This window comes from Vibrio sp. 10N.247.311.14 (assembly GCF_041467715.1).
Taxonomy (GTDB): domain Bacteria; phylum Pseudomonadota; class Gammaproteobacteria; order Enterobacterales; family Vibrionaceae; genus Vibrio; species Vibrio crassostreae_C.
Window position 1 is genome coordinate 1 of sequence record NZ_JBFSVE010000041.1, and the last position, 49,363, is coordinate 49,363.

Below are 49,363 nucleotides of genomic sequence, written 5' to 3' on the forward strand. Positions count from 1 at the left end.
CTGAGCCCGTAGAGGACTTTCACCTCCTAGATCAACGCCATGCTCGGCGCACAATACGGAAAAGCCCAAAGTTATTAGCTTTGGGCTTTTCTTCTATAGCGAAATCTTACATATTCCAAATAGCCTGCCGTTGGAAATTACAGCTATCAATCGGGCATGACCACAATACCCATGGTTTCAAGCAGTTGCTCTTGCTGCCAAGCAACGATTTTAATTCCCGATGTGTCTACCTTGCGAGGATCTAACCCTTCTAATTCAGCATGGCATAAATTAGCACCTTGCATACTGAATTGCCCCCATACATCTTCCGAGAACACACCTCGGCTGAGATCAGACTCTTTCAGTGACGCACCGCCAAGGTAAGTGCCTATCCAACGGTTCTCAAACAGCTCACACTTCTCTAAACAAGCTTGTTCAAAATTGGCGTATGACAGATTACAGCCCGTAATATATGCAGAGCAAAAATACATTCTATTGCTTACCTGATTGGCAAAATTCGCACGAGTAAAGTTCGCCCCTTTCAGGTCACAATCACGTAACTCAATACCATAGCAATTCGTATTACTAAAATTCGCCATCGCCAACTGACAGTTCTGAAAACTTGCATCACGCAAATCTGCAACATCGAAGTGACATCCCTCAATATCGCCTTGTTCGATAAACTTACAGTTAATAAACGTTGCATCACGTAAGTTCGAACGTCTGAAATCACAACGGATAAACGTACAGGCTGTAAATGTAAGCTCTGATAAGTCTTGCTGAGCAAAATTGTGGTGATGATAAGTGCTGTTATTGGTGTCCATTTAGCCCCCTAAAGAAATTAAGCTAAGACTACCATTGCGATCTCAAGAAAACACCAAATTAAAAACCAACAAAAACAGTAACTTAAAACCCCCTGATTTAGCCATTTTAAGGCACCAAACAAGCCCTTTAAGGTTGTTATTTTCGATTTATAGGATGTGCTTATCTTGAAAAAAGTTTTGTCGCTTAGAAGTGCCAATAAGAGAAAATGTTACTTTGACGGAACGAATCAATTATTGACCGCGTCCTAACGCGCTAGACTGGACGGTTGGTATGTTGCTCGTTACACTATTCCTCATTCTCAGCATAAAGAGTAAGAACAATGAAAGACATGCGACAAGCTATGCTCGATGCAGGGTTTAGCCTTATTAATGAACACGGGTTTGCTGGTGTTGGCCTGATGAAAATCATCAACCAAGCGGAAGGCACGAAGGGTTCTTTTTACCATTACTTCAAATCCAAAGAACACTTTGGTGAGATCCTTCTTACCAACTACTTTGATGATCACCTCGCTAAGCTGGACGACTTTTTAAGTGATGAGTCGCTTTCTCGTCGTGACCGCGTAAAAGCCTATTTTGAGTTTTGGTGTGCATCGAAACTGACTGAAGACTTCAATATCCAATGTCTTGTCGTAAAACTGGCGGGAGAAGTATCTGGGTCGGCTAACCCGTTACAGTCCACAATGGCAATAGGCGCAGAAAAGATCATCCTGCGTATGGCGAAGCTGTTTGAAGAAGGCAATGAGGCCGGTGATTTCACGATCGCAGAGCCAGAATCGCTGTCTCGAATGCTTTATGGTCTATGGCTAGGCTCAACGCTCATGGCCGCCATGCAGCGTAACCGTTCGATTCTAAACAATGCCATGGAAGAGACTCTTCTCGCCATGAACCCAGCCCAAGAATCGGCTGACTAGATACCCGTTACCAAATACCAAATACCAAATACCAAATACCAAAAGGCTCGCATAATTTATGCGAGCCTTCTACCTTACTGTAAACATTGATTAAATCGATTCACGCTTACTCCGTTACCCCAGACGAGACGGGATATTATTGGCTTTGAATAAGTCCTTAATAACAGGGTCGATATGCTTGAAGAAGCTCAGCCATCCTTCACAGAGATAATTTAACCCAGCCTCACCATCTCGACTTTTGATGATGCGGTTTTTAGGGCACTCGCCATGGCATGCAAATTTAAACTCACAGGCTTGGCATTGTTTCGGCAGAGACTTCTGTTTGGCGAACCCAAAACGCTGCTGCTTTAGCGAGAAGGCTAAAGTTGAAAGTGCTTGTTCCTGAATATTACCCAGCTGAAATTCAGGAAAGACATAATGGTCACATGAATACACATCGCCATTGGGCTCAACCGCTAACCCTTTTCCGCAAATCTCACTCAATGTACACATAGTGCTTTCTTTCCCCATCCACACACCAAAGAAGTTTTCAAAATAAGGCACGAGCACCTGACCAAAATCATGTTGGTACCATTCATCAAAAATCGTAGAGAGAAACTCTCCCCATTGTGCTGATTCAACACTCCACGGCTCTAGATCGCCTGAAACAGGAATGATCGCCTTCTGGTTGGTGAGCCATTTGTTGTTAGTATGAGCAGCACGCTTATCGACCACAGGAATAAACTGCAATTGCTTCGAACCCACTTCATCACGCAGAAAGCGATAGACCTCTAATGGATATTTTCCTGTCACATCATTCACGCAGCTTAGGGTCGCGAACTCGACGTTATGTTGCTTCAAGTAGCGAATGCCACGCATTGTTTGAGAAAAAGTGCCTTTGCCTGCACGGTTAGTTCGGTAGTGATTATGTAAGTGCTCTGGGCCATCAATGCTCACACCAATGATAAAGTCATTCTTTTTGAAGAAATCACACCACGCATCATTCAGTAACGTGCCGTTGGTTTGAAGGTCATTGCTGATCTTACTGTAGCTAGGACAATATTTTTTCTGCAGCTCGACGACCTTTTGAAAGTACTCAATCCCCAACAAGGTAGGCTCTCCACCATGCCAAGAAAAGATGATTTCAGGCGTATTCTGCCCTTCTATATATTGCTTGATATAACGCTCTAACAGAACTTCATCCATCGTATATTGAGAGCCTTTTGGGTATTCAAGCAGCTGTTGTTTTTCTAAATAATAACAGTAGGTGCAACTGATATTACACACCGCCCCAATCGGTTTTGCTAACGCCTGAAGTTTGCTGTGTGCTTTGCCATTGAACTGCGGAACTGAACTCAAATTTGATAGCGATAATGTCGTCATGAAGAGTGCCTCGATGTAAAAGTTATTGTATTAGCCAAAACAATTCGTAATTCCTTTACACGGTGTTCATCGACCAACCAAGCTTAATGGCATTAGGTTGGCCGAGTGGTTCATTTCCTCTATTTCACGTTTTCAAACGGATTCCACGCTTCGTCAACCGGGACGATGTTTTGCGCTTTTTCGTACTCTTGATATTCAGCGACCATTTCAAGGAACAGATCTGGCATTTGATTTCTCAAGTCATGTTGCTCGGCTGGGTCTTTCTTGGTGTTGTATAAGTGCCACTCACTGTCGCCACCCATTCCCGTAGAGATTCGAATGATCTTATGATCACCTTTTAGCAAAATCCCGCTACCAAACAATTCAAATGGAATCGCATTATCGGCACTGTGCACCTCTGCCGTTTCCCCTTTGAAGTAAGGCAACAAGCTCACACCACTCATCGGCGCGACTTCTCGACCTTGATATTCCGTTCCTGGATGCTCTACCTCTGCAATTTCAAGAATCGTGGCTGCAATGTCTTTCACTTGGGATAAGTCATCTGTCTGAGTTCCCGGTTGCAACGCATCTTCACCGGCTAAAAGCGCTTTGGCTGGCTTAACGATAAATGGCACACGGAGACCGCCCTCTGCTGTGTAAGCTTTGTACCAAGATAGGCCACCGGTTGAAGCGCTTGCCCACTCAGGGCCAAGTGACACACTGGAGTTCGCCTTACCCAAATTTTCAGTCGAATTATCGAAATGATGAGCAGTCCACGTTCGGATCAAATCACTGATATTTTCACCGGTAATATCCGCCGCTTCTGGACCGTTATCAGCTAGATACATAATGTAGGTATTGTCGTATTCGCCGATTTCTTTCAGGTAATCGACTATCTGGCCGACTTGTTGGTCCTGCATTTCCATCATGCCCATCGCGACAGCCATTTTCTTGCCGTACCACTTTTGTTCTTTTTCAGAGAGCGAGTCCCAAGGTCGGCTTAATGAATTACGTCCTGAGATATCAGCCTCTTTAGGAATCACGCCCATCTCTTTCATACGTTCGAAACGGTCTTCTCGAACCGAGTCCCAACCATGTTCAACGTAATAATCGACTTTATCTTGATAGGCCGACTCAGGCGCTTGCAGTGGCAGGTGAATACCGGTGAATGGGACGTAAGCGAAGAAAGGCTTGCCGTCGTCTTTTTTGCTGTCGATCATCTTGATGATCTCGTTGGTGTACACTTGGTCTGAGTATTCGCCTTTGTATTTATCCTCAACCACTTCACCGTTGCGGTAAGTTGGCTCAACTTCAACGCCGGGGATATCGCCTTTTTGCAACGCATCCGCTGTTGCTGCGTTTTTGGCTGGGAACATCATATCTCGGTTAAAGTGATTCGAACCGCCCGCTAAAATACCGTAACTCTCCCCAAAACCTCGATCATCCGGTAGGAAGCCATCCTCGTGTCCCAAATGCCATTTACCAGAGAGGTAAGTGTTATAGCCGCTCTCTTCAAGCAGCGTGGCGACCGTGACACCTTTCTTGGTGAGGTAGCCTTCATAACCCGGCTTACCAATCGCGCCCGGATAGACGGCATAGTCAAAGGTGCCTAGCCCAACCTCGTGGCTGTTTGCTCCGGTTAGCATCATAGAGCGCGTTACCGATGAGGTTGGGGACGCGTGAAAGTTAGTAAACTTAACCCCCTCTTCAGCCAGCGCCATTAGGTTTGGGGTATCCGCTTCTGAACCATAAGGCTGTGTATCGGCAAAGCCCACATCATCGCCAACAATAACAACAATATTCGGCTTTTCTGATTCAGCCGCAAGAGCAGCACTGCTTGCCGCCGCCATTGCCGTGAACACTAAAGATTTCTTGAATGTCTGCATAAGACGTTCTCCAATTTCTGTGATTAACTTGTTTCAGTAATTAACTTTTCTGCGAGTAACTTTTTCTGTGATTAACTTTTTCTGTGGTTAACCGTTCTGTGATTAACCTGAGTTAGGATTTGAATTAATGCGCGGCTTGCGACATCCAATGTAATAAGTCGAGCGCAGGGTCATACTCTTGAGCTGCTGCCATGCCTATCCAGGTGACAGCTTCCGCTTGGCTGGCTTGAACGCCACTTCCAGAGATATACATCAACCCAAGCTGTGTTTGAGCTTCAGGGCTACCGTTATTGGCTGCGGTGACGAACCACTCCGCGGCTTTTTCATCATTCTGTTCTACGCCCTCTCCGCTCAGATATAAGTAAGCGACAGAGAGCTGGGCATCCAATTGCCCTTGGTAAGCCTCATCCAACAATTGCACGACATCTTGATGCTGCTGCGATTGATCCATGGTGGCTGCGTTCTTAGAGCTTTCGCTTCCAACGCTTGCTTTGGCAAAAAACAGAGCAGCCAAAACACCAGTCAGAATCACGGTAGTTAAACGTTTATTGATCATTTATTTCCTCCTCGGGAATAAAGGTCACAACGTCCCTGTTGAATGAGTTAGGTGAAAAGTAGGAATGGCGCGATGATGCACAAGCTTGATAGCAATACGTTTTCAATTTTCATAATTGGCTCTCGAGTAATAGTTGTGAGTGAATCAGGGACTGAACTAAATGGTCATAAAATTCAGCCGATTAAGACAAAGACTTAAATCGCTTTCTCAATGATGGTTTCAATCGTCTGTTTCGAGATTGGGTAGAACTGAAAGCAGATGTCTTTTTCAATCGCTTCCGCAATGTTGCTCTTCTCTTGCTCATCAAAGTCCCAGCTGCTGAAACGCTTCATCGCACCGACACTGGTTTGGAAGTTGTTTAAAAAATCCAACACTCTCTGGTAAACCATCTCATCGGTTCCGGTAGTATCGACCGAGAAAGCTTGAGCTAACTTCGCCGCATTCGGCATATAGAATTCCGGCAGCGCTTCAATCACAACCGGCATCAGTACTGTGTTGGCATCACCATGTGGAATGTGGCTAATCGCACCAAAGGCGTGAGCACAGTTGTGAATCGGAATGCCGCCCAAAGACGAATAGAAAGCAGAGATCGCCATGGTACTTGCTTGAAGAAGATTGCCGCGCGCGGTTAGGTTTTCTGGCTCTTTAAGTGCCAAGGGTAAGTTTTCAACAATCAGTTTTGCAGCCTGAATGCCGTAAGCGTCGGTGAATGCATTACTCATTGGCGAGACAATCGCTTCAACAGCGTGTGTTAGTGCATCCATGGCGGTAGAACGAGTAAGGTGAGCAGGCAGCTTAGTGGTAACGGTTGGATCAAGAATCGCGATATCAGCTTCCAATCCCGATGCGACTAGGCTTGCCTTAATGTTTTCATGTTCGTTGTAAAAAACAGCAATCGGAGAGGCTTCTGCGCCCGTGCCAGCCGTTGTCGGAACCGCAATGTGTGGCACTCGAATGTCTTCATTGTTTGGCCACACATCCATATGACCGCCGCCCGCAATCACCGTACGGATATCATCTATCTGCTTATGGAATGCGTATTTCACACCTTTAGAAGCATCAATCACGCTGCCGCCGCCAACAGACAAGATCGCATCAGCATTGACGCTGTTTGCAAACTCAATGGCAGCGTTGATGTTGTCGCAAGTCGCGTCTGGCGCGATATCGGTGTACACACCAACAAGCTGAACCGCTTGTTCATTGCCTGGCTGGTTCACCTTTTCGTTTACAAACAACGCCGAGAACTGCTCAACAAAGCCAAGAGACTCCAAGCCTTTATCAGAAAAGAGCACGACTCTTTGCGCACCTAAGCGACCAAAAAGAGAAGGGATATTTTCAATGCCATTCTCTTGAGCATGAACAATGGTTTTAAGTTGAAAGTTAAAATTATTGGTTGTCATGATATTTACCTCATTTCTAGTTGATGACTAAACAATAACCAATACAAACCGGTCGGTCTAGGGTGTTAATGTCAAAGATATGTCAATTAAGATCTTTATGGATCATTGCCCCAAAACGAAAAAAGCCCGCAAATGCGGGCTGTAGTAATAAGTAAGCTAGTGAGTGATCATTAAATAAGTGTCATTGACTCACCATCAGCAACTTATTAACTATTAACTATTAACTATTAACTATTAACTATTAACGAAGATGAGCTGGCACCTTGCTTTTGTCTCTAGTGAGGTAGTAATACAGGTAAACTAAAGAGTAGACAGTCACAAATCCATCGAGCGCAAATACACCGCTCCAACCATAAAACCACTCATAATCGTTGATACACACGTTGTATAAGAATATGCCCACAAACATCGACTTCTCAAATGCACTGTAAATCATGGTCGAAGTACGCAGCGATTTGTACTTCGCCGAGAACATCAACAACACACCAATACAGCCAACCATGACTCCCCAGTGTTGATAGGTACCCATAAGATACTCTTTGTTCACCATCATCGTATCGTTGTACGAGAACAGCGTTTGCATACTCCAATCAGGCGCAAGGAAAGTAGAGAAAGCGGTTGCGGTTAAGAATCCTGTAACCATCAAATACGCTTTCATCGTTCGTTCAAAAAATCGTTCCAACATAAAAATAACCTCTTAAAATAACGTCGTAAAAATAATTTCTTATAAATAACTTCTTGTAGATAAATTGGGTAATGACAGAAATGATTTACTTGCCAAGCATGCTCATCACTGCGGTCTTTAATTCGTTGTCTTCTTTTGAAAACAGATGCTTAACTCGATGATCTAAGCCTGTTTCCAAGACGGTTTTGGCATGGGAGAAAGTAAGGAAACCTTCTTTGCCGTGATAATTTCCCTGCCCTGATTCACCAATGCCACCAAACGGCGCGTCATCAACCGCTAAATGGAAAACACAGTCATTGATACACATTCCTCCGGAATGAACTTGATGTTTAACCTGAGCTTGTAAGCTCAAATCAAAGCTCATTAGATAAAGCGCTAACGGCCTTGGTTTGCTATTGATGACTTGGAACGCCTCTTCGATATTGCGATACGTAATCAAGGGTAATAGTGGGCCGAAAATCTCTTCGTTCATCACCTTGGATGACAGGCTTGGTTCAACAATCAGATGTGTCACCAGTCGTTGGCAATCTAAGTCCATCGCTTCGTCATGGCAGGCCACTGTTCGCGTTCCAGCTTGTCGTTCTTCATTCAACAGACCAGCAATACGATCACATTGGCGAGGGTTAATGATCGAAGTTAAACTCTCAGAGTAGATCCCTTCATCAAACAGCTGTTGGTATTGTTTTTTGTACTCCAGAATGAAGGTTTCGAGCTTATCTTCAGGGAGTAGCACGTAATCTGGAGCGACACACACTTGGCCGTTGTTTAGGCTTTTACCATAAATGATTCGCTCTACCGCAATATCGATCGGCATGTCTTCTGCCACGATAACCGGCGACTTTCCACCCAGCTCTAACGTGACTGGGGTTAGCGTGTCAGCCGCTGACTTCATCACTTGGCGGCCCACTTGGGTTGACCCTGTAAACAGAAGATGATCAAACGGCAATGCCGAAAATGCGGCTGCGATTTCTACCTCACCTTCAACCAAACACACCTCATCGGCATGGAATACTTCCGCCAATAGCGCTGTTAATACTTGGTTCGTCGCTGGGGTAAATTCACTCATCTTGATCATGGCGCGATTGCCAGCAGCCAGAGCAGAAATAAGCGGGCCGACGGATAACATGATCGGGAAATTCCACGGAGCAATAATCCCGACAACGCCTTTGGGTTGATAAACCACCTCCACACGAGAGGTTGAAAGTAATGGACCGGAATGACGAATTGAAGATGTCGACCAATGAGGCAAACATTCAATGCTGTGATCAATATTTCCGATACAAGGCAATATGTCAGCCATCAAAGTGTCTTGTCGACTGCGGTGACCATAGTCCTCACTCACGGCTGCACACAAACGATCTGTGTAATCGATTAGCGCAGATTTAAGTGCAAGCAACTGCTCAATTCTCACCGATACCGCTGGCATCGGGTTCTGTGCAAAAGCTCCCTGCATGTTGTTCAACGTCATGGTCATTTGTGTTGGCGTCAATTCGTATTTCATACATCACCTCGTGGTTAAGATGAGCACACAATAATACAAAACAGACCGGTCGGTCTATACTTTTATTGTCAGAGAATCGTCAATGCATTTTTGAATACAAATAAATAGGGTGATTACAACGTAGGGTTAAAACCCAGGGAGATTTAAAATAGAAGGACGTAGCGAATAGGCGGTATAACGAGAAATTTCACATAGTGAGATCAAAAATGGCCGCTTAATGCGACCATTTAATAATTATTTAAATTTTTGTTTTAAATAGATAATTTAAAAATAACGTTAGCTTTTGGCTACGTTTGCAATGCCTTCAAGCTGAAGCACTGGAGCAGCGTCGATGTCTTCTGCGTTCATCATTGCTGATACACGCTGCATCGAAGAAAGCAGTAAGCTTTGCTCCCACGTCTCTAGGTTTTGGAATTTTTTAACGAAGTTATCTTGCAGCGGCGGTGGCGCATTGTTTAGCAACTCTTGACCTTTTTCAGTCAGGTTCGCGTGTACTTTACGGCGGTCCGATGAACTGCGTACTCGTTGTACATAGCCATTTAACTCAAGACGGTCGATGATCGTCGTCGTCGTTGCTTGGCTTACATTGGTCTGATTAGACAATTCTTTGATCGTCACATTACCCATTTCTTGGATTGCTCTCATTAAGATTAATTGAGGGCCAGTCAAACCATACTCTTTACTCAGCTTCTTCGAGTGTAAATCGATAGCGCGAATAATTTGGCGAATAGCGACCAGGATTTCGTCATGTTTGTCCAAGATGCAGACCTTTGTACTAATATACTGTGAATGGTTTTACAGCGTCGAAGCGATGAAATGCCTCGAGTGATTACGTCACGCGCGCTCGAATTACACTGTAAATTGATAAATTACTTCATTGATTTTTCCGCATTGTACTGATGTTCATACTATTCTCAATCTTTTCTATACCACTAAACTTGCGTGGTACGGCACTTTTGCTTAATGAAGGGGGAATGAAAGCTTCAATGAAGACAAAAATAATGAACCAGAGAATACAAACTCAAAGAATAATATATTTTAATAATCATAGAGGTAGAGAGACTTAACCCTCTCCACCCAATAAAAAACCAGCCTCAATAGCTAAGCTGAAAAACGAAATTTTACGCAGCGGTATTCATCTGAAAGTTACCCGTTAGTGCGTTGTAAAACTCGCTGTTATCCAAAATCCCAACCAATTGATCGTTTTCAACCAACAGAATTGGGTGGTTACTGATCTGTTTAAGCTTAATCGCATCACGCATACCAATCTCCGGGCTTGTCACTACCACACTCGACGCGTTGATCGCAGTTAGATCGTCAGACTCGCTCCACTCAACAAGCGCCAAAGCAGATTCACCTTTTACTGATAAAGCACCTTCATTCTGTTCAATCCAGAGATCTTTAGAATCGCAGATCTTCCAGCTTTCATTCTCTTGCGTCAGTGAATCAAGAGGCTGCATTAAAGAACGACCTTTAAGCACATTCAATGGATTGGTGTGAGCAACGAAGTCTTTTACGTATTCGGTTTTTGGCGTCAGTACGATCTCTTCAGGCTTACCGTGTTGAATCAGTTTGCCTGACTCCATGATCGCAATGTTATTACCAATCTTCAGCGCTTCGTCTAAATCATGACTCACGAACAAAATCGTTTTGTTAAGCTTGTTTTGCAATAAAATTAGCTCATCTTGCAACTGTGCACGAATGAGCGGATCAAGCGCTGAAAACGGTTCATCCATAAGAAGAATGTCGGTATCCATCGCAAAGGCACGCGCTAGACCAACACGTTGCTGCATACCGCCAGAAAGCTCATGCGGATACTTGGTTTCCCACTCTGCCAAACCCACCATTTCAAGTTGTTCACGCGCTTTAGCACGACGAACATCTTTGGCTACGCCTTGCATTTCTAGACCAAACGCCACGTTATCTAACACGTTTAACCAAGGCATTAGGGCAAATTTTTGGAACACCATAGAAACGCGGTGAGTACGAAGATGACGCAAGGTCGCTTCGTCGCACTGTTCACCTAAATCAACCTGCTTGTCTCCATCTTTGATCGCCAATGAGCCACGGCTGATCTCATTCAGGCCGTTAACTGCGCGAAGCAAAGATGATTTACCAGAACCAGACAACCCCATCAGCACACAAATCTCGCCTTCTTCAACGGTCAGCGACACATTGTCTACGCCGACAACTTGACCAGTTTCATCAATGATCTCTTGGCGAGTTTTACCTTGGTCGAGTAGCTCAAGCGCTTGTTTCGATTTATTACCAAACACAACATCGAGATTCTTAATGGTAATCGCGTCCATTGTCTTTTTTTCCTGAGAGTTAGACATGATTAAGCTTCCTTCTGGTTTGGTGTTTTGCACAAGCGGTCAAGGATGATTGCGACTAATACAATCGCTAATCCAGCTTCAAAACCTTGTGAGATGTTCACTGTGTTCAATGCACGAACAACAGGTTTACCAAGTCCGTCAGCACCGACAAGAGCGGCGATAACCACCATCGAAAGCGACAACATAATACATTGGGTTACACCCGCCATGATGCTTGGTAGAGCCGCCGGTAATTCGACCTTCATCAGCAATTTCATGCGGCTGGCACCAAACGCTTTACCCGCTTCAATCAACTCTTCCGGCACTTTAGTGACGCCTAAGTAGGTTAAACGAATCGGTGCAGCTATCGCGAAAATAATGGTCGAGATTAAGCCAGGAACAATACCCAAGCCGAATAGAACCAGAGTTGGAATCAGATAAACGAAAGTTGGGACTGTCTGCATCAAATCAAGGATTGGACGCAAAACTGTATAGAGCCAAGGACGGTGAGCAGCCATGATGCCAACCGGTACGCCAATTAATACGGAAATCGTTGTCGCCGCAAAGACGAGAACAAAGGTTTCCAGCATTTCTTGCCAGTATCCGAGGTTAAGAATAGTCAGCAGTGCCGCGACCACAAAGATCACCAGCGAAGGTTTACGGTGTAAATACCATGCAATCGCCGCGGTCATCACGATTGGTAAAGCCGGTGGCATCCACTTAAATACATCGACTAAAAACATAATGACGGTTTCTAGAAAAATCGAAATAGCGTCAAAGAATCCTGCTGCATTGATTGTTAGCCAATCAACACCCGCTTCCATCCATTGACCAACAGGGATTTTGTTTTCCGTAATAAAATTCACAATATTGCCTTTTATTATGGGTGGGCTACTTCAAACCAATCGATAAATTGGCAAGCCCACCTTTATTATTTATGTAGCTGGTGAGATAGGTAGAACTAAGCTTTAACTTGCTTTAGGTATTCAGTAACGGCTTGAGTCGCTGATTCACCTTTATGCGTTTTTACATTGTCTAACCAAGCTTCCACTTGTTGAGGGTTCTTGTTCAACCATTGTTGAGCCGCTTTTTCTGGCTTCACTTTTTGGTTAAGAATCTCTTCCATCAACTGGTTTTCCATCTCTAGAGTGAATTCTAGGTTTTGTAGAAGTTGACCGACATTTGCACACTCAGACACGTAGTTTGAACGAACGTTAGTGTAAACATTCGCGCCACCGTAGTTAGGGCCAAAGAAGTCGTCACCACCTGATAGGTATTCCATTTCAACATTGCTGTTCATTGGGTGCGGAGCCCAACCAAGGTAAACGATCCACTGGCTACGACGAGCAGCGCGAGATACTTGCGATACCATGCCCGCTTCACTTGATTCCACTAGGCTGAAATCTTTCAAGCCAAACGCGTCAGAATCAATCATTGATTGGATTAAGCGGTTACCGTCGTTACCCGGCTCTATGCCGTAGATGCGGTCTTTAAATTTGTCGGCATGTTTTGCTAGGTCTGCGAAGCTTTTTACGCCAGAGTCGTACACGTATTTTGGTACGGCTAGCGTGTATTTTGCGCCTTCAAGGTTGGCACGAACGGTTTCAACCGTGCCCGCTTCACGGTACTTAGCAATATCGCCTTCCATGGTTGGCATCCAGTTACCTAGGAATACATCAATATCGCCGTTCGCCATTGAAGAGTAAGTCACCGGTACTGAAAGTAGGTCGGTTTTGGTTTTGTAACCAAGGCCTTTTAATAGTTCAGAAGTAACGGCGGTTGTTGCGGTAATGTCAGTCCAGCCTACATCAGCGAAGCGAACGTTTTCACATTGCTGTGGTTCAATAGAAGCGTTAGCACCAAATGCAAATGAACTAATGGCTAGTGCTGTTAACGTTTTCGTGGTCATGTTCTGAATATTTAGAGTCGTCATAATGGTTCCTTTTTATCTTTCCTTTTTCTGCTCGATATCAACACCGATAGAGAGCAGTTCTTCTGACTTTTGACTAATTTTTGTTGTTACTTTTTGCTTTTTCTATTTTTGAACTAATAACAGAGGCTTACGCTTCTCTTACTGGTTTATTTATTCTTTGCTTCTCTTGCCACTCAGGTGCAATCCACACTGGAACGTCCTGCGCTTTGAGCATCGGCTTACCTAAAATCAAATCGGAAGCACGCTCAGCAACCATAATGGTCGGGGCGTTCAAATTGCCGTTTGGAATGGTTGGGAAAACCGATGAGTCGACAACACGTAAATTATCGACACCGCGAACGCGACACTCTTCATCAAGCACTGCCATTGGATCATCATCTGAACCCATTTTGCAGCCACATGAAGGGTGATAAGCACTTTCAACGTTCTGCTTAACCCATTCATCAATTGCTTCATCGGAAGTAATATTTAGACCCGGCTGAATCTCTTTTCCTCGATACACATCCATCGCAGGTTGAGACAAAATCTCACGCGTCAGACGAATACAATCGCGCCAATCTTGGCGATCTTGTTCAGTCGAGATGTAGTTGAAAATGATCTCTGGCTTGGCATGCGGATCAGCAGAAGTGATCGCAACCGTACCGCGACTCTCTGGCTTGTTAGGCCCAACGTGTACTTGGAAACCGTGACCATCAAAGGCCGCTTGTCCGTCGTAACGCATCGCTGCTGGTAGGAAGTGATATTGAATGTTTGGCCACTTCAATCCTTTGCGAGAACGAATAAACGCGCACGATTCAAAGTGGTTAGTGGCACCAAGGCCTTTACGAGTCAAAATCCATTCTGCACCAATCATGCCTTTGCTGACTAAACCAAGCTTGCTGTTGAGCGTGATGGGTTCGTTGCAGTGATATTGGAAGTACACTTCTAGGTGATCTTGAAGGTTTTCACCTACGCCATTCAGCTCGTGTTTAAGCTCAACGCCTGCCTTTTCAAGCACGGCTTTCGGGCCGATACCAGAAAGCTGAAGCAGTTGAACAGAACCGATAGAACCCGCAGAAGAGATCACTTCTTTGTTCGCCACAGCCACTTGAGTATTGCCTGACTTTTCAAACTCGACACCGACGGCTTTCAAGCCTGATTGACCTTTTGATGACTGGTCTTTTACGTCGAGTGCTTCAAGTAAGAAACGACGCGCCACGATACCTTTCTTCAAGGTTAGGTTTGAACGCTTCAATGCTCGACGTAGATAAGCGTTAGAGGTTGAGGCTCTAACACCCTTGTCTACCGTCATATGCATAGTGCCGAAGCCTTCTTGCTGGTAGCCGTTGTAGTCTTGTGTTTCTGGGTAACCGGCGTCTTTACCTGCATCGATAAACGCTTGGTAAAGTGGATTAAGCTCCATATCGTTACCATTACAAGTGCCGACAGGGCCATTGTCACCACGGTATTCATCACCGCCTTTGTTCCATGATTCAGCACGGCGGAAGTAAGGCAGACATGCTTGGTAGTTCCAACCTGCCGCACCCTCTTCTTCCCATTGGTCAAAATCACACGCGTGGCCACGAACATAAACCATGCCGTTAATTGATGAGCTGCCGCCTAACACTTTGCCACGTGGGCAGTGCAGTTCACGTCCATCAAGGCCCGGTTCTTTCTCTGTTTCAAATTGCCAAGCGTACTTTTCAGTATTCATTGGGTAAGAAAGCGCGGTTGGCATTTGGATAAAAATACTCTTGTCCGTACCACCAGCTTCCAGTAATAAAACGCTATGTTCACCGCTTTCCGTTAGCCTATCCGCTAACACACAGCCGGCCGAACCCGCGCCGACGATAATATAATCGTAGCGTTGTTCCATGTTTTGATTTCCCTGAGATGAGTCAGTAGGGCTAGCTCTGTTAAGCTAACCCATAAAATTGAGTGTTACGCGTTAGGCATAAGGGCTGGCGTAGTCGCCAAGTTCAATAAGAATGCTCTTAGTCTGCGTATAATGAAGTAGGGTTTCTGGTCCATTTTCACGGCCAATACCCGAAAGCTTGTAACCGCCAACCGGCATTTCTGCTGGTGAGTCGCCCCACGTGTTCACCCAACAAATACCTGCCTGCATTTGGTGAATAACACGGTGCGCACGAGAAAGGTTTTGCGTGAACACACCAGCCGCTAGGCCATATTTGGTGTCGTTAGCGCGGCGAATCACGTCGTCTTCGTCCGTAAACTTCAACACTGACATTACAGGGCCGAAGATCTCTTGTTGAACGTGAGGCATGTTGTCTTCGCAATCCACAAACACGGTAGGGATAACAAAGTTGCCGTTTTCGAGGCCGTTGTCTGTCACTTGATAGCCGCCCGTCAGCAGAGTTGCGCCCGACTGCTTAGCTAGCTCAATGGCTTCAAGGACTTTTGAAAGGTGTTCTTTAGAAATCAACGCGCCGATCTGAGTCTCCATGTCCATTGGATCACCAATGATCAGCTTCTCAGTGCGTGTTTTAAGTTGGTCGATGAATGCGTTGTAGATGTTTTCGTGTACATAAACACGGGTACCGTTAGTACACACTTCGCCTTGGGTGTAGAAGTTAGCAACCATCGAAGCGGAAACTGCATCATCCAATTTCGCATCATCAAACACGATCATCGGTGACTTGCCGCCAAGTTCCATGGTGACTGATTTCAGCGTCTTAGCGCTGTCTGCCATTACCGCTTTACCGGTACCGGTTTCGCCCGTGAACGACACTTTTGCGATATCTGGGTGCGCCGTTAGCATCTGACCAACACGGTAATCGCCCTGAACCACATTAAACACGCCATCGGGAAGACCAGCTTCAGTAAAGATCTCTGCAAGCTTCAGTGCTGTGAGCGGCGTTTCTTCTGAAGGTTTGAAAATCATCGCGTTACCCGCGGCCAATGCCGGAGCCGATTTCCACATCGCGATTTGAATTGGGTAGTTCCACGCGCCAATGCCCGCACAAATGCCTAGCGGCTCGCGGCGAGTGTAGAAAAATTGAGATTCGCTCAGCGGCTGTTGGTCGCCTTGTAGCGTTGGAGCCAAGCCAGCAAAGTATTCAATAACATCAGCGCCAGACGCCACATCCACTTCAATTGCTTCTTGCAGAGGCTTGCCCGTATCAACAACCTCAAGATTTGCAAGGTCATTATTTCGAGCTCTAAGTATTTCCACTGCCTTCAAAAGAATGCGGCTGCGTTCCACAGCGGTCATTGCTGACCATACCGCAAATCCGCGTTTCGCAGATTCAATAGCACTGTCGACATCCGCAGAAGATGCTTGGCCTAACGTCGCGATAGGTTCACCGTTTGCAGGGTTAATGCTATCAAAGGTTTCACCAGAGGTTGCTTTAACCGCTGCGCCATCGATGTATAACGAGTTCATTTCCATTTGAGATTCTGACTTAATTATTGTTATTAGACTCTACTGGTCTATATGTGAGTATTGGGTGGTCGTTCTAGGTCTAGCGCTACCACTGCGATCTATTTGCTGTAACACGAGTAGAACGTAAGTTGTTTATCTAGATAATCATTGATGATGGCACGCGCCTTTTGAGCATCGATACCATCTGGGTTTAATGTGCCTCTCAGCCACAAACCATCAATCAGAGACGCAATCCCGTGAGCAACGAGATCCGCTTGTTCATGATTCAAAATACCTTTCAACTCAAGACGTAAGTGTGAAATCAAACGTTTTTCATTCACACGCTGCAGTCTTTTCAGCTGTTCGTCATGCATTGAATATGACCAAAATGCCAACCACGCCTTCGCGACCTTATTTTCTGCTTGGTAACCTTCGAAGTTACCATCGATGATCGCGTTGATTCTCTGTTGGTGAGCATCAACAGGAAGCGCTTTTAGTGAAGTCGTGATGGTATTAGAAAGTTGGCGAAGGATTTCACGCATGGTCTCTTCGAGCAGCCCATGCTTTCCACCAAAATAGTGATTAATAATGCCAGTGGAGACTCCCGCTTCTTTGCTGATCAACGCAATACTCGCGGCATGCAAACCCACTCGATCAATCACCGTCATGGTGGCTTGAACAAGCTGTGGTTTACGTATATCAGGCATCCCGACCTTCGGCATTTCTCAGTCCTTTTATTTTATATTGAACGTTCAGTTAAATATAAAATGACAGAAATTTAGTTAGGGTTCAAATGATTATTTAAAACAAACTCATAACAATACAGCATTCAAAACAACAAAAATCATTATGGAACAACAGCTTAAATATCATTTAGAGCACTAACGAAAACAATTGAAGATTTGAGGTGTGATAGTTATTGGTCAAATGTTTTTGCTTAGAAAGTTCAAGAATCAATCAGTGAGAGTCCTTGTAGAAACTTTTTGGGGAGGGAGTGGAAAGGAAGTATCAAGGAATTTTCATACTGAAATTTAAGACAAGGAAATCCACAATCAACACAGGTAACGAATCAAAAAATGAACAAAAAAGGTTGGCGACAACAGCGTCATCACCAACCTTCTCAGTCGTTTCTAATGTTATTGCAAGCCTAAGCTACTCAATGCGTGTGATGAAACCGTATTTATCTGACTCAGCCTTAGTCACCCAGTGTTCGCCAGAAGCCGGAGCAGAATCCAACGTGAAGATATAGAAGTCGATTCCTTTGTCTCCCATTACCTTTTTAAAGTAGGTCGCTTGCTTGCGATGGCTTTCGTTCGTGTATGGGAAGTCTTTGGCTGTTTTATCATCCTCAGCCCAACTGTGCACACCAACCTGCTTATTAAGCTCAATGGCTTTAGTGGTATCTGCTCGTTGCAAAACTCGTGGGTTACCCCCAGCGAAAAGATCCGTGCCGCCAGAGAACACCGACCCCGTAGGCGTTACGATCGTCGTCATGTTGTTACTGTGGATCATGCGACCGGTGTACATATTGATATCATCGTCGGCACTTCCACCAATATGGTTGGTAAACTTCAACGTCATCTCACTGCCTTGATACAATTTCACGATATCAAAAAGCTGAGAATAGGTTGATGCGCCTAGAGTGGAAGTAATGCGATCAACAGCGCCAGTCTCGTTGAGCACATCACGGTAAAAAGCGTTGAAAGCAAACGAGGTGGTTATCGTTACCTTGTTCCCACTTTTAGTGTTACTCAGAATGGTAGACCCAAGGCTAGTCACGTATTGAACCAGTTCATTGTGATACTCAAGCTCGACGGGCTTATGAGTATTCGTCGTCGTGTTAATTAACGTGGTGTCATTGCCGATTGAGCGTTGAGCCGCACCACAATCAAACACGTCCAAACCCTTGCTCTCTGTGTAGATACCGCAGCTATCAAATCCTGCATCAGGGAGGTACAGATCCACACTTTGACCTAAACTATCCGCAAGCCTAACCACTTTTTGCTTATCACTAATATCTTCCGCAAACAGAACGATTTCATACTGCACACCGTTGTAATCAAGTTTTATGGATTCTTGGACCTCTTGTCGCTCTTTATACAACTCACCCAGTTTCGCTGATGAAAATACGTAATCCGCTTGAGGTTTTGCTTGCACTTTGGTGGCAGCTTTACCTGAGTTAGAGCTTGAATTACAGCCCGCTAACAGAATCAAAGGTAACGCCAGTAATGCATTTCTATAGTCGTTCATACCGTTATTCCCAAAATGTTTGATGAGAAAATTCTATTGTTTAGCGCTGAATTTATCTGTCGTGGAAATGTATGAGAATGTCGAGCCTATTTGAACGATGTTTTTTATTTTCCTATAAATGCCAATTCATCATTGAACTAACTTATAAAGTGTTTAATCATTCGCTTTAGGTATTTGGCGAAGCATCTGAACTTATATGCAATAGCGTATAATCGTAATGGTTCATCACGACGAAGACTCGCTCACCTAATCTCAATAAGTGAAACGCACGACAAGGCTGATAATGGAATGACAAAACCTAAAATGATCATCGTGGAAGACGATTTGAAACTTCAGAAAATGTTGCAGGACTACTTCGTCGCGCAAGATTTTGATGTCACGGTGTTGGACGATGGCAGTGATGCCGCACACACCATCCTCACGGAGCAACCTGACATCGTACTGCTGGATTTGATGCTTCCTGTAACTGATGGACTTACAATCTGCCGACAGACGCGTACGCACTATAAAGGTAAAATCTTGATGCTCACTGCTAGCGATGACGACTTTGACCACGTCGCTGGTTTAGAGACAGGGGCTGATGACTATGTCACCAAGCCAATCAAACCAAGAGTTCTGCTGGCCAGAGTTCGTTCGCTATTACGCCGCCAAGACACCAATACCGCTTCAGTCGATGACTCAGACACCCTTCAGTTCGATCAACTCGTTCTGAAAAACACTTATAAGAAGTGTGAACTTTCAGGTGCGGTTTTATCACTCACTGACAGCGAGTTTGACCTACTTTGGTTATTGGCAAGCAACCCAGACACGCCGTTATCTCGTGACTACTTGACGCAAACATTGCGCGGGATTGAGTACGACGGAATAGACCGGACGATTGACAACAAGGTTGTACGTCTAAGAAAGATTTTGGGCGACGACCACACACCAGCAGAGAAAATTCAGACCATTCGCGGGAAGGGTTACTTATTTGTTTCGACCGCCTGGCGTTAACCTCGCTCAATACGAGCGTAATAAAAGAGGGCGATTATGCGACGTATCTTTTTGGAGTCCTTAATAGGGCTGTTAGTTTGCTTTATGGCCGGCCTTGTCGCCTACGAGATTAGCGTCTATCAGCTCAATACCGACTACGAATACGTACTGGAAGATTACGAAGCGGCTGCCCACCAGCAATTGATCGAGAACATCGCTAAAAATCAAGGCCTTGAAGCGGCTCATCAAGCGATAAACCAGTTTGTAGAAACCACACGAAATAAATTGGTTACATTCAGCCCAGACGATGAAATACCTAGCCCCGTTTCAGAGTTCTTCAGCACGAATCCAAATACCTTTGTTTTTCACGATGATGAACGGGACCTATGGTTTCGCTTAGCAAGCAGTGACAATACCTATCACTACCTCCCCAACAGTGAAGCGTTCGTTAGGCAAAAAATAGAGTTGGAGGATGACCTCATTTGGTTGTTCTTTTTAGCGAGCTTTATCTTATATGGGTTATGTCATCTATTTATTATCTTCCGCCGAGTTAAAAAGCTTGAGGCTGCCACTCTGCGTTTTGCGGAAGGCGATCTCTCGGCACGAGCCGAAACTTCAAGTGGCATTGCGATTGGTTCACTGAACAAATCCTTCAACCTAATGGCCGACCGAATTCATCGCTTAGTAGAAAGTAATCGCTCACTCACTAATGCTGTCGCTCATGAACTGCGCACGCCAATATTCCGTATTCAATGGCAAGCTGAAATGTTGAAAGACACCCAGCTAAGCGCAGAGCAAGAGAGCACGATTGAGAGTATTGTCGAAGACACGGAAGAGATGGAAAAGATGGTCGATGAACTATTGTATTACGCCAAACTCGATAGCACTGACCTAGAAAACCTACAACAACCATTAGAGATACGAGACTTTCTCGACCACGCCATGACGCGTTGGAGTAAAGACACTCAACTCAACATCGACCTTTCATTACCTGAGCAATCTAGCTCGATAATGGCAGACGAAACGCTACTCAACCGAGCACTAGATAACCTAGTGCGTAACGCAATGAAATTCGCACGTTCGCAAGTGTCGATTGAAGCAAGCGTGCATCAAGATAAGCTACAGATCGCGGTACATGATGATGGTGATGGCGTGGCACAAGAACATCAAGCTCGCCTGTTCGAACCCTTTTACGTTGGCGACAAAGCGCGTAACAAGGCCAAGAGCGGCCATGGGTTAGGGTTATCTATCGTCGAGAAGATCTGTGCTCAACATAACGCAACTGTGGAAGTGGGTCAGAGCCAAGCCTTAAAGGGTGCAGTATTCACCATAACCATTCAGCTATGTAATGATTCAGCTGACAAACCCATACAGTAACGACAAAACACCTCTGGAATAATGTTCAACATCGGTCGGGAGATGCTGTCTCCCATGAACTTATTGAATCTTGATAATCACGACACTGCTTTTGTGGCTTGCCATCTCGGTTCCAATCATTCTTAAGGTATTTTTATGAAAAAGTTATTAGTTGTTTTAGGCATTGTTTCTCTAGCAGGTTGTTCAGGTATTAACCACAATGAAGAAGTTTACACAGCGCACGCAGAGAGCTTCAACATTGTAGGCTTCCAAGTTCCGGGCAACACTCAAGATCGTGCAATGGAATTGGTTCCTGAAGGCGCAACCGTCGATACCGTTACATCAACAAATTCTGATACGACCTCTGTTTTGGGTGTTATCAACCGTATTATTGGTATTGAATATGTTCAAGTTGGCGGTAAAAAGCAGTAATTCGCTTTAGTCGCAGACCATAGCTAAGTGTATTAGTTACGTACCTTTAATCAGTAGCCTGCACAAACTAAGTTAATCTAAGCCAGTGACCCGTCGCTGGCTTTTTTCATCCAGCCGTTTTTGTGCTCTGTGCCAAATAAAGCCCCATTTGGCTAACTCTCTTGTAACTAACAATTCAGAAAATAAGCCCCAAAATCGTCAATTTATTATCAAAATTGCCTTTAAACTCGCTTAATCGTCTTTCGCTCAAAATGACACTTCCAAATCGTTGATCCTTCTATCAACCCAGAGCCCGCTAATTGAGGCACAGATCTATTTACCTAGAAATCTTAATTTCCAATAAAAAACAACACCTAATAAAATTGTCATGATTTTATAAATAAAACCTATGAGTGCGTTCAAAAATAAACAGAAATGATAACTATCTGTAAATACGAGAAATATAAGTTTCATGAATAAAAGAGATCATTGCCATGCTACTAATTAATCAGATCGAATGATGTAAATTCGTTGTGATAATTTTGTTACTTTTTCATGGATTTTACATGGAAAGAGAAAATAACAATGAAAATGAAAAAGCGTTTAGTTGCCGTTGCTATAGCGAGTGCTATGTCTTTATCAGTACATGCAAGTGAATCCGTTAACATCGATCAACCGATCAACTTTACTAGCTTTTCTGGGTTGAACTCTCAGTTAGGTGTCAGTAACGCCTCTAGCTTTAAGATGGTGAAAGAAGTAAACCTGAAAAAGCGTGGTATCTACAAAGTTAAGATCCAACAGAACATCTGGGGAACACCGGTATGGGGACATTACCTAAATGCCACCCAAAGTGTCCAAGGTGGCGCACTTAAGTCCGTTCAAGGTCGCTACCTTAAAACAACGACCTTAGAGCGATCTTTTGTTAAGCCATCAATCAACAGCGCTCAAGCGGTTGAACTCGCAAGTAAAGATCTAAAGACTCAAGGCTTAACCAGCAAATCTCTAGACAACGTTCAACATCAGCTATTTATCTATCAAGGCTCTGTGAAGCAAGGCATCGGACAGCAAAGCGTAGATAAAACACGACTAGTGTACGTTGTCTCTTACCTAGTAGAAGGCAGTGAACAGCCGACTCGACCGTTCACCATGCTAGACGCGCACACAGGCAAGGTCATCGACCGCTGGGAAGGTATTGCCCATGCTCAGATCGGTACTGGCCCTGGCGGCAACGAAAAAACCGGCATGTACGAATACGGCACCGACTACCACTACCTTGATGTTCAAGAAGTGGGCACAGAGTGTGTAATGGAGTCTGAAAATGTCGTTACCGTTGACCTTAATGGCGCGACCGACGGCGACACCACTTACAGCTATGAATGTCCTCGTAACGAATATAAAGCCGTGAACGGCGCATTCTCACCACTCAACGATGCCCATTACTTTGGCAACATCGTGTTCGATATGTATAAAAACTGGTTCGACACAGCGCCACTCTCCTTCAAGCTCATGATGCGTGTTCACTACGGTGAAAACTACGAGAATGCATTTTGGGACGGCAGAGCCATGACCTTTGGTGATGGGGAGAGCTTCTTTTACCCGCTTGTTAGCCTAGATGTATCAGCCCATGAAGTGAGCCACGGTTTCACTGAGCAAAACTCAGGTTTGGTTTACGCAAACCAATCCGGTGGTATGAACGAAGCCTTCTCTGATATGGCAGGTGAAGCGGCAGAATACTACATGAAAGGCACCAACGACTGGATGGTCGGCCGTAATATCTTTAAAGGCGACGGAGCTCTACGCTACATGGACGATCCATCACGAGATGGTTCTTCAATCAATAATGCATCCGAGTACTACGATGGCTTGAATGTGCACTACAGTTCGGGCGTGTTCAACAAGGCCTTCTACCACCTTGCAACCACGCAAGGCTGGGATACTAAAAAAGCGTTCGAGCTTTTCGTGCTATCCAACCAAATCTACTGGTCAGAAAACAGTGACTTCTGGCAGGGTGCTTGTGGCGTGAAAAACTCGGCAACAGACCTTGGCTACAATGCCGATGACGTTGTTTCTGCGTTCGGTCTTGTGGGTGTTACCCCATGTGCAGAGCCACCACTGCCACCAGAACCGGAATATCAACGCCTTGAAAATGGTGTTGAAGCCGCAGTTGCTGGTGAAACAGGTTCGAAAACTTACTTTGATATCGAAGTACCATCAGGCCAAGAGAAACTGACGATTGATCTTGCTGTGTCTACGGGTGACCCAGATATTTATGTCGGCCTAGATTATGCGCCAAGCTCTCAGGAGAATATCTGTAAGAGCGAAACCGTGACCGATGAAGTGTGTGTGATTGAAAACCCAACCGCAGGTCGTTACACGGTTAACGTTCTAGGTTACTCAGATTACGCAGGTGCAAATCTGAAAGCGTCGTACGAATCAGGCAGCGCTAACGTGCCGCCCGTCTCTTCTTTCGAACACACGATTGTCGGTAAAGAAGTCGAGCTACGCAGCACAAGTTCAGACAGCGATGGTCAAATCGTTTCTTACCAATGGAACCTTGGCGATGGCAACACACAAACCGGTGAAGTGGCTCGTTATACCTACGCTGAAGCTGGCGACTACGTGGTGACTCTAACCGTGACTGACGATGCAGGCGTTGCAACATCAACAAGCAAGTCGATTACGATTGAAGGTGACTCAGCGGAAGGCTTCCCACTAAAACTGAAGTTTGGTAACAAAAACCCGAATGGCAAAGCTCGCGTTAAGCTGGCATGGGATTACGACACCAACGACTACTTCGTGATTAAGCGTAATGGCAAGAATGTTGGTGCTACAGACTTTAACTCATACGTCGACAAGTTCCGTCACAACGGCACAGTAGATGTGGAGTACCAAGTGTGTACCTCAAGCGATATCTGTTCAGAAACCAAGCACTACCGTTTCATTAAAACACAATAATCGATAGTAAATTCAGGGCTCCGAAAGGAGCCCTTTTCGCGGTTATCTGCTTAAAAAATGAAACATCTACACAAAAACATCCACGTATTACACAAAAATCACACCAATCAACACAACAATACTCACCATAAAAAGGACGACAAATGGCTATTCAAAAAAGCATGCTAGCTTTGGCTGTGCTCGGAGGCTCTTTAGCCTTAACCACCAGCACTTCGGCTTACGCATCCCTAGGTATCACACCACCAGCGAACGAAGAAGTCTGGATCACCACCGATGCTGACGCACAGCATATAATGACTCAACATGGCGCAACGGTTTATCCAAGCGTGACGGGGAACAAGCATTCCATCGTCGCGAAAATCAACCAGAAAGAGCTGGCGAAACTATCCAGCCACATGCATGAAGAAACTCACCGTTGTGGTGGCTACATGGTGCACGAAGACAAAGCAAGCGCACTCAAAGCCGCAGCGATGCCACTGACAATGAACACCTTCGAAAAACCGGTGATCAGCCATCAAGATACGGTGAACGACCTACTCGCTCAGGTCGAGCCGAACAACATGGTCACGACCATCGAAAATCTAACCAACTTCACCAACCGTTTTTATACTACTTCTACTGGTGTCGAGGCTTCAGATTGGCTTTTAGAACGTTGGGAGACGGAAATTAAAGATGTGCCTTATGCGTCTGCACGCCAGATCACGCATGCCGAATATCCGCAAAAATCCGTTGAAGTGACACTGCTTGGCGCTAAATATCCTGAAGAGATCGTCGTTGTTGGTGGGCACCTTGATTCGACCGTTGGATCTTGGACAAGCGAAGGCACCATCTCACCGGGAGCCGATGATGATGCGTCTGGTATTGCGACCGTAACTGAGTCGCTTCGCCTGATGATCGCCAGTGGCATTCAGCCAGACAAGACCATTAAGTTCTATGGTTATGCTGCAGAAGAAGTAGGGCTACGTGGCTCACAAGATGTCGCTAACGCTTTAAGAGATGAACAAGCCAACGTTGTGTCGGTATTGCAATTAGACATGACCAACTACAACGGTTCGGCGCACGATATCACCTTCATCACAGACTATACCGACAGTAACTTAACCGCCTACTTGAGCGAGCTGATCGACACTTACGCTAATGAGATCAGTTACGGTTTCGATGATTGTGGCTATGCCTGTTCTGACCACGCTTCTTGGCACAATGTTGGCTACCCAGCCGCCATGCCATTCGAGAGCATGTTCAATGATTACAACCCAAGTATTCATACCCAGCACGACACGCTTGAGAACTCCGATCCTACGGCGACACACGCGACCAAGTTCGCCAAACTAGCCATTGCTTACCTTGTCGAAACCAGCCTTGATTCACCCGTTGCAGGCCCTAAAGAGCTGCAAAATGGCGTGCCTGTTAAAGGACTTACTGCAGGATATGGTGAAGAGCAGTTCTTCACATTTACGACTCAAAGTGCAGGTCAGTTAACGGTAACATTAACCGGCCCTCGAAGTGGCGATGCCGACTTATATGTGAAACACAACGGCACCGTATCGAAAGCGAACTACGACTGCCGCCCATACCAGAACAGCAGTAACGAACAGTGTGTATTGAACAAGCCAGCGGGTGAATTCAGCATCATGGTGCGCGGTTACCGTAACTTTAGTGATGTCACCATCGTCGCTAACTTCGTTCCTGATTGGCTTTAAGGTTGGTTAATTGACTAACAATTAAACCTAGCAAACACGGCTAAAACTAAAAATCCGCAAGCCCACGATCATAAATAGATTGGAGCTTGCGGATTTTTTATTGTCTTCGGAGAGCATCTCAACTTAATAACCTTTAGTTATCATCAAGCCGTCTTTTTCATTACCTTGCCACAGATGTACTCACCAATCGGCATTGCAGAGGTCGCAGCCGGTGATGGCGCGTTACATACATGTAAGCTTCTTGGGCTTTCGGCAAACAGGAAATCATGGACCAAGGTGCCATCCTTCAGTACCGCTTGAGCACGAATCCCAGCAGGATAAGGCTTAAAATCATCAACCGTAATACTCGGGCAGTATTTGTTCACTAGCTTTAGATATCCCGGTTTCCACCACGAGTTCTTAAACTCGACCAAACCCGTTTTCAAGTGATTCGCAGTCACTTTCCAAAAACCCACAAAGCTCAGCATCTGCCAAGTGTCCTTGAAGCTAAAGTTAAGCTTGCCATAACCTTCTCGCTTCCAGCCTTGAACTGCATTTGGCCCTACTGTTACGGAGCCATCAATCATGCGTGTTAAATGCACGCCCAAGAAAGGCAGTTCTGGGTCAGGGATCGGATAGATAAGATGATTCACCACTTGGTTGTGCTTAGCGTCTAACTGATAATACTCACCGCGATAAGGCACGATTTGGAAGTCGGTTTCGATGTCTAACATCTTGGTCATTCTATCGGCCATCAAGCCAGAACACGTGATCAAGAATCGACTGTTCAGTTGAAGAGTCTGACCATCTACTTTGCACGTTAACTGCACTTCATCTTCTTGCTCATCGGCCATGATCACTTCCGTACCAAGGCTAAGCTTACCACCCGCCTCAACAAACTCTTGAGCCATCACTTCGGTGACTTTTTTGTAGTCGACGATACTGGTGGTTTTGACATAAATCGCACCCAAAGCCGTGATATTTGGCTCGGCAAGTTTGAGCTGAGCTTGATCCAACAAATCAACATCAATATCGTTATCGTGGCAACGCTGATAGAGCGCATTCATTCGCTCCACTTCTTGCTCATTGGTCGCGACCAACAACTTACCGCAGTTTTCGACGGGGATATCGTGTTGGCTACAAAAGGCGATGGTGCGCTCTACGCCGCGTTTACAAAAATCCGCCTTTAAACTGCCCGGAGCGTAGTAAACACCAGCATGAATCACCCCGCTATTATGGCCAGTTTGGTGCTGCGCGAAACCACGTTCCTTCTCGACTAAAAGGATACTTTTATCAGGGTGAGCTTGCTGTAATTGCCAAGCCGTAGACACGCCAACAATGCCGCCACCAACGATAATATAGTCGTATATTGAGTTCATAATATTCCTACATTCAATCCTTTTAATTATAGGGAAGACGCGACAGTGTTAGACCCGGTTTGAGGTAACTTTTTTTCCTCACTTTCTGATTCCATTTTCACTTGATTAGCATCGTATTTACGACCGCTGTAGATAAAGATGCCAACAAAAATGGCAACACATACCAAACGGATCACGACTGAAACATCAGGCCATACTAGAGCTATACCTACCGCAACCAACACTACTCTAGTAATAATATTAACTTCGCTCTCTAGATAACCTTCAATCGCCGCGATAAACGCGTAAGTACCAATAACAGCAAAGCCACCCGTGACTAACACGGAGATCACATCCCAACTGACCAAGTTAGTGTAGGCAATCAACAATGGTACTAAATACAAGCCTTTGGCTATCTTCCATGCCATTAATCCCGTTCTCATCGGGGGTGTTTTAGCAATGGTTGCAGCCGCAAATGCAGTTAAACAAACAGGCGGAGTCACGTTGCTGTCTTGCGATAGCCAGAAAATGATCAAGTGGGCAGAAAGCAGTGCAAGGCTGATCGCTTCTAAGCCAAGGCTCTGTTCAAGCAGAGTTTCCACAAAATCAGCAGGGACTAACGCAATCATCTCTTTGGCTGTTTCAAGTGCCATTGGCGCGTTCAGCAAATCAAGCTTATCTGGCGCAGCCAACATGAAGATAGCTTTCGCCTGTTCCGGTAACTGTCCCGAAACCAACAGGTCGAGCAACTGACTTTCAGCAATCAGTTTATACAAAGCTGGTGCAGACAGAGTACCCAACACGATATAAGCCGCGGTTACTGGTAAGCCCATGCCCAGAATCAAAGACGCCAGTGCAATTAAGGCGATCATCACCAGTAACTCGCCATTCGCCCAGCTGTTGATCATCAAAGAGAAGGTGTTACCAATTCCCGTAGTGCTAATGACATTAACAACTAGACCAATACCCACTAGCAACACAGCCGTGGTCGCCATGTTTTTTGCGCCTTGAGAAAGCGCTTCGATGATCGCCTTTGGACCCATTTTGTGATTTTTAGAGAACCATGAAGCCACCACGACAGACAGAATCGAGATGCCCGCAGCGTAAGTCGGCGTAAAGCCCTTCACCAACAGAGTCACTAACACCGCTAATGGGATCAGGTTGTGCCAACCCGACAGCAATACTTTCAATAGAGGCTCACAGCCAGAAGTCACCTTTTGCACACCACTGCGTTTTGCTTCGATGCGCACGAAGAATGCCACAGACAAAAAGTAGATAAGCGCAGGAACGAAGGAAACCGCAATAATATCGACATAAGGAATTTGCGTGTAAGAGGCCATGATGAACGCGCCCGCACCCATCACAGGTGGCATCAGCTGCCCGCCAGTAGATGCAGCCGCTTCAACACCTGCCGCGAAGCGCGAAGGGAAACCTGCCTTTTGCATCAAGGGAATACTGATCACGCCCGTCGATACTGTGTTTGCTACGCTCGACCCGGAGACTGAGCCCATCAAGCCGGAGCCAATAACGGCAATGAAACCAGGGCCACCAATCACTTTGCCCGCCGCTGCGCGAGACACATCAATAATGTAGTCGCCGACACCAGATCGAACTAAAAATGCGCCAAATAAGATGAACATGAACACGAAGGTCCAACTGATTCTTGAGATCGAACCAAACATCCCTTCTGATGAATAAAAGCTTCGATAAAGTAACGTCTCAAGGCTTAAACCCGGAAAATGAAAAATACCGCTGGTCCATTGTCCCCAAAGCACTACATAGCTTAAACACACTAAGATAAGCACTGGAATGAACCAGCCCATAGTGCGTCTAATCAGCTCGATGACGATGGCAATCGCCAAGATAGAGAAAAACCAATCACTGGCGATAAATTTTACGCCTCGGTCATAAAGGGCGTCTTCTGCGAAGGGGATATAGATAAGACAAGCCAGAGCCGCCAAGGCAATTCCGATGTCGACAGCCAGCGCTATCTTGCTCTTTTTCAGCGAGATATGAGCGGGATACCAGAGTGCACAAATGATCGCAAAGCCAGCGAAGTGGGTCGCCGAGATCCAAAGTTCAGGCAAGGTAGATAAGGTGTTAAACCAAATGTGTAACAACGAGAGGAGCACTCCCATTGTCGTTATTGCTTTGCCCACCCACGGAAAATCCGTTCGGGTCGGCAGTTCAAATTTTTTCAGTTCCTGCTGCAGCGAATCGCTCATAGAAAACTCCTGCTCTCCGCAGCAAACACGAAGAGAAAATCCATAAAGTGAGGAGGTGCACGAACACATTCTTGAGCGAACGTGCACCAAGCAATTAAGTCACGAAGGGGTTAGTTGATGACAAACAGCTAGTTCGCGACAAATCATTAGCTCACGAACCAATAGTTACCTGACAACAGATAAGCTAGTTAACGATCAACTCAGAAGGGATCTCGATGCCCATCTCTCGATAATAACGAGCAGCGCCTGGGTGAAGAGGAACAGGCAGACCTGCGATCCCTTTCTCGAGTGCCATTGCTTTGGTTGCTTTATGGATACCTTGTAGGAAAGGTAGGTTTTCATAGATAGCTTTGGTTAGTTGGTACACATCTTCTTCAGAGATGTCTTCACGAACCGCTAGAAAGTTAGGTTGGGCGATAGTGGTGATCGGCTTATCAACACCTGGGTAGGTGTTTGCTGGGATCTCATACTTGGTCCAGATATTGTAATCGCCGTTCGCTTGTTTGATCTGCGCATCGGTAAATGACAGGATTTGAATGTCTTCCCCCAAGGCAGCAAACGCTTGAGTTACTGCGCCAACCGGCACGCCAGCAGGTGTGTTCATGCCATCAATGGTGCCATTCTGTAGTGCACTGGCACTGCCGCCGTAACCCATAAAGGCGAGTTTAAATTGTTCTGGATCTACCGACAGGCCTTGCATGATCTGGCGTCCTGAGTTTTCAGTACCTGAGTTTTTCTTACCGATAGAGAATTTCTTACCGTTTAGATTTTCCAAATCGCTCACGGTGCCTGTTTTTGCTAAATCAGAGCGCACAATGAAGTGTTCTACGTTTTGCCATAACATAGACACAGAGCGAAGCTGTGTTTGTTGACCTGATTTCTCATATGGACCAAGCCCTTGCCACGCCCACGCACCATACAAACCTTGCAGAATGGCAAACTGTGCTTCGTTCTCGTTCAACAACTTTACGTTCTCACCCGAGCCCGCAGAACTAATAGCCGCCAAAGAAAAGTGCTGCTTAGGCGCAAGCTTAACTTTACTCAATGTCGCTAAGGCCACACCCACTGGATAATAGGTACCACCCGTTGAAGCCGTCGCTAAAATATAGCTGCGATCTTCTTCAGCTGACGCATTACTGATAAGGCCAAGAGAAGCCATTGCTAGCGCTAAAGTTTTAACCAGCTTGTTGTATTTCATTGTTACTCTCCATGTAGGGTTATTCACGTTATATTTTTGTTAACAACAATAGATAGCAAGCGTAATGCCAGTTTTTAACTATTTGTTTTAATTTACTTTTATTTTAAAACCTATTCAAAATAAGCCGTTTTTTGCTTATTCCCCTGTTATTAAGTAAGCCATTTTTGGCTTATCGGCTACCGGAATTAACACCTGTAGATCGGGAAGCAAGTCACACCATGTTGCATTTGTGTGATCAATGTATGTAAATTGATAAATATGCAATGAGCCATTTATTGCTCATTAAAAATCAACAAGCACTGCGATGAAGCCGCTCTCTAAGGGTCAACATAGTCACTTCGATTTAACCCATAACGCACCATCTTTTGGTTCAATGTTCGACGAGGTAAATCCAAATCTTGCATCACGTCATTGATACGCCCTTTATAACGAACTAAGGCATCATGAATCACTTTCCTTTCAAAGCTCTGTACTTGAACCGCCAAAGGGATGCCCGCCGTTGTGGACTCTGTGACAGAATTGGGACGACACGCCAAAATATCCCCAACGGTCAAGCTTTCATCCAATGCAAAACGAATCGCAACATTACGCAGTTCACGCACATTGCCCGGCCACGCATACGAGAGCAGTGCATAGCGATCAGCCTCACTGGCTATACGTGTTTCGGAATTGGCTTCTTGGGTGAAGTGTTCAAACAAAAGTAAGGCATCTTCTTCACGCTCACTGAGTGGAGGCAAATGCAGCTGGGCAACATTCAAACGATAGAATAGATCTTGGCGAAAGTCGGGGTGATTCAGTAGATCGCTTTTCGAGGCAGAGACCACTCGTAGATCAACATGTTGTTGCTGATTCCCCCCCACGCGTTCGACGACATTATCTTGCAAGGTACGCAGCACTTTTACCTGCATCGACAGCGGCATACTCTCTATTTCATCAAGGAACACTGTGCCTTTGTCGGCAAATTCCAGCTTACCAATGCGTCGTTTGGCCGCACCAGTAAACGCTCCGGCTTCGTGTCCAAACAGCTCGCTTTCAAAGAGATTTTCTGGGATTGCGCCACAGTTGAGCGGAACAAACGGATGGGTTTTACGTTGGCTGAATTCATGTAAGCAAGAGGCGACCAGCTCTTTACCACAACCCGTTTCACCATAGATGATCACGTTGGTGTCTATGGAAGCGACTTTCTGGATTTGCTCGCGCAGTTCACACATCACTTTACTGCGACCGATCAGCACCTGTTCAATGCCCTTAAGGTTATCCAGATAGTTCTGACGACTGTTTCTGTCTTGGCCACTTTGATGTTTATCTACCGCTTCCGATACCGTTTGAGACAGACGCTCTGGGTCGAATGGCTTCTCAATGAAGTCATAGGCACCTTGCTGTAAGGCTTTCACCGCCATATCGACATCACCATGCCCAGTAATCAAAATAACAGGCACATCTGGCACAAGACCTTTGAAACGCCCTAGCAGATCAACACCATCAATATCAGGTAAACGAACATCGGTGATAATGGTTTGAAAATCACCCTGCTCTACGGCGTTTAACGCATCTTGTCCTACTTCAAATGCGGTGACATCGAAGCCCGCCAGCTGCAACCATTGGCTGGTTGCTTGACGCACAATCGCGTCATCTTCAATTAAAGCAATACGCTGCATAGTTTGGTTCCGCCACTCTACATCTGATTAATATCGTCCACGGTATGTAAAAAAACCTCAGACGAAAAGGAGCTAGCTCCCACTTTGAATAACACTCCTTTAACAGTTTAATAATGTTTGTTAGCTTCGATTTGTCTCACTCTCCATTCGCTTAAAAAGCAAACATAAAACCTTGTCAAACCACTAGCTCAAAGAGGCAAGCCACTAATTTTAAAGGGATTTGATCAGAAATGATGAATAACAATCGATATTGGTTATTCCTGTGTACCTGTTTATTGATTGGTTTGGTGCAGGTCACCACCAAGAATGGCATCAGCCAGTGGAAGCTTGAACAAGCCCAACGCTATGCCGAACAGCGCTTCCTTGGCTACATTGCCGAAGCAAGGCGAACCCTTAAGCGTTTCTATTATCTGCCCTACCTAGTAACCAATGATGAAACCAGTGTGCGCTTCATTGATGGTGAAGCCCGCCTAGAAAAACGCATTAAGAAGCAGCTGATTCAATTGGATAAAGCCGCCAACACCAAGGGCTGGTATCTGCTTTCTGGCGAAGGGGACTTGTTGGTATCGAGTGTTGAAAGAAGCAAACTGAGCAATAAGAACGCCAGTACAATTGTTTCGAAGATCCACCAACAAGGTGGTGCGATTTCAGTGGTGACAAAAAACAAAGGCGTGACACCCGATTACTTCATAGCGGCACCCGTATATCGAGCCTCTGATGTGGTTGGCATTGTCGCGGTGCAAATCGATTTGTCATTGTTAACCGATCAATGGTTTGCCGATGGTGAGGCGATACTGTTTCAGAACCCTCGCGATCAGTTCTTTCTCTCCAGTGACAACAGGTTGAGTGCCGATTGGTTCAATGACACCTTCAATTCTCAGCCCACAGCGACAAAACGTGAGCTGTATGACCAAACCCATATTCGCGTGTGGCGATTGCAAGATAAAGATTACCTAATTCAGTCCATCAAGTTAGACGATCTGAATTGGCGTTTAACCTACCTAACGCCATTAACCAGCCTCAACCAGACCACGAACTGGATCAGCTGGAGTGTGGCGGTTAGCTGTCTTTTCATTCTGTTACTGTTGGTTATTCTTTACCAAAGACGCCAGAAAAAGCTCAGCAATCTGAGAATCCAAAAGCTTATCGAAGAGTCTGAGAAACGACTGTCTGGGATGATCAATAAAACCCATGTTGGGTTAATACTGATCGATAAACACGGACGCATTCACGATATCAACCTGATGGCGAAGAACTACTTTTCACTATCTGATTCAATGATCAATAACATCAAGGCGTGGCAGTTATTTGAGGCAGGTAATCCGAATTCAACCACCTTGCAACTGCTCAAAAACTTAGAGCAGCATCAAGAGCTGGCCGAGATAACTAGCGTCGAAACCATGGCAAGACGCAGCGATGGCAGCTACTTCCCTGTTTTATTCTCTATTAGCGCCTTTCCTTGGCATGCGACGACTTACTACCTGTGTACCGTAATCGATATCAGCAAACGTAAGAAAGCCGAAATTGCGGTGCAAAACGCCAATAAAACGCTACAACTGCGGGTCGAAGAGCGAACTCAAGATCTAAAAGATGCGCAGCAAGAACTTGTCGAATCTAGCAAACTGGCTGCACTAGGGCGGATGTCGAGTGCGATTACTCATGAACTCAATCAGCCGCTTACTGGCCTAAAAACGCTACTTTCAAGTAACCAGCTATTGATGGAAAGAGGCGAGACCAAGATGTTGAAAGCGAACATGGACTTAGTCATGAGCCTGATCGACAGAATGGCTAACATGACTAGCCAGCTGAAGTCATTCGCCTTCCAAAGACTTGAAAAGCCTTACCCAGTTTCACTGACAGACGCACTGCAAGAAACCCTGCGAATTCATCAAGCCGAACTGGAAAACGTCGATATTCGCGTGCGTGTCGCTTCCAATATTTCGATGGTAATGGGAGAAGAGGCGCGACTTCGTCAAGTGCTTGGTAACCTGCTTAGAAACGCTGTCGATGCCACGCAGAATCAGAAACCAGCAACCATTGTGATCAGCGCTCATACCGAGCAACAACGCGTGATCATCAAGGTTCAAGATAACGGTTGTGGTGTGTCTGAAGATCAACTCGAAACCATTTTCGAACCGTTTCATACCAACAAAAAAATGGGCGAAGGTTTGGGGCTGGGGTTAGCTATTACAGCCAACAATGTACGGGATATGCAAGGCACCTTGATAGCAAAGAACAACCCAGACCAAGGCATGACATTCACATTAACGCTGAAGAATATAGATAGTGAGTAGTTACTAACAAAAAGCATTAAATCGCACCACATAAAGAAGACAGAACTAAAAAACCGCCCACAGAGGGCGGTTTTGATTCACTTATTAGCGTATGACTTATCAGTTAATCAGTTCGCGACTTACTCAGCTAGCTGCTTTAACAGTAACTCAGTCGGGCGAACAATCGCGATGATTGATTCATCATAGATTTTCGCCGAATCAGACAGTATCGCTTGGTAGGCATTCACGTCTGCTTGTGCTTTAGCAATCAAGGTTAACGCCAAGTCTGCCACTTCAACGGTTTTCTCTGCAACCACCACAGTCTCTACCGAAGATACGTTGCCAACGAAGACAGTTTTAGCCGCTAGTGCAGCCGATTTTGCTTGCTGATAATGCTCAGCAAGTTGCTCAAGCACTTGTTGATTGCCTGTCGCCATGTCATTGACCAAGTCTTGCATCTCATACACGGCGTAGCTTTCCACAGGCAGCGCATCAACGAAGCGGTTAAGCGCTCGTATTGGCTGTATAAAGTGCCCTTAGGTTCCGTAGAATTCCACTTCTCCCAGTTGCGAGCGTAGTATTGAGCAGGCTCGGTGTATTTAGCTAGCACGCGCAGGTCGTGAATATCTTGGCCTTTTGCAATGCGCTTCAACAACATGTCAGCATCGGCGTGGTGACGTAACCCAACCGACACTTCCGACCATGTATCCATCGCTTTCATGCGCTTATACATGCTTCGTTCGTCGGTCAGTTCTGCATCCGACCAGAAACGCTCTGCAATTGCATAGCTACGTGGCCATAGGTAGTTTTCAACCGTGAGGCTGTCTTTGTTTTCTAGCCACATGGTGATCTCGCCGCCTAAAATCAGCTCTTTTTCTTTGTCGGTTAACTCTGCAGGGGAGCCACCATTTGGCTCAGGGATCACGCTGCCTTCAACATCACTGCTCGCAATCACTTCACCTGTGGTTGGCCAGCGCACGTTACCAATTAACTGATAGCTGCCTTCCGCAAACCCATTTGGATTTAGGTTCAGGTTGAACTCGGTGTACGACATGAAGTTATCGAAGTGGCCGACAAAGGTTTTGCCCGGCACGTAATCAAGGATGTAGATCTCTTCACGAGACTTGCCGTTGTAATCACTGAATGCGCGGAACGTGCCGTCTTTTGCTTCAATCATGGTCAGTGTTCCCTTACGTGGGCTGCCTTTAGAACGAGGTTTCTGCCATTGGTAAGTCACGAATTTTTCGCCACTGTGCAGCTTATCGTCAACCGTGATGCCGCTTGGCATTGGATCGTTGCGATAATGGTAACTAGTTGGCTGAGGTTGATCTAGGTAGTAACCCGTAGAAAGAATACCTGGGTAGCCCTCTTTCGCTGCACGACCGATACTATCGTGCCCTTGCCAGCTTTGAATCACGATAGAAGTTGGCAGATCTTTATGCCAGATCTCATCCCAACCCGTCATCTTCTTACCGCGCTCTTCGAGCATCTTCTCAACTTTTACATTGAGGTAAGACTGCAGGCCACGCTCACCATCGATATTATTCTCTTCAATGAACTGTTGGTGCTTTTCGCTGTTTTTCCACTGCGCATAGTTCGGCTCATCGCCACCGATGTGGAAATACTCGTCTGGGAACAGCTCGGTCACTTCATCAAATACGTCGCCCAGCATTTCATAGAGCTCTGGATTCAATGGGTCCATTAATGGTTCAAACACGCCCCAACCACGCTCTTGCTCATAGCTTTGACCTTCACCACCCGACATCAGGCGCGGGTAAGCATAAGCAACCGCAGAAGAGTGACCCGGAAGAGACACCTCTGGAATCACACGAATACCAAGATTACGCGCGTATTCCACTAAGTAACGGACTTGGTCTTTGGTGTAGTAGTTACCATCAGCGGTTTCAGACCACAAACGTGGCCATGATTCGGTTTGAATGCGAATACCTTGGTCGTCCCAGAAGTGCCAATGGAAAACGTTCATCTTCGCCGATGCCATCGCATCTAACTGACGAATCAGCACATCGAATTCGATAAAGTGACGAGAGGTATCGTAAGAGACACCACGCCAGCGGAAGCGAGGCTCATCGACAATCGTGACAGCAGGAATGTGGTAGCCAGTCGCTGTGGTTTCAACGAGCTGTAAAAGGGTTTCGATGCCGTGAATTGTGCCGTATAGGCTTGGAGAGCTCAGCGTGATTTGTTCGCCCTGAGTCGTAATTTTGTAGGACTCCACAGAATCAATGTTTTGTACTTCAGATTTTGGCGCCGCGTCGATATCAATAATCAGGTTCGCTTGGTCGGCGCTCTCAACCTGCCAGTTCAGGATCGGCACGCCAGTTTGGCGATCAAGACGGTCAATAAAGCGTTTCGCCGTGTATTCAACACGGTCAGAGTTAAAGCCTTTGATGTAAACCTTGAAGTTACCGTCGACCTTAACCTGTCCAGCTTTCAGCTCGACTGTTTGCGGGTAAGGCATTAAATTTAGATCGGTACTTGGAGCCATTGCTAACGCCATTGGGGACACTACTGAACCTGAAATCAATAGGGATAATATAGTTTTTTTCATTATTAGTTTTCCTATATAACGGGCGTTCTGTTTTGTTTATCGGAGGCAATTCACAAAACAGAACCATCAACCACTGCTGTTGTTTATCTTTATTTAAAACACTTATCTTTATTCCAAACGCTTCTCGTTAGTTCACAAGAGCGACCGCTTCTCTAACTAACTCCGCGATCTCGTCCCACTGTTCATTCTCGATCATCTTCGGAGATACCATCCAAGTACCGCCACAGCACACCACGCGATCCACGGCTAGGTAGTCATTCACGTTGTGCTTGCCGATACCTCCCGTTGGCATTAAAGACACATCAACGTATGGCGCTAATAGAGATTTCACCATATTGATCCCACCAGACGCTTCTGCTGGGAAGAACTTCAAAAAGTTAAGACCTAGCTCCAACGCTTGCTCTACTTGGCTTGGGTTGTTTACGCCAGGAACGATTGGCATACCGATCTCTTGGCAACGTTTTACTGTGTTGGGATTCAAGCCCGGTGCTACGATGAATTCGCTGCCCGCCTCTTTCGCAAGGTCGATCTGCGCAGGTGTGAGTACTGTACCTGCACCGATACACATCTCTGGGTAGGCATCACGCATCGCACGAATCGAATCCGCTGCCGCTTCGGTACGGAACGTCACTTCTGCTACTGGCAGGCCGTTTTCTACCAACACTTTTGCTAGTGGAATCGCATGTTCCACCTTGTTGATTTGGATAACAGGGATAACTTTGAACTGCTTAAGTGTGTTGATCATTTCTTGAGACATAATAGTTCCGCTTTTTATTTTTTAATCAGTTGGCTCATAGCGCTCATAGGGATTATTGCGCCAGAGTATTGAATAACGATGGAAGCCAGTTGGTGGCCAAATTCGGCTGCGTCGGTGGCGCTCTCGCCAGTAAGACGCGCAGCTAAATAACCCGCAGCGAATGAATCGCCCGCAGCGCAGGTGTCGACCACGTTAGAAACACGAGTCGCGGATACATAACTCTCAACAACATCGCCTTGTTCAACTTGAACAATCTTGCATGGCTCACAGCCACGTTTGATGACGATCTCTTGGCAGCCTAAGCGAAGGCAGCGTTGTTGAACGCTCTCGCCATTGCCCCAAACCAGCAGGTCGTCGTCTTCGGTAATCAGTGCAATGTCGACCAATGGTAGTAACTTGGCGTACCAATGCTGAGCTTGTTCAGTCGTCCAAAGTTGCGGGCGATAGTTGTTATCAAAAATCAGCTTTCCGCCTTGATTTGAGAACACACCAATGGCTTTCAACAGACGTTCACGTGAGGTGTCATCTAAAATCGCGATACTGATACCGCTGATGTAAACCGCGTCGACTTGTTTCTCTGTCAGCGCGATTTCAAGCTTATTCAGGTCGTCAGTTTGAAAGTAAGATTTTACTGCCGCGTCATTGCGCCAATAGTGGAAATGTCGCTCACCCGTTTCGTCCGTTTCTACCATGTACAAACCGGGCAACTTGTTTGGAATACGTTCAACGAAATTGGTTTGAATGCCTTCTAGTTGCCAGCTATCAATCATGTTTTGAGACAGTTCATCGCTACCCAAACCAGTCGCGTAATGAACAGACAGGTTTTGATGTTGGGTTAAGCGAGAAAGGTAAAGCGCGGTATTGAGCGTGTCACCGCCAAATTTTTTGGTTAATGGAGAGCCGCTTATTTCGACCATACATTCGCCGAAGAAAGCAATATTGAAATGAGAAGATGCAGGCATAGCCGATCCTAAAATAGAGAGATATATGTGGGAGAAGGCCCTGCCACTAAGCAGGACCTGAATTAAGCAAACCAGTTGTGGAGACTAGGTTTAGCTTGTTTGATTTGCAGGACGTTGAGGTGCCGCTTCTTCTTCAAGTACGCCAGTCTCAGACATTTCCATCTCCATCAGAGCACGCTCGTCATCAAGAATCGCTTTTGCCATTTCAGGTGTTACTTGGTTAGCCGGAGTCACTAGACTCACAACCACACCTGCCGTTAGAGCAAACAGACATGATGGGATAACTGGGTTGCCCCAGAAGGCTGTGTAGTCAGCGTTTAACATTACTACGAATGAAGCTACAGAAGCACCCGCTAGTGTTGCAAGCGCACCTTGCCAGTTGTAGCGTTTCCAGAATTTACCCAACATACCGCACACAAACATGCCCGACATAACCGTTGAAATCATCTTAGTGATGTAGCCAATGATGTCGTTTGACGTCAGTGCGAACAGTAGTGCGAAGCCAATCACCACAACCAAAGCTAGACGAGAGTAGTTCAACATTGATTCTTTGTTTGGTACGCGGCCTGTGAACATCACGTACACGTCACGCAGTAGGATAGATACACCGGCAATCGCATCTGAGCTTGCACTCGACATGGTTGCTGATAGACCTGCGATAAGAACAATCATGCCTACGCCAACAGGTAGTACCGTCGCTGCAATGTAAGGGAACGAGAAGTTCGGGTTATCCAGCGTTGGGTCAATAGCGTGTGCCGCCATACCTATGATTGCTGGAATAATAGAGAAGAAAAGGTACAACACACCAGAAGCCACGAAAGAGCGACGGATAGTTGAAACATCTTTACCAGAGTAGATACGCTGGCGGAATGAAGGTGTTGCAAGTACGCCCACACCGATAACCACAGCCAGAGAAACAGCAGGCAGAATGCCCAGTTTATCGATTGCTAAAAAGCTTGTAGCAGCAGGGTCCATCGCAGCGTAAAGGTTGTCCATGCCACCAATGTGATCAACAGACATTACCGCCATTAGGATGAAGCCAGCAAAAAGGATGATTGCTTGAATCGTATCGGTCCATACAACTGCTGTGTAACCACCGATAACAACGTAGATAGTGAAAGCTGCAGCAATAATAATTTTCGCAAGGTTAAGGTCGATGTCTGCAATCCACGCTAGGTACATGCCGCCACCTAGAATGTGCGCACCTAACCAACCGATTGACGCGATAAAGATAAGTAGGCCAACCACGTTTTTTACGATTCGGTTAGCGCCAACGTAATAAGCCAGCTCTTCACTCATGGTCATGAAGTTCAGTTTACGAACCGGAGCAAACCAAAGTGCAAGCAATAGGATGCCGACAGCACCGCCTATTCCGTACAGAGCACCCGCCCAACCATTTGCGTAGCCAAAGCCAACCGCGCCCATACTTGAACCCGTGCCGACCATAGTCGCAACTGTTGTACCAAGTACTAAGAATAATGGCAGGCCACGGCCACCTAATAAGAAATCTTCGCCAGATTTTTGACTACGCGAGACAAACCAGCCTAACCAAATTAGAAAACATACGTACACGCCGAAGCCTGTAAGAAAAAGTGTGCTGTTCATTTGACACCTCTCAGTGAAATATTGAGTTCATTCTTGAACTTTATTTATGATTCATTCATTTTTATATTTCATATAATTACTTTATTGATTTTATCTATTTTAATTAAAGTAATTTTTATAAATGTAGGGTGAGAGTATTAAAGGATAATAACAGGGATGACTAACCCCTAATACTCTCTAAGTAGGTAATTGTGATTAGCTTATTACTAAACGCGATCCGCGCGGTAGCAAGTCACATCTACTTCAACCTTCACGTCTACAACTAGGTCGCAAACCATGCAGATACGAGCCGGTGGGTTAGCACCGAAGAACTCTTTGAATACCTTATTAAAAGATTGGAAGTAACGAGAATCCGTTAGCACAACCTTTACGTGCATTACGTCTTCTAGGCCGTAGCCCGCTTCAGTCATGATATCGACACAGTTTTGGATCGCTAGGCGAGACTGGTCAACAATGCCACCCTCTACCACTTCACCATCTGTCATCGGTGTCTGACCAGAAACGTATAGGAAACCACCCGCTTCAGTTGCGCGTGCAAATGGTAAATGTTGTCCGCCTGTACCTGTACCGCCTTCAACACCGTAACGTTTAATAGTCATTTTTTAACTCCACTTCTTTATAGATAATATTGGTTCTGTTCCAATATATTTAAATTAATTCGTCGTTTTCTTATTACTGTATATCTAATAAAATAATTAAATTCTAATTACGGTAAATAAAAACGCCTGAACGATTATTTTTCACTTTTCCTTTTTGGTAAGTTAACTCACCATTTACAAATACACTTTCGATTCCCTCAGCAACTGACATAGGATTTTCAAATGTTGCTGTGTCTTTAATATTCTTTGGGTCAAATAAAACTAAATCGGCAAATGCGTCTTGGCGAATCTCACCTCTTCCCGCGAGGTTATAGCGCTTCGCAGACATTCCGGTCATTTTGTGAATCGCTTCTGGTAGCGCAAACAGTTTTTCATCTCGGCAGTAATGACCTAAGACTTTCGGGAAGGTGCCCCACAATCTTGGATGTGGATGCGGGTCATTGGGTAAACCATCAGAACCAACCATGGTCAGCTTGTATTTCAATACGCGCTTTACGTCGTTCTCATCCATGCAGTGGTAAACCGCACCGGCTGGTTGAAGCGCTTTTGCTGCGTCCATCAGTGGTAGGTTCATCTCATCAGCAATCTGCTTAAGCGTTTTGCCTGCATGTTCTGGCTTTGCTTTAGACCAAGTAATGAAGATATCGAAATCGTCCGTCACCTGTTTCAAATCTAATGTCGAAGAGCTCGCTGAGTATGGGTAGCAGTCGCAAGACACATCTTGGTGCTCAGAAACCTTGTCCATCAAATCAAGTACTTCAACGGTTCTGCCCCAGTTACCTGCACCTGCACATTTAAGGTGAGAGATAACAACCGGTACTTTCGCGTATTGCCCAGTCTCAAACGCCTCTTCCATCGCGCTTAAGATCTCTTCGAATTCGGTACGCATATGCGTGGTATAGATGCCGCCATGGCTAGAAAGCACTTTCGCTAACTGCATCACTTCGTTGGCATTAGCTTGTTTCGCGCTGGCGTAAGCCAAACCTGAACTCAAACCCAGTGCACCCTGCTCCATCGCTAAATCAAGGTTGGTTTGCATTACCGCGATTTCTTCTTCGCTTGCGGTGCGTTGTAGGTCGTCCATCACTTGGTTACGCAGTGTGGTGTGGCCAACTAACGCTGCTACGTTCACCGCTGGTTGCGCTTGCTCTACGGCTTGTGCATACGCGGCAAAGGTTGGGTATTTGAAATCAGCCTGCGCGCCTAATAGGTTCATTGGGTCTGGTGGATCGCCCGCCAAAACCGTTGGCGATGCGCTGATGCCACAGTTGCCAACAATTACGGTTGTCACGCCTTGGCTGATCTTTGGTAGGCAGTCTGGGTAACGAATTACATTGGTATCGTCGTGTGTGTGTACATCGATGAATCCAGGAGCCAATGCTAAGCCAACTCCCTCAACCAACTGGCTACAATCTTCATGATCGACTTTGCCAATTTCGGCGATTTTTCCATCTCGGATTGCTACATCGGCACAAAACGATTGTTCGCCGGTGCCATCAAACACCTCTACATTTTTGATTATCGTATCGAACAACATTTTTCACTCTCTCAATCCACTGTGTTGATGGAGCTATATTAGAAATCCAGCCGATTATTTTTAGTGACAAAACACACATAATATTTTAATTTGTGTGATAGTTTCTATCATAAAACACATTATAGATATATTTAAACATTAAATAACAACCACTTAAATCATGTTAGGAATCAGCAATGAAACATAACCCTGCACAAAAAGATGTTATAAAGTATCAAAAAGATAGTTTCATCTTGACTGAAAAAGGCCAAAAAGGGAGAGCAGTATCACAATCTGAGAACGGTGTTTATCGACTGGTTGATGAAGACATTTCGCTTCCGGTAGCAATTATCAAACAATCAGCGTTGACCAATAACCTGAATTGGATGCAATCATTCGCCGATCATCATCAGGTTAAATTGTCGCCACATGGCAAAACATCGATGACGCCTGATTTCTTCCGTCAACAGCTAGAAAATGGCGCTTGGGGTATTACAGTAGCAACGCCTGCACAGGCAGAAGTTGCCGCTATGGCGGGTGCAAAACGAATCATCATGGCCAACCAATTGGTGGGTAAAACCAACATGGCGATCGTTGAACAGCTGATCAGTGAATTTGATGTCGACTTTTACTGTTGTGTGGATTCATCGGTCAACGTGCAGCAACTTAGCCAATATTTCGCTAATACAAAGCAGACGCTAAAAGTACTGATCGAATTTGGTGTGCCGGGCGGTCGTTGTGGTTGTCGTTCACCACAAGAAGTTCTAGAACTGGCTCAAACCATCCAAGACACACCTGCCCTTTCGCTCGCGGGTATTGAGGTGTATGAGGGTGTGATTCACGGTGACAACGCAGAACAAGACATTCGCACCTTCTTGAAACAGGCGCTGACTTCGGTCGAAAGCCTCGCATCAGATGGCCTAATTGCAGGGCAACCTATCATCACGGGTGCCGGCTCTGCTTGGTATGACGTGGTTGCAGAATGTTTAGCGAACCTAACCGATTACTTGGCGATCATCCGCCCGGGTTGTTATGCCATTCACGACACAGGCATCTACCTAGACGCTCAAAGCAAAGTGTTGCAGCGTGCCCAAGTAAACCAAGGTTACGCGTGTGAATTGGGTGGAGATCTGGAATCGGCACTTGAGGTATGGGCGTATGTAATCTCTCGCCCAGAACCGACTAAACTCGTGGTTGGGCTAGGCAAGCGTGATGTGGCCTTTGATGCGGGTTTACCTATTGCCGAACGCGGCTATCGCAATGGCAAAGCTATCTCTGTGAAAGGGCTGACTGCGACCGCCGTGATGGATCAGCATACCTTTGTTGAAACGGACGGCTCTTCTGAGATTGAAGTGGGCGACATGATTGCCTTCTCAACCTCACACCCGTGTTTAACCTTCGATAAGTGGCGCTACATTGCCATCAGCGATGACGACCATCAGGTAACAAACTGGGTGGAAACCTGCTTCTAGTTCGATTTTTCAATAAGCTAGAATCAGCGAAGCAATAAGATATACTAACGGGGCTAAGGCTTAGTTTTTAATGGATTAGTGCTCATAAAAAGCTAAAGAGCTTGCTTCTTACGAGCTAGATTCTTAATAACTAGGTAATAACGATTAGCCCCATCAACAAAGGATCAGGATTCTTGAGTTTAGAAGTAGATATCATTTCACAGATAACGGAGCGTTTTCCCGCTCTTCGTGATGCAGAGAAAAAAGTCGCTAAGCTGATCATGGACGACATTGATTTTGCTGCCAATGCCAGCATCACAGAGCTTGCTGAAAGCGCTCAAGTGAGTGAAGCCACCATTACACGTTTTGCTAAAGCGATCGGTTGCAGCAACGTACGTGATATGAAGATTAAGTTGGCTCAGACGCTAACCGTTGGCCAGCGCTTTATCCTCGAACCGGTTGACCAAACGGGTTATCAAGGTATCTACGAATCGATCAAGCAAAGCCTAGACATCAACCGCACCTTGTTCAAAGAGCAAGACGTTGAAACCGCAGTCAGCTGGCTGCATAACGCCAGACAAATCATTGCTATCGGCATGGGTGGTGGTTCGACTATCGCCTCTCAAGAACTGCAACACCGACTGTTCCGATTGGGCTATCCCGTGGTGTCGTACAATGATGGCTTAATGTCACGCATGGTTGCTGCGACAGCAGATATCAATGATGTCATGGTGATGATCTCCGCGACCGGTTTCACGCCTGTGATTACTGAAACCGCAGAGCTGGCTAAGCAGTACGGGCTTAAGATCATCGCAATTACCCCACAAGATACACCGCTGGCAAAGATTGCCGATATCTTGTTGCCCATCAAACATATGGAAACTGACTTCATCTACAAACCGTCGGCGTCTCGCTACGCCATGTTGGCGCTAGTGGATGTACTTTCTATGGGGATCGCAGTCAATCATAAAAACCGTTCGCGCGACAAACTGCGTCGTTTGAAGGTTGCGCTAGATTCCTACCGAGGTGGGGGCGACAGACAGCCTCTCGGTGATTAACGAATCAAGGATAGAATGAGCTTAAATTCTGGTGCGCGGCAATCTTTCACTAGCTCGTATAAGCTCATTTCTAATCCCGTAATTTGGACACCAGCGTCCTGTAATCGGCTGATAGCCAACTTCTTATTCAATGCTGTCCGTGAACCAATACAGTCGCCAACTACCTGAACCCTGTACCCAAGCTCCAACAAACCCAATGCGGTTTGATAAACACAAATATGAGCCTCAATACCACACACCAACCAAGTCTCTACATCCTTGGTTTGAACAGCTTCAACAAACTTGGGCTCATCACACGCGTTAAACGTGAATTTAGGTGTCGCCTTTGCATTATTCAACAAGTCATTAAGTTCGTCGACCGTAGCACCTAGCTTGTCTGGATTCTGCTCCAAACGAATAATTGGCAGACCCAAAACCTGCGCTCCTTGAACCAACTTTCCGCAATTAGCAATCAGCGCATCACTGTCATCAACAAGGCGTGCGAGCTTACCTTGTACGTCCACAATCACCAAACCTGTGTTTTGTCTCATTAGCATGTGTATTCCTTGTTTTTGGCAGCCTAACTCACTACGCAATCTGATGAGTATATTTTCTACTATGTAACGATTTAGCTTACAAAGCCATACAGTAATAGGTATAAGACTACGGAATAATACTCACCAACGGTCGAAAGGTCGCAAAACAAAAATTATTGATACTGGCATGACATTTAAGAGTGAGTAAGAACGATGAACAAGATAACGAAATCAGCATTAGCACTGGGTTTAATCAGCGCAGTTTCTCTTCCAGCTTTAGCTGCAGGTACTGACGGCGTGGCGGACTTAGTGTCTACCAAGATTCTGACACAGACGGTCACGGTAGCTTAGATTCAGATGGCATGGGCTACAACCTATACGGCGGCTACCAATTCAACCGTATCGTAGGTGTTGAACTTGGCTACACAGATTACGCAAACTACAAAAATAGCGCTGAAAAGCTGTCTCCGACGTCTGTTTCTTTGTCAGCAAATCTTGGTTACACATTCGACAACACAATCCGCCCATTCGTATTGGCTGGTTTAAGCTCTGTTGACCTAAACGCAAATAAGAGTGCTGGTTACGCTGATGACAGCGGTACGGGTTTCCACTTTGGTGTAGGTGTTGAATACACGCCAATCGAACACCTAACGCTACGCTTAATCTCGCAAGCGGATGCAGTAAGCGTAGACGACACGGTCCAATTTAAGAACTCTCAGATATCAGCTGGTGACCACACGCTTGCCTTCAAAAGCATTAGCTTCGGTGGTTCATACAACTTCTAATGTGATTGAACCACATAGAATAAGCTGAACATACTAATTCACTTTGCTGTTCCACCTTGTCATGAAGGTCACTCAGTAAAGTAAATTTTTTGTATCTACACACCTTAGCGTCATTTCACTTTAGCCAGTTTATCGCTCACCATCACTGATTGAGCTTTATGCGTTGATATTAGAGCTTTCTTGGTAGCGAGACTAAAATAAAGGGATAAGTGACACAGGAAGACAAGACCTATGAATCTACCACGCTTAAACATGTCGATAAACAAACTCCCTTTCGTTTTGGCAGTGTATTACCTGCTTGTCATTAACTTGCCTATCTCACGCGAACTGTTCAATATTCTTAGTTCCTCACAAGCCGAAAGCATTGGGTTTATCATCTCGATCCCATTTTTCTTTCTCGCCGCATTCAACTTTATCTTTCAAGTATTCAACTGGCCGATATTCGCCAAAGCTTTTTTTATCTTGTTACTACTTACTTCCTCTTTAGTCAGCTACAGCATGTTCAACTACGGCATTTTTGTAGACTATGGAATGATAGAAAACGTCTTCGAAACCAACAGCGGAGAGGCTGCTAGCTACCTAAGCAGCTATTCTATTTTATGGTTTGTTCTGATGGGAGGAGTCCCGTCACTGCTGCTTTTATTTACGGATCTTGAAAGAGAATCTTGGAAAGATTTTGCTATTGGGAAGGCGATTGGATTGCTCTCTTCGTTGATCGTCATTGCCATCATTGCCGGGTTGTTTTACAAAGATTATGTGTCGATTGGTCGTAATAACTCTCATCTTAAAAAGATGATCATTCCGACCGAATACGTAGCATCAACAGTCAAATACATCAATAACACCTACATCAAACAGCCCATCCCCTATCAAGAATTGGGATTAGATGCTCAACTCAAGCCACAAGCAAAAGCGGCAACCAAACCGACCTTATTGGTGTTTGTTCTTGGTGAAACAGCACGTGTATATAACTACCAATATTATGGCTATGAGAAAGAAACCAATGCTCATACCAAACCCTATAATCCGATCTTTTTCTCTGATGTTCAGTCATGCGGAACAGCCACTGCGGTTTCTGTGCCGTGTATGTTTTCTAACATGAACCGAAGCAACTACGATCGCGACAAAGCCTACAACCAAGATAACGTAGTCGACATTATGAACCGCGCGGGCATTCACTCTATCTGGCGAGAGCACGATGGTGGAGACAAGGCGGTCGCACATCGAATCAAAGAGATGACTCTCGTCGCCAAAGACAGCGACCCGCTGTGTAATAAAGATGTGTGCTATGACACAGCCATGCTAGAGAACTTCGAACAAGATACTCAAGTTCTTAAACAAGATAGCATCATTTTCTATCATATCTCCGGATCTCACGGCCCAACTTACTTTGAGCGATACCCAGAAGATCATAAGAAGTTTGTGCCAGACTGCCCACGTTCTGATATCGAAAACTGCACCAAAGAGCAAGTGGTCAACACCTACGACAACACCATCTTGTACACAGATTTCTTTCTATCACAGGCTATTCAGAAGCTAGAGAAACTCACCGATAAGTACAATGTTGCGCTGATGTACATTTCCGATCACGGAGAATCATTGGGAGAAAATGGCGTCTACTTACACGGCATGCCTTATTCATTGGCACCGAAAGAGCAAACCCATGTGCCTATGATAATGTGGATGTCTGATGGTTTCGCCGAGCAGAAAGGGATAAACCAAACCTGCTTAAGAAAGGCGGGGAAAGAGCAGAGCTTTTCTCACGATAACCTGTTCGACTCCTTGCTTGGCCTAATGGACGTGCAAACCAAAGAATACCGAGAGAACCAAGACATTTTTGCTTCTTGTCGCTAGTGCTTTTGCTTATGTAAACCATCGGAAAACTCGAGTTGCCTGAGCAAGCTCTCCGCAACCGCCCCTAAAAAGAAAAGACCTCTGTCTTTTCTTTTTTTCGTCGCTAACATGGAGCCAGAGTGCTAATTTATAACGACGAAACAATGAGCTACATTTAATAGAGACAATAATGGAAGAGTCCGTCGTACTCCAAAGACCAACATGTCTTATTAGACTTCATCTCACTCACATCGCTCATTGAACTTACCACGATTAAGCTCAGTTCAATACCGCGCCTGAATGGCGCATAATATCAATGTTTACGTCATATCATTAAGGACAAATGAATGGACGCTTTCATAATTTCAAGCTGGCAATTTTCTGAGGGGGTGGCACATGAACACACCACCAGCCCAGCCTCATTCGAGCAATCAACTTGGTATCACTGCCAAAGAGATGCTGACGGTTTGAGAGAATGGCTCCACAGTAATACGGTTCCAAATGCCATCATCGATTCATTACTCACCGATGACACCCGCCCTCGGTTCGAACAATTTGGCCACGACTGTTTTTTGATGATTCTGCGAGGCATTAATCTAAACGAAGGTGCTAACCCTGACGACATGCTTAGTGATCCGCACCATAAGTTTTGGACACTGAGTTAAGTGAGTACAATCACTAACGAG

General features: G+C 45.5%; 35 protein-coding genes and 3 pseudogenes. 12 read left to right on the forward strand and 26 right to left on the reverse strand.

Annotated features, from left to right (window positions below):
• Window positions 1–146: 146 nt before the first annotated feature.
• Window positions 147–803, reverse strand: a complete 657-nt coding sequence (locus tag AB6F11_RS15085) for a QnrS family quinolone resistance pentapeptide repeat protein (protein ID WP_102393809.1) — start codon at window positions 801–803, stop codon at window positions 147–149.
• 320 nt (window positions 804–1,123) lie between these two features.
• On the opposite strand from AB6F11_RS15085, the gene AB6F11_RS15090 reads away from it, so the two are divergent.
• Window positions 1,124–1,714 carry a TetR/AcrR family transcriptional regulator gene (locus AB6F11_RS15090; RefSeq protein ID WP_102393808.1) on the forward strand — a complete coding sequence of 197 codons (591 nt, stop codon included), beginning with the start codon at window positions 1,124–1,126 and terminating at the stop codon, window positions 1,712–1,714.
• Between the two features lie 114 nt (window positions 1,715–1,828).
• Here the strand turns inward: AB6F11_RS15090 and AB6F11_RS15095 are convergent, their stop codons facing one another.
• The 14 genes from AB6F11_RS15095 to AB6F11_RS15160 form a co-directional block, all read right to left on the reverse strand.
• Window positions 1,829–3,076 carry an anaerobic sulfatase maturase gene (locus AB6F11_RS15095; RefSeq protein WP_104216329.1) on the reverse strand — a complete coding sequence of 416 codons (1,248 nt, stop codon included), beginning with the start codon at window positions 3,074–3,076 and terminating at the stop codon, window positions 1,829–1,831.
• Window positions 3,077–3,195: 119 nt separating this feature from the next.
• Window positions 3,196–4,941, reverse strand: a complete 1,746-nt coding sequence (locus tag AB6F11_RS15100; protein ID WP_104216328.1) for an arylsulfatase — start codon at window positions 4,939–4,941, stop codon at window positions 3,196–3,198.
• A gap of 124 nt (window positions 4,942–5,065) precedes the next feature.
• Window positions 5,066–5,497, reverse strand: coding sequence for a tetratricopeptide repeat protein (locus AB6F11_RS15105; protein WP_048610280.1), 432 nt, complete (start codon window positions 5,495–5,497; stop codon window positions 5,066–5,068).
• Between the two features lie 194 nt (window positions 5,498–5,691).
• Window positions 5,692–6,897, reverse strand: coding sequence for an iron-containing alcohol dehydrogenase (locus AB6F11_RS15110; RefSeq protein WP_102487543.1), 1,206 nt, complete (start codon window positions 6,895–6,897; stop codon window positions 5,692–5,694).
• Between the two features lie 241 nt (window positions 6,898–7,138).
• The gene (locus AB6F11_RS15115) at window positions 7,139–7,582 is read right to left on the reverse strand and encodes a hypothetical protein (RefSeq protein ID WP_004732424.1); all 444 of its coding nucleotides are present in this window, start codon (window positions 7,580–7,582) and stop codon (window positions 7,139–7,141) included.
• Between the two features lie 85 nt (window positions 7,583–7,667).
• Window positions 7,668–9,083: a coniferyl aldehyde dehydrogenase gene (locus AB6F11_RS15120; protein ID WP_104216327.1), complete on the reverse strand. Its 1,416-nt coding sequence runs from the start codon at window positions 9,081–9,083 to the stop codon at window positions 7,668–7,670.
• A 276-nt stretch (window positions 9,084–9,359) separates the two neighbouring features.
• Window positions 9,360–9,842 carry a MarR family winged helix-turn-helix transcriptional regulator gene (locus AB6F11_RS15125; RefSeq protein ID WP_004732429.1) on the reverse strand — a complete coding sequence of 161 codons (483 nt, stop codon included), beginning with the start codon at window positions 9,840–9,842 and terminating at the stop codon, window positions 9,360–9,362.
• A gap of 362 nt (window positions 9,843–10,204) precedes the next feature.
• Complete coding sequence (gene choV, locus AB6F11_RS15130; RefSeq protein ID WP_104216326.1) at window positions 10,205–11,419, reverse strand: choline ABC transporter ATP-binding protein; 1,215 nt, start codon at window positions 11,417–11,419, stop codon at window positions 10,205–10,207.
• A 2-nt stretch (window positions 11,420–11,421) separates the two neighbouring features.
• Window positions 11,422–12,264 carry a choline ABC transporter permease subunit gene (gene choW, locus AB6F11_RS15135; protein WP_009845976.1) on the reverse strand — a complete coding sequence of 281 codons (843 nt, stop codon included), beginning with the start codon at window positions 12,262–12,264 and terminating at the stop codon, window positions 11,422–11,424.
• A 95-nt stretch (window positions 12,265–12,359) separates the two neighbouring features.
• Complete coding sequence (locus tag AB6F11_RS15140) at window positions 12,360–13,331, reverse strand: choline ABC transporter substrate-binding protein (protein ID WP_104216325.1); 972 nt, start codon at window positions 13,329–13,331, stop codon at window positions 12,360–12,362.
• A gap of 127 nt (window positions 13,332–13,458) precedes the next feature.
• On the reverse strand, window positions 13,459–15,186 hold the full coding sequence (gene betA, locus AB6F11_RS15145) for a choline dehydrogenase (protein WP_104216324.1): 1,728 nt from the start codon (window positions 15,184–15,186) through the stop codon (window positions 13,459–13,461).
• 72 nt (window positions 15,187–15,258) lie between these two features.
• Window positions 15,259–16,719, reverse strand: coding sequence for a betaine-aldehyde dehydrogenase (gene betB / locus AB6F11_RS15150; protein WP_102398297.1), 1,461 nt, complete (start codon window positions 16,717–16,719; stop codon window positions 15,259–15,261).
• A gap of 92 nt (window positions 16,720–16,811) precedes the next feature.
• Window positions 16,812–17,414 carry a transcriptional regulator BetI gene (gene betI / locus AB6F11_RS15155; protein WP_017070135.1) on the reverse strand — a complete coding sequence of 201 codons (603 nt, stop codon included), beginning with the start codon at window positions 17,412–17,414 and terminating at the stop codon, window positions 16,812–16,814.
• Window positions 17,415–17,844: 430 nt separating this feature from the next.
• Window positions 17,845–18,942 carry an alpha/beta hydrolase gene (locus AB6F11_RS15160; protein WP_104216323.1) on the reverse strand — a complete coding sequence of 366 codons (1,098 nt, stop codon included), beginning with the start codon at window positions 18,940–18,942 and terminating at the stop codon, window positions 17,845–17,847.
• A gap of 288 nt (window positions 18,943–19,230) precedes the next feature.
• Between AB6F11_RS15160 and AB6F11_RS15165 the strand changes: the two genes are divergently transcribed.
• The 5 genes from AB6F11_RS15165 (at window position 19,231) to AB6F11_RS15185 (ending at window position 26,336) form a co-directional block, all read left to right on the forward strand.
• Window positions 19,231–19,935, forward strand: coding sequence for a response regulator (locus tag AB6F11_RS15165; protein WP_029235682.1), 705 nt, complete (start codon window positions 19,231–19,233; stop codon window positions 19,933–19,935).
• A gap of 36 nt (window positions 19,936–19,971) precedes the next feature.
• Window positions 19,972–21,291, forward strand: coding sequence for a cell wall metabolism sensor histidine kinase WalK (locus AB6F11_RS15170; protein ID WP_104216322.1), 1,320 nt, complete (start codon window positions 19,972–19,974; stop codon window positions 21,289–21,291).
• Between the two features lie 135 nt (window positions 21,292–21,426).
• On the forward strand, window positions 21,427–21,702 hold the full coding sequence (locus tag AB6F11_RS15175) for a hypothetical protein (RefSeq protein ID WP_004732471.1): 276 nt from the start codon (window positions 21,427–21,429) through the stop codon (window positions 21,700–21,702).
• 564 nt (window positions 21,703–22,266) lie between these two features.
• Window positions 22,267–24,636, forward strand: coding sequence for a M4 family metallopeptidase (locus tag AB6F11_RS15180; RefSeq protein WP_104216321.1), 2,370 nt, complete (start codon window positions 22,267–22,269; stop codon window positions 24,634–24,636).
• Window positions 24,637–24,779: 143 nt separating this feature from the next.
• Window positions 24,780–26,336 (forward strand): M28 family metallopeptidase, encoded by a 1,557-nt coding sequence (locus tag AB6F11_RS15185; protein ID WP_104216320.1) that lies wholly within the window; start codon window positions 24,780–24,782, stop codon window positions 26,334–26,336.
• 143 nt (window positions 26,337–26,479) lie between these two features.
• Here AB6F11_RS15185 and lhgO read toward each other — a convergent pair whose 3' ends face one another.
• The 4 genes from lhgO to AB6F11_RS15205 form a co-directional block, all read right to left on the reverse strand.
• Window positions 26,480–27,694: an L-2-hydroxyglutarate oxidase gene (lhgO, locus tag AB6F11_RS15190; RefSeq protein ID WP_102393793.1), complete on the reverse strand. Its 1,215-nt coding sequence runs from the start codon at window positions 27,692–27,694 to the stop codon at window positions 26,480–26,482.
• 26 nt (window positions 27,695–27,720) lie between these two features.
• Entirely contained in the window at window positions 27,721–29,898 is a 2,178-nt protein-coding gene (locus AB6F11_RS15195) for a TRAP transporter permease (RefSeq protein ID WP_104216319.1), read from the reverse strand.
• Window positions 29,899–30,082: 184 nt separating this feature from the next.
• On the reverse strand, window positions 30,083–31,096 hold the full coding sequence (locus AB6F11_RS15200; RefSeq protein ID WP_104216318.1) for a TAXI family TRAP transporter solute-binding subunit: 1,014 nt from the start codon (window positions 31,094–31,096) through the stop codon (window positions 30,083–30,085).
• A 317-nt stretch (window positions 31,097–31,413) separates the two neighbouring features.
• Window positions 31,414–32,754 (reverse strand): sigma-54 dependent transcriptional regulator, encoded by a 1,341-nt coding sequence (locus AB6F11_RS15205; RefSeq protein WP_102321268.1) that lies wholly within the window; start codon window positions 32,752–32,754, stop codon window positions 31,414–31,416.
• 230 nt (window positions 32,755–32,984) lie between these two features.
• Here AB6F11_RS15205 and AB6F11_RS15210 point away from each other — a divergent pair, with 230 nt between their 5' ends.
• Window positions 32,985–35,048 carry an ATP-binding protein gene (locus AB6F11_RS15210; RefSeq protein ID WP_104216317.1) on the forward strand — a complete coding sequence of 688 codons (2,064 nt, stop codon included), beginning with the start codon at window positions 32,985–32,987 and terminating at the stop codon, window positions 35,046–35,048.
• Between the two features lie 119 nt (window positions 35,049–35,167).
• On the opposite strand, the pseudogene AB6F11_RS15215 reads toward AB6F11_RS15210, so the two are convergent.
• From AB6F11_RS15215 to AB6F11_RS15240, 6 genes and pseudogenes are all read right to left on the reverse strand, one after another.
• Window positions 35,168–37,596 (reverse strand): annotated as a pseudogene (locus AB6F11_RS15215) (family 20 glycosylhydrolase).
• A gap of 127 nt (window positions 37,597–37,723) precedes the next feature.
• Window positions 37,724–38,353 (reverse strand): bifunctional 4-hydroxy-2-oxoglutarate aldolase/2-dehydro-3-deoxy-phosphogluconate aldolase, encoded by a 630-nt coding sequence (locus AB6F11_RS15220; RefSeq protein ID WP_017070148.1) that lies wholly within the window; start codon window positions 38,351–38,353, stop codon window positions 37,724–37,726.
• A gap of 14 nt (window positions 38,354–38,367) precedes the next feature.
• Entirely contained in the window at window positions 38,368–39,315 is a 948-nt protein-coding gene (locus tag AB6F11_RS15225; RefSeq protein WP_017070563.1) for a sugar kinase, read from the reverse strand.
• Window positions 39,316–39,405: 90 nt separating this feature from the next.
• The gene (locus AB6F11_RS15230; RefSeq protein ID WP_102398288.1) at window positions 39,406–40,920 is read right to left on the reverse strand and encodes a sodium:solute symporter family protein; all 1,515 of its coding nucleotides are present in this window, start codon (window positions 40,918–40,920) and stop codon (window positions 39,406–39,408) included.
• 206 nt (window positions 40,921–41,126) lie between these two features.
• On the reverse strand, window positions 41,127–41,519 hold the full coding sequence (locus AB6F11_RS15235) for a RidA family protein (RefSeq protein ID WP_017065166.1): 393 nt from the start codon (window positions 41,517–41,519) through the stop codon (window positions 41,127–41,129).
• Window positions 41,520–41,622: 103 nt separating this feature from the next.
• Window positions 41,623–43,056, reverse strand: a complete 1,434-nt coding sequence (locus AB6F11_RS15240) for an amidohydrolase family protein (protein ID WP_104216316.1) — start codon at window positions 43,054–43,056, stop codon at window positions 41,623–41,625.
• Between the two features lie 176 nt (window positions 43,057–43,232).
• Here AB6F11_RS15240 and AB6F11_RS15245 point away from each other — a divergent pair, with 176 nt between their 5' ends.
• Entirely contained in the window at window positions 43,233–44,507 is a 1,275-nt protein-coding gene (locus AB6F11_RS15245; RefSeq protein ID WP_102398391.1) for an amino acid deaminase, read from the forward strand.
• A gap of 173 nt (window positions 44,508–44,680) precedes the next feature.
• Window positions 44,681–45,544: a MurR/RpiR family transcriptional regulator gene (locus AB6F11_RS15250; RefSeq protein ID WP_102398390.1), complete on the forward strand. Its 864-nt coding sequence runs from the start codon at window positions 44,681–44,683 to the stop codon at window positions 45,542–45,544.
• Here AB6F11_RS15250 and AB6F11_RS15255 read toward each other — a convergent pair.
• Entirely contained in the window at window positions 45,541–46,080 is a 540-nt protein-coding gene (locus AB6F11_RS15255; protein ID WP_102398389.1) for an isochorismatase family protein, read from the reverse strand. The genes AB6F11_RS15250 and AB6F11_RS15255 overlap by 4 nt on opposite strands.
• A 192-nt stretch (window positions 46,081–46,272) precedes the next feature.
• Between AB6F11_RS15255 and AB6F11_RS15260 the strand changes: the two are divergent.
• From AB6F11_RS15260 to AB6F11_RS15270, 3 genes and pseudogenes are all read left to right on the forward strand, one after another.
• Window positions 46,273–46,844, forward strand: a pseudogene (locus tag AB6F11_RS15260) (porin family protein).
• A 231-nt stretch (window positions 46,845–47,075) separates the two neighbouring features.
• A complete protein-coding gene (locus AB6F11_RS15265) occupies window positions 47,076–48,698 on the forward strand; it encodes a phosphoethanolamine transferase (protein WP_104216314.1) in 1,623 nt (540 codons plus the stop codon).
• Between the two features lie 326 nt (window positions 48,699–49,024).
• A pseudogene (locus AB6F11_RS15270) lies at window positions 49,025–49,309 on the forward strand (CorA family divalent cation transporter); the annotation flags it as partial.
• Between the last annotated feature and the right edge of the window lie 54 nt (window positions 49,310–49,363).

Excerpts from the sequence above, each read along its gene's own strand:
- AB6F11_RS15085 (WP_102393809.1), bottom strand. The coding sequence starts at position 803 with ATGGACACCAATAACAGCACTTATCATCACCACAATTTTGCTCAGCAA.
- AB6F11_RS15090 (WP_102393808.1), top strand. The coding sequence starts at position 1,124 with ATGAAAGACATGCGACAAGCTATGCTCGATGCAGGGTTTAGCCTTATT.
- AB6F11_RS15095 (WP_104216329.1), bottom strand. The coding sequence starts at position 3,076 with ATGACGACATTATCGCTATCAAATTTGAGTTCAGTTCCGCAGTTCAAT.
- AB6F11_RS15100 (WP_104216328.1), bottom strand. The coding sequence starts at position 4,941 with ATGCAGACATTCAAGAAATCTTTAGTGTTCACGGCAATGGCGGCGGCA.
- AB6F11_RS15105 (WP_048610280.1), bottom strand. The coding sequence starts at position 5,497 with ATGATCAATAAACGTTTAACTACCGTGATTCTGACTGGTGTTTTGGCT.
- AB6F11_RS15110 (WP_102487543.1), bottom strand. The coding sequence starts at position 6,897 with ATGACAACCAATAATTTTAACTTTCAACTTAAAACCATTGTTCATGCT.
- AB6F11_RS15115 (WP_004732424.1), bottom strand. The coding sequence starts at position 7,582 with ATGTTGGAACGATTTTTTGAACGAACGATGAAAGCGTATTTGATGGTT.
- AB6F11_RS15120 (WP_104216327.1), bottom strand. The coding sequence starts at position 9,083 with ATGAAATACGAATTGACGCCAACACAAATGACCATGACGTTGAACAAC.
- choV (WP_104216326.1), bottom strand. The coding sequence starts at position 11,419 with ATGTCTAACTCTCAGGAAAAAAAGACAATGGACGCGATTACCATTAAG.
- AB6F11_RS15140 (WP_104216325.1), bottom strand. The coding sequence starts at position 13,331 with ATGACGACTCTAAATATTCAGAACATGACCACGAAAACGTTAACAGCA.
- betA (WP_104216324.1), bottom strand. The coding sequence starts at position 15,186 with ATGGAACAACGCTACGATTATATTATCGTCGGCGCGGGTTCGGCCGGC.
- betB (WP_102398297.1), bottom strand. The coding sequence starts at position 16,719 with ATGGAAATGAACTCGTTATACATCGATGGCGCAGCGGTTAAAGCAACC.
- betI (WP_017070135.1), bottom strand. The coding sequence starts at position 17,414 with ATGCCGAAGGTCGGGATGCCTGATATACGTAAACCACAGCTTGTTCAA.
- AB6F11_RS15160 (WP_104216323.1), bottom strand. The coding sequence starts at position 18,942 with ATGAACGACTATAGAAATGCATTACTGGCGTTACCTTTGATTCTGTTA.
- AB6F11_RS15165 (WP_029235682.1), top strand. The coding sequence starts at position 19,231 with ATGACAAAACCTAAAATGATCATCGTGGAAGACGATTTGAAACTTCAG.
- AB6F11_RS15170 (WP_104216322.1), top strand. The coding sequence starts at position 19,972 with ATGCGACGTATCTTTTTGGAGTCCTTAATAGGGCTGTTAGTTTGCTTT.
- AB6F11_RS15175 (WP_004732471.1), top strand. The coding sequence starts at position 21,427 with ATGAAAAAGTTATTAGTTGTTTTAGGCATTGTTTCTCTAGCAGGTTGT.
- AB6F11_RS15180 (WP_104216321.1), top strand. The coding sequence starts at position 22,267 with ATGAAAATGAAAAAGCGTTTAGTTGCCGTTGCTATAGCGAGTGCTATG.
- AB6F11_RS15185 (WP_104216320.1), top strand. The coding sequence starts at position 24,780 with ATGGCTATTCAAAAAAGCATGCTAGCTTTGGCTGTGCTCGGAGGCTCT.
- lhgO (WP_102393793.1), bottom strand. The coding sequence starts at position 27,694 with ATGAACTCAATATACGACTATATTATCGTTGGTGGCGGCATTGTTGGC.
- AB6F11_RS15195 (WP_104216319.1), bottom strand. The coding sequence starts at position 29,898 with ATGAGCGATTCGCTGCAGCAGGAACTGAAAAAATTTGAACTGCCGACC.
- AB6F11_RS15200 (WP_104216318.1), bottom strand. The coding sequence starts at position 31,096 with ATGAAATACAACAAGCTGGTTAAAACTTTAGCGCTAGCAATGGCTTCT.
- AB6F11_RS15205 (WP_102321268.1), bottom strand. The coding sequence starts at position 32,754 with ATGCAGCGTATTGCTTTAATTGAAGATGACGCGATTGTGCGTCAAGCA.
- AB6F11_RS15210 (WP_104216317.1), top strand. The coding sequence starts at position 32,985 with ATGATGAATAACAATCGATATTGGTTATTCCTGTGTACCTGTTTATTG.
- AB6F11_RS15220 (WP_017070148.1), bottom strand. The coding sequence starts at position 38,353 with ATGTCTCAAGAAATGATCAACACACTTAAGCAGTTCAAAGTTATCCCT.
- AB6F11_RS15225 (WP_017070563.1), bottom strand. The coding sequence starts at position 39,315 with ATGCCTGCATCTTCTCATTTCAATATTGCTTTCTTCGGCGAATGTATG.
- AB6F11_RS15230 (WP_102398288.1), bottom strand. The coding sequence starts at position 40,920 with ATGAACAGCACACTTTTTCTTACAGGCTTCGGCGTGTACGTATGTTTT.
- AB6F11_RS15235 (WP_017065166.1), bottom strand. The coding sequence starts at position 41,519 with ATGACTATTAAACGTTACGGTGTTGAAGGCGGTACAGGTACAGGCGGA.
- AB6F11_RS15240 (WP_104216316.1), bottom strand. The coding sequence starts at position 43,056 with ATGTTGTTCGATACGATAATCAAAAATGTAGAGGTGTTTGATGGCACC.
- AB6F11_RS15245 (WP_102398391.1), top strand. The coding sequence starts at position 43,233 with ATGAAACATAACCCTGCACAAAAAGATGTTATAAAGTATCAAAAAGAT.
- AB6F11_RS15255 (WP_102398389.1), bottom strand. The coding sequence starts at position 46,080 with ATGCTAATGAGACAAAACACAGGTTTGGTGATTGTGGACGTACAAGGT.
- AB6F11_RS15265 (WP_104216314.1), top strand. The coding sequence starts at position 47,076 with ATGAATCTACCACGCTTAAACATGTCGATAAACAAACTCCCTTTCGTT.